Consider the following 54,834-nt stretch of genomic DNA (forward strand, 5'->3'; position numbering starts at 1 on the left):
CCAATGCGTCTTCATAGGTGCAGCGAATGTGGTTTTCGCCGCCGCGCACTGCATCGATGAAGTCGCGGTCTTCGCGCCAGACGGGATCGCCTTCGGCATGGCGCACGGGGCGACCGGCACCGACATCGACCATGATGTCATGATCGGTCAGCTCGATTGCGAGGCGATCCGCGAAGATGTTCAGGCCGACCTTGTGGCTCCAGCCCAAGAGGCAGGTGGAGGATATGTTGGCAATGACGCCGGACTGGAAGGTCAGGCTGGCCGTGGTCACCGCTGGCACATCGAGCCCCGGAAAATCGGGCCGATCCTTGAAGCCGGCGCGGCCATAGACCTGTGTGACTTCGCCTATGAGGTAACGCGCAAGGTCGATGATATGGGTTGCCTGTTCCACCATCTGGCCGCCGGAACGATCCGTCTTCCACCACCATTGCGGCGGTGGGGTCTGGTCCAGCCAGTAGCCGGACAGAAGCTGGGCCGGGTTATCGGCAAGCAGGTGGCGGGCCTCTTCCACAGTGTCGAGGTAACGCCAGTGGTAGCCGACACCGGTGATGAGGTTGGCAGCTTCAATGGCCGCGCTCAGTTCCTCGGCCAATGCCAGATCGAGCGTGATCGGCTTTTCGACGAAGAAAGGGATGCTGCGGCTGATCAGGTCGCGTTCCGCATCGCCATGGGCAAAGGGCGGAATGCAGATATAGACGGCATCCAGCGTTTCCTGCTCCAGCATGGCGCGGTGGCTGTCGAAAGCCTTTGCGCCGAAGCGTGAGGCGGCCTGTTCTGCGCGTGCAAAATCCGGGTCCGCGAAGGCGACCAGCGCCACATCTTCGAAACCGGCCAATATATCCAGATGGCGATGGGCGATGCCGCCGACACCGATAAAGCCGATGCGTGTCTTGTCCATGAAAGCATGTCCTTGTGTAAAATGCGGCTGTTGGGAAAGAACGCGCCCGTAAACGGCGGCTGTTTCATTCGCCATGCGCTGTGCTGAGAATTGCGTTTGAAACCGGGCGGCTCCGGCCTGTCCGATGGCTTCGGCCCGCTTCGGCTCGTTGAGCGCCTCGATCAGCACATGGGCCAGAGAGGCAGCGTTGCCGCTTTCTGCGAGATAGGGATGGTCCAATCCCAGCGCCTCGATATTGCCGCCGATATTTGTCGCGACGACAGGCAGCCCCAGAGACATGGCCTCGAGAACCGCGAGCGGCAGTCCTTCGAATTTCGATGGCAAAACGAAGAGGTCGGCGCTGGACATCAGCGCGGCAATATCCGTGCGGTGACCGGTGAAGATGACGTGGTCGGTTAGAGCGCCTTCGTGTACCAGGGCTTGCACGGCGGCCATTTCCTCACCTCTGCCAACCAGCAAGAGCAAGGCCGACGGGTGGACGGTAAGAACGGCGGGCAGGGCTTCGATGAGCGTGGCGTGGTCTTTCTGCTTGGTGAAGCGGGCAACCGTTATCAGGACCTTTTTGCCTTCGAGACCATCGATTACACCGGCATGCTCGTGCTCTGTGCGTTCCAGCGCGAAGGTGCCGTTGCGCACAACGGTGATCTGGTCTGGCGCGACGCCATTGTTCTCGAAGCTCGATCTGGACGCATCCGACACGACGATGCGGTGGGCGAGGGCTGCGCATTCGCGGGCATATTGTTCCTGCTGGTCAGCGTCGGTCAGGAGGTAGGGCAGATGCTCTGTTCTGGTGATGGGAATGCCGCTGGCTATGCCGGCGCGGGCAAGCGTATGGCCTTCCCAGCCTATGCCGGCATGGACATGGAGGAGGGATGCCTGCGTGGATTGCAGCCACTGCGAAAAGCTTTCCATGTCATCGATTGTCTTCACCGCAAGGCCAAGGCGCGCGGCCCTTGCGATCAGCTCACTATCGCCACCGGCGGGGGCGGCGATGGTGACGTTCCAATCTTCCTGAAGCGCGCGGCCAAGTGTGAGCATGTGCTCACCCATGCCCGACGGGTCCAGACTTTCCGTTGCTAAAACGATCCGTCGCTGGTGATCACTCATAGGCCGGGGACAGCCAATGCATCCTCAAGAGCAGCCGGGGTAAGGCCCGCTTTTCTAGGCAGAGCCTTCTTTGCCGGGATTGTCGGGTAGGCATTGCGCAGAACAGCCTCGTCCATCAGTCCTTTCATGGACAGGAAGGTCTTGTCCCACGACGATCCCTCAAGCATCATATCCACTGCCGTCAGCCACTCCTTGCCACCGGCCTTCAAGGCAATGGCCTCATCGCAGGCCTTTGTGAAAGCTGGGGCGTCTGCGGCAACGAAGACGCCGGTGATATCGCCGTAATGGCGGATGACATCCGTAATCGCCGTGCTGACGACAGGGCGGCCTGCGGCCAGATATTCCGGCGTCTTGGTCGGGCTGATGAATTGCGTCGAGCTGTTCAGCGCAAAGGGCATGAGCGCTGCGCTCCAGCCGGATACATAGGTCGGCAGGTCGTGGTAATTCTTTTGGCCGAGATAGTGAATGTTATCGGCCCTCGGCAAATCTTCCGGTGCGATTTTGACGACGGGGCCAATGAAGACGAAGGACAGCTGCGGTCTGGCCTTGGCCAAGGCTTCGATCAATTCCAGATCCAGACGCTCATCGATGACGCCGTAATAGCCGACCTTCTTGCCGGGGATGGACAACTGATCGGCGGGCTCCGTCCTGTCCCTGCGGGCGGAATGGAAATGGGCGACATCGACGCCGGAAGGGAAGGGGTGGATATTGTCGTGCTGGTGGCGCTTGGCTTCATAAAGGCTGTAGCCGCCGGTGAAGACGACATCCGTCTCCGCCATAAGCGCGGCTTCCATCTCTTTCATGCGGTGCGGCGCGAATTTGAAGTTCGCCAGTTCATCCATGCAGTCATAGATGATGGCCGAGGCATCGATGTGGCGTGCAAAACTATACATTGTCGGCGTGTAGAACCACAGGATCGGGCGCGCGGCGCCATACATCGCCAGCAGGTCATCCAGCAGATTGGCGAGTGCCTTTTCGCGGTCGGCCTCGCTCCACCAGTGGGGTATGCGCGGACGCACGGATTTGACCGTCGTTCCCTCGAATGGATGAATTTCCAGATAGGCCAGATGATGGTCCGTGGGTATAAATTCTTCAAAAAAGAAGACAGCCCTCTCCTTTGCGAAACGCGACATCAAATGCTGCGGACGCTGAAGAACGAAATCCCACCGAAGGTGCGAAAAGCAGATAAGCGGGGTCTTCCGCTCAGACACTGCAAGTGACGGCGGGGAAATCGAACTGGAGAGATTCATTGGCGCATCCGCGTTTGAGAGACATACTCAAACCAGCCGTGAAGGCCTTTGTTCCTAAGGCGTGAAAACTTTCTAATATTCTGAAATATCGATAATTTTTTGCAATTTTTCAATGGAGTGCGGCCATGTCCAGTTGTCGATCACCGCCTGACGGGGAGAGAAAGTATCGAGCTTCTCCAGCATCGATGCGATGCCTTCGTGGAACTGCTCGGCGGATGCGACCTGGCCCGTTTGCGCCGTTATATATTGCAGACCGCAACTGAGATGATTGTTGGCGAGGACTGGCAGACCGGCCAGCATGTATTCCGTGAGAATGGCCGGCGCACCATCATTCACACCGCAGACGACGCCCATTTTTGCGAGATTCATCAAACGATTGACCTCTGCGAAGGAAACACCGGGCGGCCCAACGAAATCGACATCGATTCCAAGATCGCGGGCCTGCTGTCGTAAATCCTCGCTCATTTCTCCATAGCCGAAAACACAAAGCGCGCGCAGGGAGCGCGGAAGTTTTGCCATTGCGTCGAAGAGAATGTCGTGGCGCTTATATCCCTGCGCCGCTGCGACATAGATGATGTCGTATGGCTTTGCCCCCTCGATAGGGTAGAACATGCTGTCTGATGCGAATTCCGGGCCGATGGGAAGGATATCGGTTTTCATCTGCGGGTGAAGCGCTGCCACCTCGTCCGACTGCCATTCCGCGCCAGTCAGGACCAGATCGAAATGTCTGCTGACCTCCGGCGGAATTCGCAAGGCGGGTGCATCGATGGAATTATATATTTTATAGGTTTTATCGCAAGCAATCAAAATTTCTTCCGATACACCAAGGCCCCAGACGCACAGCATCTCCGGCGGGCCGAATGTTTGGATATGCGCCAGCATGTCATTGGAGTGAAAGGGCCCATCCGGGCCATTCATCTGAAACGAACGCCGGATGATGAGAGGCGCTTGGCTGAGATCGGCTTCCGGCGGATCGTCGCTGCGCCAGTGAGTCCAGATTTCGATGACATCGACGATTCCGGCTTTCACGCAGGCGAGCGGCAGACGTTCGATATAGCCGCCTTCGACCTGAAAATCGGGGATGGCGTCTGTCGCGGCGGCAGGCATTCCGCGCGCCCCACTTTGCCATTGCTGCTGGAAGCTTTCGATGGATGGGATATGCGGCGGGAAGGGGCCACCGCCCTGGAAATCGCTGATAACGATGAGCCGTCTGGGCTTCGATTTTTCGATCATCGTCAAAGCGTCTCCTTGCTAAAAAGAAAAGCGCGGCACCGGGTGCCGCGCTTTGTCATCGCTGTTATTTATTGGCAGGCGGAGGGGACGCCTTGCCGAGCTTCACAGAGGGCTCGCGGCCCCAAACGCGCAGATCGGCCAGCTTGGCGACGAAGTCTGTCGGGTCTTCGTCCTGCGGCAAGGCGACCACACCTTCATCGATTGCCCCTGCAATGCCCGCCTTTTCCAGCAGCGGCATGGCCGATTCGACGTAACCGATGAACTTGCAGTGCTGGAAAGCATCGGCCACGAAGTCACGCGCAGTGGCTTCATCGACCAGGTCTTCAATTCCTTCCGGCGAGGTCAACAGAGCGACCGCATCGAAGAGAACCGAAGGACCGCCGTCGATCATGTGGTGAGCCTTGACCATGCTGCCATCGGAAGCTTTCACACCACCAACCTTCGGCGCGATCAGCTCAAACACAGCCTTTTCGGCAGTGATCGCTTCCGTCAGTGCCGAAAGCATACCGACATCGACGCCATCGGTGATGAGAATGCCGAGCTTGCGGCCCTCGAAACGCTTCGGGCCGTTTTCGACAATGCTGAGGGCGGGCGATGGATCGAGATCCTGCCGTGTCGGCATGGCGGCATCGGCTGGCTTGGGCATGGATTCGAAACCAAGCTTCTGCGCGACCGTCATTGCCAGCGTCTCATCGATGTTGAGCAGATGCGAAACCATGCGTTCACGAATGGCCGGAATTTCGACCTTGCTGAGTTCGAAGGTCAGCGCTGCTGCAATATGGCGCTGCTCTGCACCGGTCTGGCTGATGTAGAACTGCCGCGCCTGGCTGTAATGGTCGGCGAAGCTTTCGGGACGAAGGCGTGCCTTAGTACCCTGTTCTTCCGCCGGGAAGTGACGATAGCCCTGCGTTGGCGATTCCCGTGGGCCTTCGCCATGCGAGTTGGGCTGGTAATTGACCCGACCGACCGGATTGCGCATCGCCATATGACCATCCTGCTGGAAATGCGCGAAAGGACACTTGGGCGCATTGATCGGCAGATGGGTGAAGTTCGGACCACCGAGACGTTTCAGCTGCGTGTCGAGATAGGAGAAGTTACGGCCCTGAAGCAGCGGATCGTTGCTGAAATCAATGCCCGGCGGCACATTCTGGGTCATGAAGGCGACCTGTTCGGTCTCGGCAAAGAAATTGTCCGGCATACGATCCAGCACCATGCGGCCAATAGCCTTTGGCGGCAGGATTTCTTCGGGAATAATCTTGGTCGGATCGAGAACGTCGAAGTCGAAGCTATCGGCAAATTCCTGATCGAACAGCTGGACCTGCAATTCCCATTCCGGGAAATTGCCGGACTGGATGGCATGCCAGAGGTCGCGGCGGTGGAAGTCCGGGTCGGCACCATTGATCTTGACGGCTTCGTTCCAGGCAACGGACTGAAGTCCCAGTTTCGGCTTCCAATGGAATTTTACGAAGGTGGATTCGTCCTTGTCGTTGACGAAACGGAAGGTGTGAACGCCGAAACCTTCCATGAAGCGCAACGAACGCGGAATGGTTCTGTCAGACATGATCCACATGACCATGTTCATGCTCTCGGGCGTCAGGGTGATGAAATCCCAGAAATTGTCATGGGCCGTCTGCGCCTGTGGGAAAGCCCGGTCCGGCTCCTGCTTGGCGGCGTGGATCAGGTCGGGAAATTTGATGGCATCCTGAATGAAGAAGACCGGAATGTTGTTGCCAACCAGATCCCAGTTACCTTCCTTGGTGTAGACCTTGACGGCAAAGCCGCGCACATCGCGCGCCAGATCGGCTGAGCCCTTGTTGCCAGCGACCGTGGAGAAGCGCACGAAAAGCGGGGTCTTTTCACCCTTGCGCTGAAACAAGTCCGCCTTGGTATAGGCAGACAGAGATTCGTAGGTCTCGAAATAGCCATGCGCCCCGTAACCGCGGGCATGAACCACGCGTTCCGGGATGCGCTCATGGTCGAAATGGAACATCTTCTCACGGAAGTGAAAGTCGTCCATGACGAGCGGGCCGCGCGCGCCGATCCGTAGCGAATTCTGGTCGTCTGCAACCGGGCCGCCCTGGGCGGTGGTCATGACGGGCGTGTCGCCTTCCGCAAACTGGTGGAGTTCACCACCCTGTCCGCGTTGCATTTTCTGATCGTGAATGGTCACAACATCTGTCTGTTGCACTGGTTTTGGGGCAGCTGGTTTCTTGGCCATGATGGATTTCCTCATAGTTGGACCTGAACTGCGTCAGCGCAACCCAGACATAAAAAGGCCGCCCGAAAGAGGCGGCCTTATCAGTATTCAGTCTGGCTTACAGGCCGGGACGGCTGTAACGCATACGTTCTTTTTCGATCTGGTCGGAATTGTAAGGATCGAGCGTGTCGTCGAACTTTTCCCAACCCTGCTCGTTGTAAGCCGTGCGGCGTTCAGCCGGATCAACCCAGTTGGAGCGTTTCAGGATGGCCTCGGCTTCCGTCACCATGCCGTCGTCCACCTTGGCAGTGACGATGGTGCCGCCACGGCGCACACCTTCTGCGTAAACATGAGCGTCGTCTTCAGACACGCCATTGTCCGTCAGCGCGCCGACGATACCGCCAGCTGCGCCGCCTGCAACGGCACCGGCCACAGCACCTGCGGCAGTGGCTGCGAGCCAGCCAGCAGCAACCACAGGACCGACGCCTGGAATAGCCATCAGGCCAAGACCGGTCAAAAGACCGCCAGCACCGCCGACAACGGCACCAATGCCAGCGCCGGTTCCAGCACCTTCGGCAGCCTTCGAGTCATCATTGTCGTGACGATTGTTGGCATTGTTCGAAACAATGCTGATGTCCTTGGACGGTACGCCTGCAGTTTCCAGCGCGGTCACTGCCGAGCGGGCATCTGCATGATCATCGAAAAGTCCGGTAATTGTTTTCATAGTATGGTCCTCAAAAAAATCGTTGGCGTGACGAGATGGCGAATTACTTCGCGACGACGTTGCCCTGGTAATCCAAGGCGATCATGACGGCCTTGCCATCCTTCATGCCTGCTGCCATCCAGATGCCCTTGTCGTCCTTCTTGAGGTCCTTGACCTCAGAATAACCGGCTTCCTCGATACGCGTCTTCGCCTGATCTTCAGTGAAGCTGTTCGCGCCTTCGACAGGTGCGGTCGGGTTCTTGGTTTCTGGCGTTGCAACCGCTGGTGTCTTTCCGTCCGTAGTCGTGGCAGGAGCCGACATGGATGGCGCTGTGGTTGCTGGGGCAGTGGTCTGGGCAGCAGCGGTCAGTGCCGTAGCGCTAAGCAGCGCTGCCGCAAGAATGATCTTCTTCATGGTGATTATTTCCTCTTCATGCGGACCGTTCTTCACAGCTCCGTGTGTAGCTAACCGCCGGTAGGATCATTCGTTCCATATGAGTAAAATTAAATGGAAGCGGCGGTCGCAGAAGAGTGGTGTTTTTGAACGCATCCGACGAAAAATAGCGCTGCGCTGAGCCAGAAATGCAAAAACACGGCGTTTCCGCCGTGTTTCTTGTCCAGTTGTTCACCGACCTTGAGAAAACCTAGTCGCGCGGCTCGTGCATGGGACAGCGGTTGAAGGCTGCACGAAACTGCGAGGAATGCTCATAGGTGTCCTTGCGAGCGCGGTTGATGTTGCCGAGCGGGCGGTGGGCGGCAAGACCGGTCCAGACGCTGAAACGCATCTCGTCATCCACCTTGCGAACATTCTCGTCGCTCCAGCTATCCTGCGGCGCAGCTTTTACCGTGGCGACGGTGGTGAAGGGGGCTTCTTCCTCTTTCCATTCCACGGTCGGGTCTTCGACAGGCTGTTTTTCCAGATCGCGGCAGAGTTGTACCTGTAGCAGCCACTCACCGGCGGTGTCGCGCATTTCGGCCTGAACGGTTTCGCGAATGGCGTTGTCGCTGACGCTGGTGTCGATTTCTCGTCCGGTCAGTTCCACCAGACCTTGCGAAACGGGCTTCAGCCGGAACTTCGCGACATAGTCACCGTAGCGAAACGGAGTGACGCTGAAATAGGTCTCACCCAGCGGGTCGATATTGGGCGCGCCCCCCATCGACTGGACAACCGAACTTTCGATGCCCACCGTTTCCAGCGCGCTGTTGACCGTCTGCAAGACGCTAGACAGAACCTTCTTGGTGCCTTCCATGCGGTCGGTGGTCTTGGCCAGCATTTTCAGATTGCCCTGAAATTTCTTGGCATCGGGTGCCTGGAACACTGGGCCATTGACCATGACGAAGTCCTGCGTCGAGCCTTCAGCACCTTCGATACGGTCTCCTTCGACGCCTACCACCTTCATGGCAAGGCCACGGGGCAGGGAGATCGCATCAGGCAAGATGTCACCGGCATTGGTGGAAAGGCGCAGATAGACCTTGTAGCTTCCGGGGGCAGCGAAGAGGCCTTGGGCAAACTCCGGCGACAAGCCGTCCGCGACAGTTAGTGAGCCTTCCAGAATACCGTGGGATTTTGCATGGACCGAGCGCACCGCATGGCCGTAATCTTCAGCGGTGCGGTTGAGGATGACGTCGAATGTCTCATTGAGATCGGAGATCACCTCCTGTTCATCAGGCTTGATCTCTTCCAGATCGGCGGAATAGCGGACAGGCTGGGGTAACGTCATGGGTCATTTCTCCGTGTGGGATGGGAAAGAGCGAAAGGGCGATGGTCTCCAGCAGGCCCGGTCGTCCAGCAATAACAGTGTTGTTTTGGAATGGTTCCAAACGTGCCATCCGGACGTTCTTCCCCGCTCGCGTTTTTGCAGGCAATGGCAACGAAGTGGTCTGTGCGCCGTTGATGCAGAGTTGGTTCATCAGGGAGTTTTCGCACCATGCCACGTCATGTTTTCTGGAAAGGGCATTTGCGGCTGTCACTCGTGACCGCTGCCGTTTCCCTGACGCCCGCCACGACTGAAAGCGGAAAGGTGCGCTTCCACATTCTCAACCGCAAAACCGGCAACCGCGTCGAGAGCATTTATGCCGATAGCACCACGCATCGGAAGGTCACGGACAAGAACCAGGTCAAAGGTTTTGCCAAGGAAGACGGCAGCTACGTTCTGCTGGAGGATGACGAGATCGATGCCGTGGGTCTGGACAGCACGCGCACCATCGATATCCAGACTTTCGTGCCAGCCGGTTCGATCGACTGGATCTGGTACGACCGGCCGCATTTCCTGAAACCCGAAGACAAGATCGGTGCCGAAGCCTTCGGCGTTATCAGGGATTCCATGAAGGCCAACAATGTCGCAGGCATCGCCCGGCTGGTCATTTATCGGCGTGAACATGCAGTCCTGCTGGAGCCCGCAGGCAAAGGTATCATCCTGTGGACCTTGCGATATTCCGATGAGGTGCGCGAAAGCATCGATACGCTGGAGCCGAAAAAGAAGATGGATTCCGAGCTTCTGTCGCTGATGGAAAAGCGTATCGAGAAGAACACGACAGCGTGGAAGCCATCCGTTGCGCAGGATACGGTTCAGAAGAAAATCAAGTCGCTGCTGAAATCCAAGGAAAAGGGCAAAGCGCCCTCCAAACCGAAGGCTGCTGCCACTAAAAAGAGTGGCGGCAACGTCATCAACATCATGGATGCGCTCAAGAAAAGCCTCGCCTCGGAAAAGCGGGGCTGATGCTCATTTCCGTAGAGGGCGGGCGGCGTCGAAGAAGCCGCTCCATGGGTCGTTTTTCATGGCCTTCAGACGCGGCGCAATGTTGCTGACCGTGAAGTAATCCGGGCCGATTTCATCTGTCAGTTCCGACCAGTCCAGCGGCATGGATATGGCAGCGCCGGGGCGTGCACGGGTGGAATAGGGCGCCACTGCCGTATTGCCGCGACCGTTGCGAAGATAATCGATGAAGATTCGGCCACGTCGTTTGGATTTGGTCGAGACGGCGAGATATTTGTCGGGATCGGACTTGGCCATATCCACCGCCATAGCCTTGGCAAAGGCCTTGACCGCAGTCCAGCCAGCCTGTGGTTTCAGCGGGCTGACAACATGCAGGCCCTTGCCGCCTGAGGTCTTGACGAAGGCAGCCAGCCCGACATCTTCGAAGCGGCGCTTCAATTCATGGGCTGCGTCGATGATCTCATCCCAGCCCACAGCCTCGCCGGGATCGATATCCATGGTGATCATGTCCGGCTTTTCCCAGCTGCGCGTCGTTGCGCCCCATGGGTGAATTTCCAGCGCTGCCGATTGCACCAGCGCCATCAGCCCGTCGAAATCAGTGATTCTGATCAGCGGTTCGCCCTGCTTGTCCTTGGGGTCGGCAATCTGGCCAATCGCCTTGTTGGTGCCGCGCCATGGATGTTTCTGGAAAAAATGCGGACCGTCGATCCCATCGGGACAACGCAGAAGCGCCAGCGGGCGGTCCACGATATAAGGGGCCATGAGATGCCAGACCTGCGCGTAATAATCCGCCAGACCTTCTTTCGTCACGCCGTCCTTTGGCCAATAAAGCCGTTCCGGGTGGGAGAAGGTAACTGTGGTTTTGGGCACGGGTTTTTCGGTGCTTTGCTGATCCTCACGGTGTATGTCCATCGCGTCCTTGTCCTCGCGAAGCCCACGGAAAGATGCGTGGCGCAGATTGCCGTCGGCAGACCATGTTCGAAACTCCACCTCGGCGACGATCTGCGGTTTCACATAGATCAGGTCACGCTTGGCCAGAGCGGTCAGCTTGTCGGCAAAGGGGCTTTCCTTCTGGGTCAGCGGCTGCAAAGTCTGAAACAGCTTTTCCGCAACATCAGCCGTGAAGCCGGTGCCGACGCGCCCGACATGTTTCAGCCCATCCTCATCGTAGACTCCAAGCGCAAGTGAGCCGATGGCCTCATCCGAGGTTGACGACAGGGTAAAGCCGCCGATGACGAATTCCTGACGGCTGGAGCATTTGGATTTGATCCACTGACCTTTCCGGCCTGACAGATACTTGCTGCTCTTCTGCTTTGAAATGACACCTTCGAGGCTCAGGCGGCAGGCATGGTCGAGGATCATGTCGCCGCTCTGCTCGAAATGCTCGCTGTAGCGCAGGATCGGGTCTTCTGATGGCAGCAGCTTTTCCAGCAGATGCTTGCGCTCGATCAGCTCTGCCGTTTGCAGGCTGCGCCCATCGAGATAGAGGAGGTCGAAGGCGTAGAAGCGAAAGCGATCCGTGCGACCGTCGCTCAAATCCTTTTGGAGCGCGGAGAAATCGGATGCGCCATTGTCTCGCTCCACGACGATTTCGCCATCCAATATGGCGGTTTCGACCGGTAGTTTTAAAAAGGCGCGGGCGACGTCGTCTCCGAATTTTTCGGTCCAGTCCAGACCGCTCCGGGTCAGAAGCGCGACCTTGCCGTCATCAACACGGACCTGAATGCGATAACCGTCGAATTTGATTTCATGCAGCCAGCGATCACCGGCGGGCGGCTTGGGTTTCAGCGTGGCGAGGGCGGGAGGAATGAAGTCTGGCAGAGCCACCTTGCGTGCGCCCTTGGGGAAATCATGCGCCTGCTTTTCTGCCGGTGCGGCTTTTGGTTTCTTGCTGACGGGTTTGGAATTCCATGTGTCGTCAGGCTTGGCAGCAACGGCTTTGACGCTTCGCCCGGATTTCACGGAATCCGGTTTATCGACAAGAATATCGCCCTTGTCGCGGGCTTCCTCGTCTTCGACCTTCATGAGCAGCCAGTTTTCACGCTTTTCTTCCGGCTTGCCGTGCATGCGCACCAGATGCCAACGGCCTTTGAGCTTTTCTCCGTCCAGCTCGAATTCCAGATGGCCTTTCTTGTAACCCTTCTTGGGATCACCGACGGGGTGCCAGATGCCCCGGTCCCACAGAACCACGGTGCCACCGCCATATTGGCCTTTGGGAATGACGCCCTCGAATTCGCCGTAGCTTAAAGGGTGGTCTTCCACATGCACGGCCAGCCGCTTGTCATCAGGGTTGAGGCTGGGGCCGCGCGTGACCGCCCAGCTTTTATAGACACCATCCATTTCCAGCCGGAAATCATAATGCAGCCTGCGGGCATCGTGTTTCTGAATGACGAAAGATGAGCCTTCGCTTTCAGCCTTTGTTCCGCGTGGTTCGGGCGTTTGGTCGAAACGGCGTTTGGCGTTGTAGGTTTGCAGGCCCATGGCTAGCTCGCTTTTTTCGTGCCCGTCTTACTGGCTGGCTTCTTGCGTGGAGATTTGGCCTCGCCCTTATCGGCGGCGCTGCGGCGAAGTGCTTCTTTGAAATCAACCACATTGTCGCGCTTTTCCTCGACATGTTTCTTGATCGGACGCCCCTCGATCTTCGCCTTTACCAGTTCGGCCAGCGCATCATTGTAACGATCCGGATAGGCGGCTGGATCGAAGGTTCCAGCGCGTTTCTTGATGATGTGTCCGGCAAGCTCCAGCATCTCGTCATCGAACTTGAGGTCAGGCACGGATTTGAAGGTCGTGCTTTGCGAGCGGACCTCGTAATCGAAATTGAGCGTGGTCGCGATCAGCGATTTCTCATGCGGGCGGATGATGAGAATGCGGTTTCTGCGAAACAGCACGGCCTCGGCAATCGCCGCCACCTTCTGCCGCTGCATGGCCTGGGTGAGCAGGCTCAAAGCGTCCTCCCCGTCCTGATCGGTCGCGGCCAGAAAATAGGGCCGATCGAAATAGAGCTTGTCGATTTCATCATAAAGAATGAAGTTTTCGACCTGAATGATCTTGTCACTCTCCGGCATCAGCTTTGCGATCTCATCACCCTCGACGATGACATGGTCGCCATTGTCCAGCTCGAAGCCGCGGACCTGGTCTTCCTTGTCCACCTGATGGCCGGTGTCGCTATCGACATATTGCCGCTCGACACGATTACCGGTTTTGCGGTTGACGATGTTGAAGGAAATCTTTTTCGAGGAGGTGAGCGCCGAGTAGAGCCCGACCTCGCAGACCAGATCGCCGAATTTGATATGACCTTTCCAGCTTGCGCGCCTCGTCATGGACGTGCGCCTTCACGATCCGAACCAAGCCGCAGATGTTTCAGCGACCTGTCGATGGTCTGCATGTCCTCAGCGGTGACGACGGGGATGGGGTCGGAGGCCATGGCCTCCAGCACTTCAGGCGAAAGGCCGCCATTGCGCATGACCCATTCCATCGCCTCACGCGTTTCCCGCTCGGCACGCAATTGCGCGTAAAGTGCAAGGATGAGCCGATCCCTGACATCATAGGTTTTATGACCAGATTTCTTGGGTGTACGCGACACGGATCACTCCTCCAACCATTGACCTCCACAACACCCTAACGCCCGCAACCGTCCGGCGTTCCAATTTCGAAGGCGGTGACAGGATTTGATGGTGACGCAGGAAATTCCGGTGTGGATGAGAGCAAATTCAGGAGAAGCAAATCAACCAGAGCGGAGCGCGCAGCATCATCAATCAACCGATGGAAGTATTTCCAAGGCAAATCTTCGACTTACTTTGAGGCGCAAGTTTATCCTTGTTTTTCAACGTCATTTAACCAAAGCAAAATCCTCGTTTTTATCGTGGAACCAAACGCGCCGATGCGACTTGTTACGCTAGGGCGCGACACGTACGGGGCAAGTTTTGAATTTCATAGGCGGCGGCGAATGCGGGGATTTGTTCCGGGGCTTTGCTTGGAACGAGTGTCCAATCGGGACCCCAGACGAATGGCCCGTTGAACTTCAGACGCTCGTCAACGTCATGCTCGGTTCTTTGCAGCCCATGCTGATGGTGTGGGGTCCGCAGCAAATCACGCTCTACAATGATGGTTACGCTGCCATGTGCGGCAACCGCCATCCTGCTGCCTTCGGGCACCCCTTCAAAGATCTCTGGTACGACATTTGGGATGGTGTGGAGCCGATTATCTCCGCCGCCTATGCCGGGCAGGGCACCTCGATGGATGACATCCAGTTCATCATGCACCGCAAAGGCTATCCGGAAGAAACGCATTTTTCCTTTTCCTACACGCCAGTGAGAGACCGCGACGGTGTCGTGCTGGGCATGTTCTGCGCCTGCACCGAAATCACCAATGAAATTCTCATGCGCCGCGAGCAGCAGAGCCAGCAGGAAAAACTGCTCCAGATTTTCGAAATGTCACCCTCTGGCATCGCAACGCTCAGTGGCCCAAATCATGTCTTCGAATTTGCCAATGAGGAATATTATTCGATGATCGGCATGGGCCGCGAGATCATCGGCAGGTCCGTGGCCGAGGCCGTGTCGGAAGTCGTCGGGCAGGGGTTCATCGATCTGCTCGATGGGGTCTATAGAACGGGCGAGCCATTTGCATCGCGTGCCGTACCGGTCGAACTGAACCGTGGGCCGGATGGCGAGAGCCAGAAACGCATGATTGACCTCGTCTATCAGGCAATGCGAGCGCCGGATGGACGGATCACCGGCATTCTCGTGCAGGCGCAGGACGTGACGGAGCGCGTGGCTGAGCAGAAGCATCGGGAACTGATATCGCATGAACTCGGCCACCGGTTGAAGAACCAGCTGGCCATGGTGCAGGCCATCGCTTCGCAGACCCTTCGTTCGGCAGAGGATGTCTCGTCCGCCCGCAAGACGTTGTCCGCGCGTATCGGTGTTCTGAGTGCGGCGCATGATACGGTCATCCAAGGTGGTCTTGGCACATCGCAGGTGCACAAACTCGTCAACCAGATGCTGGAAGTCCATGATGACCCGATGGCGTCACGGTTTTCAGTCTCCGGCCCCAATCTGCGCGTCGGCTCGCGCCCGTCGCTGTCGCTGTCTTTGATCCTGCATGAACTCGCCACCAATGCCATCAAATACGGGGCGCTTTCCGCGCCTGAAGGCAACGTCAATATTCGCTGGCGTGTCTCCGGTGACAGCAATGACCGGTTTGAACTCGTCTGGACGGAAACCGGTGGCCCCGTGGTCATGTCGCCGGAACGGGTGGGTTCCGGGTCGCGTCTCATCAAGGCCGGACTTGCCGGTGCCGCCGATAGCAATGTCGATATCATCTATGACGCCTGCGGCTTGCGCTGCATCATTTCAGCAGAGCTGACCAGCTTTCAGCAGGAGCATTAAGCAGATGCTGCAACCCCGCCTTTTGATCGTTGAAGATGACGGCCTCATACGGCTCGACCTCGTGGATATGGTCTGCGACCTCGGCTATGTGGCCGATGAGGCGGCAACAGCCGACCAAGCCGTCAAGATGCTGGAAGCCGATGATTCCATTCACGCGATCCTGACTGACATCGATATGCCGGGCTCGATCAACGGCTTGGGCCTTGCCAATGTCGCGCATCGACGTTGGCCAGATATCAAGGTGGTCGTGATTTCAGGGCGCTACAATCCAGCGGAAGGTGTTCTTCCACCGGGCGCGATTTTTCTGACCAAGCCGGTGTCACCGCATGTCATCGAAAAAGCATTGTCCGACATAGGTCTCAGCATAGCCTGTTGATTGGCCAAGCCCTCCCAGACATGCAAAATGCCCGCACGCAGCGGGCATTTTTTGATGGATATTCAGTCTTGTTTTACTGCCAGGTCTGGCGGTCGTACCAGGTATCGACATCCTTGCGGACGTGGTCTTTCTCGACGCCGTAGCGCTCCTGGATTTTGCCTTCCAGCTGGTCGCGCTTGCCTGCAATCTGGTCCAGATCATCGTCGGTGAGCTTGCCCCACTGTTCCTTGATCTTGCCTTTAACCTGCTTCCAGTTGCCTTCTACACGGTTCCAATCCATGGCTTTTCTCCTTTTTGTTACATAGAAGTAACGGGCGGGCAGCTTCTGCGGTTCCGATAAAATAATCGTTGAAAATTCGTTAAAATCTGATTCGACATGTGATTCGATCAGGTGTAGAAATTAATCGTTCGTGAAAATGAGTGTCGATACTTGGCGTATTCTAGGGAGGATGAGCCTTGTCGTATGCGGCTTTTCAAAGGGTTGGCGCACAATTGTCACCCCAGCAGGTCACTGACCTTCAGACCATATTTGATGGCGTGTGTTTCGAGTGCCTTGAAGACCGGAGCAGTTCGGTCGCCAATGAATGCGCAGCCGTTCTGATCAGGAGCGCCCAGCGCGGCATCCTCGATCATGAGATGCTTCGCGATATTGGCAAGGCGGTTCTGCGCCGACATTGATCGTCTGAGAATGACGAATGGTGCAAGCGCCCGGTCCCCCGGGCGCTTTTATTGTGTCAGCTTTTTTCCTGAATATGGGCTTCCAGAAACCACAGCGATTTATCAAGATCGCGCGAGGCAGCGGTGAAGATATCGGCTGTGTTGGCATCGCCGGCATCATCCGCTTCATCGATAGACTTGCGAACCAGATTGGCGACATCGCCATAGCGTTCTATCAGTTCTGCCAAATGATCCTGAATCTTGAAGATATCCGTCGGGTAGGCTTTCAGCTTCGACGTGGATGTTACCGTCTGCACGGTGCCGAGGGCTGTTCCACCTAGTTGCACTGCGCGTTCTGCAATTGTATCGCTATGCTTGTCCAGCAGGGTGCGGAACTGGTCCAGCAGCTCGTGGATGGCAATGAATTGCGGCCCCTTGAGGTTCCAGTGCGCCTGCTTGGTAATCAGCGAAAGATTGATGACGGAAGCCAGAGACTCGTTCAATAGCCCTATGACTGTCGCTTTCGCATTGGACGGCAAATCGTTCCTGGTCTTATGGGTTCGCATTTTTCTCTCCTCAAACATCGATCAATGGTTCGTTTTTGAAACATGTGAGAAAGCAACGAGTTGAGCGCGCCAGTCGTTCCAATCATTCTGTACGGAAACGACCATTCTTCGCGGTTCAATCGTCGGGCACATCGCTGATGATTTCGCGATTCAGCAAAATCAGGGATCGGTCGGGCGCTATACGATAGGTCTCGAAGGCATGGCGTCCGTCATTCATGATGAAGTCATGGGTCAGCGTGCTGCCGATGGGCGACTTGGTCAGCTTGGTTCGCGGCTGGCCACCATAGGTGATGCTGCCCGGTATGGGTTCCACGGATGAGGAGGCGGTCGTGCAGGATGTGAGCGCCAGAATGAGAAACAGGGCGAGTGGGCGCATGGCTTATTCCTTGAAAGAGCTTGGGCTGCAAGCTTAACGGGTACCGGCTGCTTTCCGTTCCGACGACAAAAAAGCCCCGCATCCTTTCGAATGCGGGGCAGTTCCTTGGGAGGAACGCTTAGTCTTTAGTTGGCGCGACTTTCTTAGTCTTCATTTGCAGCAAGCTGCGTCAGCACCTGACCACGGCCGCGAAGGCGCATGATGAGCGGCACGATGAAGGCTGCTGCAGCGACGAGGAACAGGCCAACGGCAATCCACGACGTGAAGAGCACCGAGGGATCACCCTGACCGATGGCCAGCGCGCGGCGCAATTGCTGTTCGGCCAATGGCCCGAGGATGAGGCCGACGACGGCAGGCGCGATCGGATAACCGAAGATACGCATGATATAGCCGAGGATACCGAAGGCGAGCAGCATGCCGAGTTCGAAGACCGATGGGTTTGCGCCGATGGTGCCGAGCGTTGCAAACAAGAGAATGCCTGCATAGAGCCAGGGTTTCGGAATGGTCAGCAGCTTCACCCACAGGCCGATCAGCGGCAGGTTGAGGACCAGCAGCATGAGGTTGGCGATGAAGAGGCTGGCAATCAGGCCCCAGACGAGCTGCGGGTTTGTCGCAAACAGAAGCGGGCCGGGCTGAAGGCCGAACTGCTGGAAACCGGCCAGCATGATGGCAGCGGTCGCCGTCGTCGGCAGGCCGAGCGTCAGCAGCGGCACGAGCGTACCGGCAGCAGATGCGTTGTTGGCGGCTTCCGGACCGGCAACGCCTTCAATAGCGCCGTGGCCGAATTCTTCCGGGTGCTTGGACAGCTTCTTTTCCGTCGCATAAGACAGGAAGGTGCCGATTTCTGCGCCGCCCGCTGGCATCGCGCCAATCGGGAAGCCGATTAAGGTGCCGCGAAGCCATGGCTTCCACGAGCGTGCCCAGTCCTGCGCGCTCATCCAGACCGAACCCTTGACGGCCTCGACCTTTTCGTCGCCGCTCTGGCCTTGCGCCACGATGAACAGCGTTTCACCGATGGCGAACATGGCAACGGCAAGTGTGGTGACTTCCACGCCATCGAGCAGGTCGGGGATGCCGAAGCTCATACGCGTCTGGCCGGTTAACTGGTCGATGCCGACGATGGCGAGCGCAAAGCCGATGAACAGCGAGGTAAGGCCGCGAAGTGCGGAGTCACCGAAAGCGGAGGACACGGTGACGAAGGCCAGCACCATCAGCGCGAAATATTCGCGTGGGCCGAAAACCAGCGCCAGCTTGACGATGTAGGGTGCCACGAAGGCGAGCGCGATGGTCGCAATCAGACCCGCTACGAAGGAGCCGATGGCGGCCGTCGCGAGCGCCGGTCCACCGCGCCCCGCTCGGGCCATCTTGTTGCCTTCCAAGGCAGTCACGATGGACGCACTTTCGCCGGGCGTGTTGAGCAGGATCGAGGTTGTCGAGCCGCCATACATGCCGCCGTAATAGATACCGGCAAACATGATGAGCGAACCGGCAGGATCGAGCCGGTAGGTGACTGGCAGCAGCAGCGCCACTGTCAGCGCTGGACCGATGCCGGGCAGAACGCCAACGGCGGTGCCGAGTGTAACGCCGATCAGCGCGTAAAGCAGGTTCATGGGTTGCGCGGCAATCGCAATACCTTGAAGCAGAAATTCAAAAGTGCTCATGGACAGTTGTCCCCCTGTCGGGTGAGGCCGTTGCTGCCGTTTTGGTGCAGGCGCTCGGCTTCATGTCTTTGTTGTTTATCGGGCGGCTCGGCTGTCAGAAAAACAGCCGTTCCAAAGGTCCTGATGGCAGCGACAATTGCAGGAACTGCGCAAAGATGACCCAGATGACGAAGCTGAACACGATGCCGATGGGGATCGAATACCAGAGCTTGCGTTTGCCGAAGGCGCGGGCCGTGAAGGCAAAGAGCAGGCCGGTGGCAATCGAGAAACCGGCGATGTTCAGCAGCAGCATCTGCGCAGCGAGGCCTGCGATGACCCAGAAGACCGGTCCCAGTTCCTGCTTGTCGCGGGTCGGAAATTCATTGCGCCATGCTTCAAAGCCGGTCCAGATGGCCAGACCGATAAGACAGAAGGCAATGGCGTAAGGAACGGTTGCCGGTCCAACAGGAGAATAACCGGTGACGCTGGCAAGGCGGGCCGAATCCCAGAAGATCACGGCTGCAACGGCCACCAGAAAAACGGCGATGCCGAACGCCGCCCAATCAGGGCGGCGCTTTGTGGGTTGGGAAGGGGATGAACCCTGGCTCATTTTACCAGTCCGATGTCTTTGAGGATGGCTTCTGTCGAGGCGGTGTCCTTAGCAAGCTGTTCCTTGAAAGCGTCACCGGCAAGATAGGTATCCATCCAGCCCTTGGTCTTCAGCGTTTCCTGCCACTTGGCAGACTTCGCCAGCTTTTCGACATCGGCGCTGACGGCCTTTTCCTGCTCAGGCGTCAGGCCTGGAGGAGCCGCAACCATGCGCCAGTTCTGGATGACGACGTCGAGGCCGCTTTCCTTCAGCGTTGGGGCATCGATGCCTTCGATCTTCGCTTCGCTGGAGATGGCGAGAAGGCGAACAGTTCCAGACTTCACCTGGCTTTCGAATTCGCCATAGCTGGAGATACCAGCAGTCACCTGCGCGCCGAGGATGGAGGCCAGAGCCTCACCGCCGCCGGAGTAAGCGATGTAGTTGATCTTGGTTGGATCGACGCCCGCAGCCTTGGCAATCAGGCCAGCCGTGATGTGGTCGGTGCCGCCAGCCGAGCCGCCGCCCCAGGATACGCTGCCCGGGTCTTTCTTGAGCTGTTCGACCAGTTGGCCGATATTCTGGATCGGCGACGAGGCCGGAACGACGATGACTTCGTATTCGCCGGTCAGACGTGCAATCGGCGTGACTTCTTTCAGCGTAACCGGAGCCTTGTTGGTGAGGATCGCTCCCACCATGACGTAGCCGCCAACGATCAGCGCGTTGGGATTGCCCTTCTGCTGGCTTGCGAATTGCGCAAGGCCAATGGTGCCACCGGCGCCGGGAACGTTTTGAACCTGAACGCGCTTGGAAATGCCGTCTTCCTGCAGCACGCTCTGCAACGAACGAGCTGTTTGGTCCCAGCCACCGCCGGGGTTTGCAGGAGCAATGATGGTGTAATCAGCTGCTGCTGCTGGAAGTGCGATTGCGCCAGCAAGTAGCGAAGCGATAAAGAAATGCTTCAAAGTGAACCCTCCTTGTATGCCATTCGGCATGTTGTGATGACAGCGGAAGGGGCGCACATGGCCGAGATCGAGGGCTGCACACTGGCAACCGGGCAACGATTTGTCGGATAAGACTTCCTCCCGCTTCTTCAGTCCGCCTCCACGGATGAACGAAGAACTGCACAGCACCACAGAAAGCTGTCATTTAACTGACGCTTGGCAATTCCTCCGCGCATTTACTGTCTATTAATTTTTGAAATCCGTCTACTGGGCGCGCAAAGCTTCGTTCCAGCGCTCGATGATGCGGGCGCGCTTAACCTGATCGAGATAGACCATCAGGCCCGGACTGACCGGCACGGGCCGCAATTGCGCACCGTGGATGGCCTGCATCATGTTGGCGGTGTTTTCCCCCGCAACATCGGGGCTGACGGCGGGGATCTGCAATTGCCGCGCCATGATGGTCTGGCCTTCCTTCGACATGAAGAACTCCAGATAGCGGCGGCCAAGCTCCGCATTTCGTGCCGCCTGCGGTACGAGCCCGATGCGCGACATGACGACGGTATAGTCCTTGGGCAGGACGATTCCGACATCGGGATGGCGCGATGCCCAATCCGCCGCATAGGAACCGAGGATGTTATAGCCCAGCACGAAACGACCATCGGAGATGCGTTCCAGAATGGCGGAACTGGTGGAATAGACTTTCACCCCCGCCGTACCCATGCTCTTGATGACATTCCAGATATCGCCGAACTGCTCCTGATCCCGCGACATGAACAGAAAGCCGACGCCGGAGCGCTCTATGTCGTAAGTCGCGATGCGCCCATGCACCGCTTTGGCATGGCGCTCCAGATAATCCACGAATTCTGCGCGGCTGGCCGGTGGCTTTTCCGTCTGGAAGCTCGGCTTGTGATAGACGAAGACGGCGGGCTCGAAGGTCAGCGCGTAAGCCGTGTTGCGCCAGTTGGCCCAGGCGGGCCAGCGTGCGCTCATGGGCAGATCGGAGCGCTGGGCATAGCCATCATTGCTGAGTTTGACCTGAAGATCCATGGCGGAGGAAAAGGCGAAATCGGCGGTTTTCTGTCCTGCATCCGTCTCGCGCACGATGCGGTCGTAAATCTCGCCGGTCAGCATATCCTCGTAGGAAACCGCCACATCCGGGTTCGCCCTCTGAAAACCTTCGATCATGGGCGTGGCGAGCGGTTCGTCCAGCGAGGAATAGACCACAAGCGTTTCCGCATCCGCCTTGCCTGATAGGGCAGGGAAAAGCATCTGCTGCGCCTGCAAACAGGTGGCGGCAGTCAAGAAAAAACAGAGGGACAGAAGAATACGCATGGAAAAGATCATGCCGCAGGCCCTTGCCATTCACAAGACGGGAAGGCTTGGATAAATTTGATCCAAATGGAGGGCGTCTGCTTGCGAATTTTGCTGGTGGAAGACAATCAGGTTCTGTCGGAGGGCTTGTCGGCACTGCTACGGGGCAGTGGCTATGCCGTGGATGTGGTGTCCGATGGTGCCTCAGCCTATGCCGCGATTGCCGCCGAAAATTTCGACCTCGTCATTCTCGATCTCAACCTGCCTGAAATGGACGGTATCGAGGTACTGCGCTCCATGCGCGCCCGTCAGGACAAGGCTGCGGTGATGATCCTGACGGCACGCGGCACACCGGAAGAGCGGGTGAAGGGGCTCGATCTCGGCGCCGACGATTACATGATCAAGCCCTTCGACATCACCGAATTCGAAGCGCGGGTGAGGGTGCTTCTGCGGCGCAATGCGGGGCTGCGCTCGTCGCTGGTCAGCTTTGGCAAGGTGTCGTTCGACCTGACATCGCGTACCTTTTCTGTCGATAGCAACCCGCTGGATATTCCCGCACGCGAAGTGGCGCTGCTGGAAGTGCTGTTTATGCGGGCCGGGAAGGTGGTGGCCAAGGAAGCCATTGTGCAATCACTGACCGGTTTCGATGACGAGCTGTCCGGCAACGCCATCGAGCAATATGTCAGCCGTCTGCGCAAGCGTCTCGCGCCGCACGGGCTGACGGTGAAGACGGCGCGGGGCATCGGTTATTATCTGGAGAAGCTGCCGGAGATGGCGGAATGAAGCAAGCCGCCTATTCGCTGCGGCGGCGTCTGCTGGGCTGGCTCCTGATTTCCACAGCGATCATCGGCTGTATCGCGTTGGCTGATACCTATCGCGAAGCGATCAACACAGCCAACATCGTCTCCGACCGCGTTCTTTCCGGCTCCGCGCTTGCCATTGCCGAACGTGTCGTGGTGTCGGAAGACGGATCTCTGGAGGTGGACATTCCCTATGTCGCCTTGGAAATGCTGACATCGGCAGCGCAGGACCGGGTGTTTTACAGGGTCGATGGACCCAACGGCCAGTTTCTGACAGGCTATCAGACCCTGCCTTCCGTGGAAAAGGCCCGCAGCGACGCGCCGATTTTCGTGGACGCGGAGTTCCGTGGAGAACCTATCCGAGTTGCGGCTATTGAGCGGTTTGCATCAACCGGCGTCAATTCCGTGCCGTTTACCGTCACGGTGGCGGAGACTACGATTGCGCGCAGCCGTCTGGCGCAGGCCATCATTCTGCGTTCGGCGTTGCGCCTCCTGTTCATGATTGTCGGTGCGGCCATCATCGTGTGGATTGCGGTGACGATTTCGCTGCGGCCGCTCTACAGGCTCAGCGAGGCCATCGATGAGCGCAGCCCGAATGACTTGCACCCCATCCGGCAATCCGTGCCTGTCGAGGTCGAGAACCTCGTGGAAACCGTAAATTCCTTCATGGTGCGGCTGCAATCGGCACTGGATGCGCTGCGGCACTTTACCGGCAATGCCAGCCATCAGTTGAGAACACCGCTTGCGATCATCCGCACTCAACTTGCCTTGTCGGCGCGCGCGTCTACCTTGCAGGAAGCGCAGGCTGCTGCGCACAAAGGCGATGCGTCGGTTGCGCATGCGGAGCATATTCTGGCTCAGCTTCTGCGCATGGCCAATATCGACGCGGCGGGGTCGGGGGAAAAGCAAAGCCTTGTCGATGTCGATCTTGTCTCGCTGGCGCAATCCGTAACTGCCGATTATGTGCCTGTCGCGGCAGAGGCTGGCATCGATCTGGGTTTCGAACAGATAGAAGCGGCCAGCATTCCTGCAGAACCGCTATTACTGGGCGAGTTGCTTGGCAACCTCATCAGCAATGCCATTGCCTACGCCGGGCGTGGTGCTGAGGTGACGGTAAGGGTAGGACGCGCGGGAGGTTCGACCTTTATCGAAGTCGAGGACAATGGCCCCGGGATTTCCGCTGAGAAGAGAGACGTCGTGCGGCAGCGCTTCGCCAGAGGTGACGGTAACGCGGCACCGGGCGCGGGCCTTGGATTGGCAATCGTCGAAGAGATTGCCTCGCTTTTCAACGGGCAGTTGTCGCTGGAAGACGGCGCGGCCGGAAAAGGGCTGAAAGCCACCGTGCAGTTTTCGTGAAGCGGCGCAGACGCGCCGCTTCTGTCGCTTGCGAGTAGTGTTACTCGTTAATCTTGTCGATCAACTGCATCATGATGTCTGCACAGGCCTTCATTGGCTCGTCGTCAGCACATTTGATGTCGATCTTTGTTTCACCCTGCTCCAGGCGGAAATGCGCGCCCTTGGACGGTGGAGGCGGTGGTGGCATCATCATGCGGTCACGAGGACCACCATCTCTCGGGCCACCTTCGCGCGGACCCCAATGGCCGGGTGGCGGTGGTGGAGGAGCTTCTGCCCGTGGGCCAGCACCTGGTGGCGGAGGTGGTGGAGGCGGCGCATCAGTCTGTTGGCCCGCATCAGGCCCGCCTGCTGGTGGTGGCGGTGGAGGCTGCTGGGCAAACGTCGAACCTGCCGCGAGAAAGAGCGCGGCACCGGCAATAATCAACTTTTTCATGAGGGAGACCTCTGTGTTTGACAACGCAGAAGAAACGGCCCTGAAAGCAACTCGGTTGCTGACCGCTGAAAATAAAGTTCATTGCTGTAACTGGTTTTATTTGTCGGAAGTCTTCGACCCGACTGGTTACAAGCCCTCAATGTGTTCAGGTGGTGTTGTCGGGGTTCTCGCAACAAGCGACAATCGGTACCCAAGCGCATCTGCAACCTTGGCAATGGTCCCAAGTTCAGGATTGCCTTCGCCGCTCAGAGCTTTGTAAAGAGTCTGGCGGGAGAGGCCAGTTTGTCTGGAAAGATCGCTCATACCTTTCGCCCGCGCGACCACGCCCAAAGCATGCGCGAGTTCGCCTGCATCACCGGATTCCGTTGCGTCGGCAACATAGGCGGCAATTGCTTCTTCGCTATCGAGATAGCGGGCAGCATCATATTCGCGTGTAACAAGTGGCACGATCTATTCCTTCAGCGCTTTGGCCAGCTTCTTGGCCTTGGCAATATCACGTCGTTGAGAACTCTTGTCGCCACCGCACAGCAGCACGATAACGACTTTGCCGTCCTGGATGAAATAAACACGGTATCCCGGCCCGTAATCGATCCTGAGTTCGCTGACACTTTCGCCAACCGGTTTCACATCGCCCGGATTTCCATCCGCAAGCCGATACACGCGCCTTGCGATACGAGCTTTGGCCTGTACGTCGCGTAGTCCGGCCAGCCATTCAGAAAACTCTTCCGTCTCACGAATTGTGAACATCGAAAATGTAAACCATAGTTGTCAGTTCGTCAATGTCAGTGAAGCTGCCCTTACCCCATCCGCTCCGACGCGTAACTGCCCGGGCTCGGCGGGAAAACCACTGTGCGGTTGCCGTTGATGAAGGTGCGGTGATGGATGTGGGCGTGGATGGCGCGGGCCAGTACCTGGCTTTCGACATCGCGACCCAGTGACACGTAGTCTTCGGCAGATTGGGCGTGGGTAACGCGGACTGTGTCCTGTTCGATGATCGGGCCTTCGTCCAGATCGGCAGTGACATAGTGGGCCGTCGCGCCGATGAGTTTTACGCCGCGCTCGTAGGCCTGCTTGTAGGGGTTCGCGCCCTTGAAGCTTGGCAGGAACGAATGGTGGATGTTAATGATACGGCCAGACATTTTGCGGCACATCTCGTCCGAGAGGATTTGCATGTAACGGGCCAGTACAACAAGTTCAGCGCCGCTCGTATCAATTAAATCAAGCAACTGCGCCTCGGCCTGCGGTTTGTTGTCCTTCGTCACCTTGATGTGGTGGAAGGGAATGTCGTGGTTGACGACGACCTTCTGGTATTCGAAATGGTTGGAGACGACGCCGACGATATCGATGGGCAGCGCGCCGATCTTCCAGCGATAGAGCAGGTCGTTGAGGCAATGGCCGAAGCGCGAGACCATCAACATCGTTTTGGTGCGCTCGCCATCGCTGTAGATATTGGCCTCCATGCCGAATTCCGCGGAAATCGGCGCAAAACCTGCTTCGATATCTTTCATGCCGACGCCTTCTTCGGAAATGAAGGAAACGCGCATGAAAAACTTGCCGGTTTCGAGGTCATCGAACTGGGAACTATCGACGATGTTGCAACCCTTGCCCGCCAGATAACCCGATATGGCTGCGACAACGCCGCGTTTGGATTGGCAGGCTACGGTCAATACATAGGTCGTCATCGGTTTCCCTCATCAAGTGTCGCCACGGCCTATAGCGCAGGCTTGAGTTCAGCGCAAAGCCTCTCGTCGGCGTGCCATTTTCCGTTCGTTACCAATGCCTTGAATTCATAAGGCATGGTGCGCAGGCCGGGACATGCCGGAAGCGACATTCGATGTTCAAAAGGAGAGCGACGATCAGGAAGGGAAAGCCGCCGTCAAAAAAATGGCAGCGGCTTAAGACGGTGTCAGGCGAGGAAGCTGTCGCGCAGCGCCTCGAACTTCGTCAGCTGGTCTGCCAGCAATTCCTTGTTCGCATCGCGGCGAACGAAGAGCTTGAACATGGCGCTGCCGCCCGCATTCATGAACCAGACCGACAGAGAGCGGCGTCCATGAAACTCACGATCAATGAAGGTGATCGAGGCGCAGTTGTCTTTCTTGATATGCCCGCCAATGGGGCTATCGCCATGAATGTTGAACCAGCCATGCCCCTCCGTTCCCTCGGGCAAATGGCCGGGCACTTCAAAGACGATATCCGGCGTCTGCACGATCATCAGGACTTCGCCCCATGTGCGCAGCTCATTCCAGATGTCGTTGAACTTTTCGGCAGGGGCCGAGACGGCTGCACCATGCGGCAGAAGCGCCAGAATTTCGGCTGGCTTTACCTCTGCCTTGACGGCAATGGCTTCCACCACGCCATCGGGCTTTTCAGCAAGAGCGGCCTTGGCACGCTCCAGCCGTTCATCGGTTTTTTCGGCAATCGCACTCATGGTCGTGTTCAAGCCGCAACGGGACGGTCTTGGCCGTCCTTGTCTTCATGAATGATGACGTCAAAACCTTCGAAATGCGGGCCCGAGAGATATTCGACCTTGCCGCGATTGTTGCCGGCATTGGCGTGGGCAGCGCGGAACTGCTCGGACTTCGTCCATGCGGTAAAATCGTCCTTGGTCGCCCAGACGGTGTGGGAAGCGTAAAGCGTATGGTCGTCGGCCTTGGCGCCCTTCAGCATGTGGAATTCCAGATAGCCGGGCATTTCGGCCAGATGGCGCTTGCGCTCACGCCAGATGGTTTCGAACGCTTCTTCAAAGCCCGGCACGACACGGAACCGGTTCATTGCAATAAACATCGATAGTCTCCCTTTAAATGTGCGGTACCGAATGTTGGTACGTTGCCCCTGAAAAGGGGAGATATTAAAGATAACGAAAATAGTCAACTTATCGGATTGTGTGGTTTTGAAAGATGTGTAATTAACTCAACTTATATGGCGTGCAGGCTGTAGCGCGCCGCATTGTTCAGGATAGACATCATGCCGCTTTCACGTCGCTCTCTTGCTTTTGGTGCCGCTCTTCCCCTCGCGCTGGCGCTGTTTCCGCTTCATGCCCATGCCTCCGATAAGGGCAATCCCGAGGCGAAGCGGATCGTGGCGGTTGGCGGTACGGTGACGGAAATTCTCTATGCGCTGGGTGCCGGAGACCGCATCGTCGCGCGGGATTCCACCAGCAGTTTTCCAAGCGAAGCGCTTTTCAAGCCTGACGTTGGCTATATGCGGGCACTGTCGTCCGAAGGCATTCTGTCACAAAAGCCCGACCTCATCCTGTCGGAAGACGGTTCCGGCCCCGCTGACGTGATTGGCATTCTCAAAGCCAGCGAAGTGCCGATGGTGACCGTCGATACGCCGCCGGAGGGCAGCGCCATTGCCAAGAAAATCGAGGATGTGGGTGCCGCCGTTGGTCTTCAAGACAAGGCCAAAGTACTTGCAACGCAGGTCAATTCGGATCTCGCGACGCTGGCCAAGGACGTGGCCGCAGTTGGCGACAAGAAGAAGCGCGTGCTGTTCGTTCTCTCCACCGCAGGCGGGCGTATCATGGCCGCAGGCAAGGAAACCGAAGCCGCAGCCATCATTGAAATGGCCGGTGGCATCAATGCCGCGCAGGACATTAGCGGCTACAAGCCGTTGACCGATGAAGCTGTGATTGCGGCAGCACCCGATGTTGTCCTGACTATGCAACGCGGCAACCATGCGGCCAATCCCGACGAAGTCTTTGCGCTTCCGGCCTTCCAGTCCACTCCGGCTGCTGCCTCCAAGTCGCTGATCAGCATGGACGGGCTTTACCTAATCGGCTTTGGTCCGCGCACCCCTGCTGCCGGTCGTGAACTGGCGTCGCAGCTTTACCCAGAGATCGTGAAGCCGTGAGTGCCGTGGCTGTGGCAGAGGTCGCAGGCCACATACCGGGCGATCGCTCGCGCAAGGGTGTCATCACCCTTATCGCCCTGTGTGGATTTCTGGTGTTTGCCTGTTTTGTGTCGCTGTCCAGCGGGCCGACGGGCGTGGGGCTGCATGAGCTGTGGCTCTATTTTACCGGCCACTCCCAGACCATGGAAGCGCGTGACCGTGTGATCCTCGAAGCGGTGCGCCTGCCGCGCACGGGGCTCGGCCTGATGATCGGGGCCGTGCTGGCCGTTTCCGGTGCCATGATGCAGGGCCTGTTTCGCAATCCGCTTGCCGATCCAGGTCTGGTCGGTGTCACCTCGGGTGCGGCGTTGTTTGCTGTGGCCGCGCTGGCGCTCGGTGGCGGCATGCTGGCACCGCTTGCGGCATTTTTCGGCATGCACTTTTTGCCGCTGATGGCTTTTGTTGGTGGGCTCATCAACACGCTGCTGCTTTATATGATCGCCACCCGAAACGGCGCGACATCGACAACCGTCCTAATTCTCGCCGGTATCGCTGTGGCAGCACTCAGCGGTGCGTTGACGGGGCTGATGATTTTCATGGCAGATGACCGCGCCTTGCGTGACATCACCTTCTGGAGCCTAGGCTCGCTTGGTGGTGCAACGCCGCTCAAGAACTGGACGACGCTGCCCTTCTTCTTCATCATCCTCGCCAGCATTCCTTTTGTGTCGAAAGGGCTGGATGCGCTGATCCTGGGGGATGCGGCGGCTTTCCACATGGGCATTCCGGTGCAGAGGCTCAAACGCATCGTCATTCTGGCCGTTGCTGCCGCCTGCGGAGCCAGTGTGGCTGCGGCAGGCTCCATCGGTTTCGTCGGCATCGTCGTGCCGCATCTTTTGCGGCTGGTCATCGGTTCGTCGCATCGCTTTCTTCTGCCTGCCTCGGCCATTGGCGGGGCAGGGTTGCTGCTGCTGGCGGATAGTTTTGCGCGCACCGTGGCAGCGCCTGCCGAATTGCCGATTGGCGTCGTCACCGCTCTGATCGGCGCTCCCGTCTTCCTGTTTCTGCTGCTTGGCCGTGGCAACGGGCTCGGTTTGAGGAATGTGTCATGATCTCCACACGCGGTGTGACTGTCATCCGTTCCGGACGTAGATTGCTGGATGATGTCTCGATCAAGCTCGAGCCCGGCACGTTCAGCGTTATCATCGGGCCGAATGGTGCTGGTAAATCCACGCTGATGAAGGTGCTATCAGGCGAGATGCGGTCGGATGCCGGAAATGTTGCCTATAACAACGTCGATGTCAGCCTGTTCAAGCCTGCGCAACTGGCGCGCATTCGCGCCGTTTTGCCGCAAAGTACGGTGCTGAGCTTTCCCTTCACCGCTTTGGAAATCGTCCGCATGGGTGCGGTGGCGCAAGGCTCCATCAAGCCGGAAGAGCAGGCGCGACAGGCGCTGGCCAAGGTGGGCCTGAGCGGCTTTGAGGGGCGGTCCTACAACATGCTCTCGGGTGGCGAGCAGCAGCGCGTGCAGTTTGCCCGTGCTCTTGCGCAGGTGCCATCCGCTATCGAGAAGGGGGAGGCGCGGGCGCTGTTGCTGGATGAGCCGACGTCGAGCCTCGATCTCGGCCACCAGATTTCCGTGCTCGAAACAGCCCGCGATTTCGCTCTAGCGGGCGGCACGGTGCTGGCGGTTCTGCACGATCTTAATCTCGCAGCGGAATTTGCCGATCAACTTATCGTCATGCACCGCGGCAAGATCACCGCCTGCGGACCTTCGCTGGAAACCATCAATGATGAGACGATTGCGCGTGTCTATGGCATTGAAGGCACGGTGGGGCGTATTCCCGCACGGCATATTCCTTACGTCCTGCCGCAATCGCGGCATCGGTAAGGTCAGACGTCAGGGCTCTGGCCGGGTGGTGACGAAGAGGGCGGCCCCCAGCATGACTGCTGCAACGATACTCGCTCTCAGCGGGGTCGGCTCGGTTGCGAACCAGAAAATCGCGTAACTCATTGTCATCAAAGACACAGCGGCGATTTTCGCCTTGCGGGGAATAGCGCCTTTTTCCCGCCAGTTGCGCAGGGAAGGGCCAAATCTGGGGTGGGATAGAAGCCAGGCTTCCAGCTTCGGTGAGGATTTGGAAAAGCACCAGAGCGCGATCAACAGAAAGGGCGTGGTCGGCAAAACGGGCAGAAACGCACCGACGATGCCGGTGGCAACCATGAGCCAGCCAAGACAGAGATAAAGGATGCGCATGAGTGCCGGTATCATGAGTCCAAGTGTCATGATAGTGGGAAAGCTATCGTGCCGAAGGCGGGTGTGGTGATATGCTATGCGCCTTGAAATGGCCTCAAGGGTTGAAACTCTCGCCTCCAGCCGTTATCTGCCTGCCCCGATGCCCGCAGCATAAGCGGGCCACCACGATGCAGGAAGAAGGAAACACCATGGCCAAACTTATTCACTCTATGGTCCGGGTGCTGGACGAGAAGCGTTCGGTGGGTTTTTACAAACAGGCCTTCGGCCTGGAGATCGCAGAGCGTTTCGAGTTCGAGACGTTCACGCTGGTCTATCTCAGCAATGCCGAAGGTGACTTCGAGCTGGAGCTGACCATCAACAAGGGCCGCGAAGTGCCTTACGCGCTGGGCGATGGCTATGGCCACATTGCCGTCAGCGTCGAAGATGTGGATGCCGAACATGCCCGCCTGACGGCGCTTGGCCTTTCGGTCGGCAAGATCGTCAATGCGGAATACAAAGGCGCGCCTTTCGCGAAATACTTCTTCATCTGCGACCCGGATGGGTACAAGATCGAAGTGCTTGAGCGCGGCAACCGCTTCAAATAATCACGGGGTTTTTCATGGCAGAGGCAGGCGTCAAACTTGAAGACAGCTGGAAACACGTTCTTTCAGCAGAATTCGCCAGCCCCTACATGCTCAAGCTCAAAGAGTTTCTGCTGGCCGAGAAAACGGCCGGCAAGCACATCTTCCCAAAGGGCAGCGAATATTTCCGCGCTCTGGACCTGACGCCGCTGGATGAGGTCAAGGTCGTCATTCTCGGCCAAGACCCTTATCACGGTGCGGGCCAAGCACATGGCCTGTGCTTTTCCGTGCAGCCGGGCGTGCGGATTCCACCCTCGCTCGTCAATATCTACAAGGAATTGCAGAGCGATCTCGGCATCCAGCCTGTCAAGCACGGCTTTCTGGAAAGCTGGGCCAAACAGGGCGTGCTGCTGCTCAACAGCGTTCTGACCGTCGAAGAAGCCCGCGCGGCCTCGCATCAGGGTCAGGGCTGGGAAAAATTTACCGATGCCATCATCCGCACCGTCAATGATGAATGCGACGGCGTCGTTTTCCTGCTGTGGGGCTCTTACGCGCAGAAGAAGGCCGCCTTTGTCGACCAGACGAAGCATCTGGTTCTGAAATCGCCACACCCGTCGCCGCTGTCTGCCCATAACGGCTTTTTCGGCAATGGCCATTTTTCCAAAGCGAACGAGTTTCTCGTCTCGCGGGGTAGGGAGCCGATTGATTGGCAGTTGCCCGAAAAAGTTTGATCGAGCGGCGCAAAAACAGCTTTGCACTTTTAAATTGACTGCTCTAAAGATAACCGGACTGTAATCTGAAGGTTTAAGCCGGTGCTTCTTTCTGCGCAAACATCTGTCGCTCTTCCCGATCCAGCCGCGATTGTCGATGCTTTTCACGAGCATTTTGCCGAGTATATGACGATGACGCGTCAGGGTGCTGCGCTACATTTCGAGGCGGATTACGGCAACGGCACATTCGATGCTGAGGATGGGCGCTTTGCAGTCAGGATCAATTGCGTTTCGGAAAATGTGCTGCTCTCCGTCAAAGCCATGGTTGCCGAACATATCGTCGAGTTTACCGGCGATACGTCTCTGGACTTCCGTTGGGAAGGCCATGGCTCGGATATGCGGGAAATGCCCAATCTCTTTAGCGGGCGCGTGGTCCGGGCCTATAATCTGACGCCGAACATGCGCCGGGTGGTGATTGCCATCGACAAGGGCATCGAGCGTTTGGTGAGTGGCGGTCTGCATGTCCGCATCCTCATTCTGCGCGATCAGTCTCGCACGCCAGTCTGGCCGCATCTGTCGAAGACGGGCGCTATTGTCTGGGCAAAGGGCGAGGACGAGCAGGCGCGGCGTGTCTACACTATCCGCTCCGGCAGCGTTGCGCGTGGAGAAATCGATCTCGATTTCGTCATGCATGACGGCGATGATATGCCGGGTGCGCATTTCGGCGCGACGGCTGCGGCGGGCGATATTGTTGGCATCGTTGGCCCCGGCGGCGAGTTGCCGGATGCGGAAACTTACGTTTTCGCCGGTGACGAGACCGCGCTGCCTGTGATGCTGCGCATGGCCGAGGAAATGCCAGCGGGCAAGAAACTGACCGTTTATGCCGAAATTGACAATGAGAACGAGCGGCAGGCTATTGCTTCCAAAGCTGACGTGAATTGGAACTGGCTCTATCGCAACGGTGAGGCGGCTGGATCAGCGGGTTTGCTGGAGCAGGCGCTGCGTGCGCACCCATGGTCTGCTCCTCAAGGGCTGCATGTTTTTGTTGGCTGTGAGAAGGGCGAAGCCCGCCTCGTCAAGAAAATGCTGGCCGAGGAAGCGAAGCTTCCGAAGACGGCGTTTGTGACGGTGGGTTACTGGGTGAAGGGTGCCAATGACGACGACCATTGAGTGGCGCGTCATTTGCTGAACAATTCAGTTCATCGTTTCCAAATTAAGAACGATCCGTTCTGAACGTTCCGTCTATACGAACGGCGTGATCTGCACCATCTTGACCCCATGAACGAAGGGCATCGCCTCCCGCGAGCCCGCCAATCTCTAAGGGGTTTCAAAATGTTGGATCAGATCAAAGGCCTGCACCACGTCACATCCATGGCGGCCAGCGCACGCGGCAATAATCACTTCTTCACCGATACGCTCGGTCTGCGCCGCGTCAAAAAGACCGTTAATTTCGACGCGCCTGACGTCTATCACCTCTATTATGGCGATGAAGTCGGCACCCCCGGCTCGGTCATGACCTACTTCCCGTTCCCACACATCGCACGCGGTCGTCCCGGTACGGGCGAGGTTGGCACGACGCTGTTTTCCGTTCCACAGGGTTCGCTGGGTTACTGGCAGGACCGGCTTGCCAAGGCCAATGTTGATGGTCTGAAGGCCGATGAAGCCTTCGGCAACAAGCGTCTGCATTTTGCCGGTCCAGATGGCGATGGTTTCGCGTTGGTCGAGATCAAGGATGACGAACGCGCACAGTGGACAGCCAGTGGCGTGGGTGAAGATCAGGCCATCCGTGGTTTTCAGGGTGCGTCGCTGCGTCTTGCAGATGAAGGTGCAACCGCTGAACTGCTGAAGTTCATGGGGTATCAGGAAGTCGACCGTCAGGACGGCGTGCTGCGTTTGGGCATGCCCGGTGGCAATGGTGCGGATGTGATCGACATCGAGACCATGCCGAATATTTCAGGTGCGCGTCTGGGAGCCGGTTCGGTTCACCACATCGCCTTTGCAGTCGAAAACCGCGAGAAACAGCTGGAAGTCCGCAAGGCACTGATGGATACGGGCCATCAGGTCACCCCGGTCATCGACCGCGATTACTTCTGGGCGATTTACTTCCGCGCACCCGGCGGCGTGCTGTTTGAAATTGCCACCAACGAGCCCGGTTTCGACCGCGACGAAGACACGGCGCATCTGGGCGAGGCGCTGCAGCTGCCTTCGCAGCACGAACATTTGCGCGCAACGCTGGAACAGCACCTGGAACCGTTGGAAGACTGAAACAGAAAGATAAAGAACGGCCGCGCGGCTTGAATGCCGCCGGTCGCTCAGGAGAGTTGCATGAGCAAGGATAGTTATCTTCACAAGCTCCGCGCCGGTGCGCCGGGCCAGCCTGCCTTTTTTGTCTTTCACGGCACGGGCGGAGACGAGAACCAGTTCTTCGATTTCGGCGCGCGGCTATTGCCGAATGCCACCGTCATTTCACCGCGTGGCGATGTGTCGGAATTCGGTGCGGCCCGCTTTTTCCGCAGAATGGCGGAAGGCGTTTATGACATGGCCGATCTCGACCGCGCCACCCAGCAGATGGCTGAATTCGTCACCGTCAACCGCGATGAGCATGAAGCAGGCCTCGTCATCGGCCTCGGTTTCTCCAACGGTGCGAATATTCTGGCGAATGTCCTGATCGAATTCCCTGATCTGTTCGATGCAGCGGTGCTGATGCACCCGCTGATCCCCTTCGAGCCGAAGCCCGCACCAGCGCCTGCCTCTCGCCGCGTGCTGATAACGGCGGGGGAGCGCGACCCGATCTGCCCCGTGCCGCTAACCAATGCTCTGGTGGATTATTTCAGGGCGCAGGGCGGGGAGGTAGAGATGGAATGGCATGCTGGCGGGCATGACATTCGTGGGAATGAGATAGAGGCGGCGAGGGCGTTTTTGACGCCTTATGTCTAACGTGTTCAAGAAAGCTTTGGCCGAGCCCACTGCCGTCATCCTCGGGCTTGTCCCGAGGATCCAATCACGTTGCCAAAACCGAGAGGTGGTTAGATCCTCGGGTCAAGCCCGAGGATGACGTGGAGAGGTAGGTGACCTCCATCCACCGGCAGACCATGTGCGAAGTCCCCCGGACTGATGTAAGCTACGAAGCCCTTACCGATACCCGCAATCCTGCAACTGCTTCTCATAGCGGATGGCCATATTGGCGGAGCGGCGGGCGGCCTTTTGGATGGCGGTGTTGTTGCGCCAGACGCCGTTCGAATAGCCCGCATGGCCGGAATAATAGGCGAGATAGAGATTATAGGGATCGTTCAGCGCAATGCCGTTCTGGCGGTTGCTCTTGGCGTGATACCAGCCGACGAAGTGGATTGCGTCGGTGAAATCGGTGCGGCTGGCGTTCCAGCGGCCTGTTTCGCGCTGATAGACCTTCCATGTGCCATCCAGCGCCTGGGCATAGCCATAGGCGGTGGATTTGCGTCCCCAGGGAATGAAGCCGAAGAGTTTGTTGCGCGGCGGGCGCGCATAGGGCTGGAAGCTGGACTCGGTGTAGATGGTTGCCATCATGACCGGCACCGGCACGCCGAACTCCCGTTCTGCCGCCTGCGCGTCTTTTTTCCAGTTGTTGAATATGCCATTCCGCTGTTCGAAAATCGCACAGGCATTGGTGATCTGCGACGGAGCAGTCGCGCACCCTGCCAAGGCGGTCAAAAGAAGAACGACGACAAATACGCCACGCATCGCGAAACCTCTCGTTCCGCTCATTACTAATTTGTAAATCTTAATGGTCGGTTTTGAGACAAGGTTAATGCAAATGCTTTGGATTAAGATTTGATTCATAAATGAAAAATGCCCGGCGCAGAGGCCGGGCATCGAGTTTGATATTCGCAAAAGTCCTAGTGAACGAGGCCGGAGCCGCCCACGGCGACGATGGTGAAGGGCTGTCCTTCAACCGGCAGGGTGCGCACTTCCTTCAGGCTTTGCGTATCGACCAGCCGCACCAGACTATGACGCGGATCGGTGATGGCGATCACGTCTCCGGCGACGGCAAGGCGCGGGCGTGGGTCGCGCCAGTGGCCATCCTTGCTATAGGGCTCAGTGACCGTTTCGGATTTGCGGATTTCGCCGCTCAGCGTATCGACCAGATGCAGCTTACCGTCTTCGGTCAGCACATAGGCGTTTTTGACATGGGCCGGGTCCAGCGCAAAATCCACGCGGCGTGTCGGCAGGTCGATGAGGCGGTAGGGCTTTTCGGCATCGGGGTCGATCAGCACGATCCTGTCATCGCCGTAATTGCCGAGAAAGAACTGCATGGCCTTGCCGCCGAGAAGCGTGCCGACCTTGCCCTTGGGGAATTCCTTGTCATAGGGCAGCATGGTCAGTTTCGGTTCCTTGCCGGAAACGGGTGAGGCAATCAGCACGCCTTCTTCGCAGCCGAAAGCGGCGATTTTGGCGGAGCTGGCTTCTCCGTGCAGGCCGGTGCAAGTGGCGACTTCGCCGACCTGCTCGCCTTTGCTGTCCACGATGCGCAGGCCAAGCCGTGGCGGCAGGTCACCGGCTTTGGTTTCGGCTTTCAGATTGGGCACGGAAACCAGCATGTAATCGCCCATCTGCAGGGCAACGCCGTGATGAGGTGCGGTGGTATCGAGACTTTTATGGGCGGTGCTGCCCTCCAGCAACGCATCTTCCGAATGGGTATTCGCCACGCCGCCGCGATCATAGAAGATCACCACATGGTCGCCGTGCGGCACGGCATGGCCGGGCTTTTTGCCTTCAATCTTGAGGGGAAGCAGCGCCGGATCGGTGATCTCGATATCGCTGTGTTCTCCGTGGTCGGACAGCGCGATGCCGGTCTTGATGACGTGGGTCGTGTCCGCATCCGACTGAACGGCATAGACGGTCTGGCCTGATTCGCTGGCGGTGAGGGCAGCATAGCCGGTGATATCGAATTTGCCCAACTGCTTGCCGTCTGCAAGATCAAGCGCGCGCACGACCGGGGCGGTGTGATCGCCAATAAAGAGGCGCCAGCTTTGTTTTTCCTCTTCGGCAAATGCCTGGCACGACAGCGCTATCCCTGCGCTTGCCGCTGCATATCTCAGGAAGGACCTATGCATCTTATTCTCCGCGTTACAATGTTACGTTCTCTCGATATGTAATGATATAACGTATGTAAAGCGCTAATATGAGAATGCCCACAGGCTGATGCGCGAAGAGTTCGATTGTGCGGTTAGATACGCCCGATGGCGCTTGCCATCTGGTAAAGCGCCAAGCCGGAGGCCGTGCCAGCATTGAGACTATCGAGCTGCGGCGATTGGGCAATGCGGGCGGTGTGGAAGCGTGACAGCACATCCGGCGGCAGGCCATCGCCTTCGGTGCCGATGACCAATGCCATACGGTTCGATGCCGGTATTTGGCGGATCTCCTTGGTGCCTGCGGGGGAAAGGCTCCAGATATCGAAGCCTTCGACTGCCAGTGTCTCCAGCATCTCTACAGCTCCGCCGCCGCGATGATAGGGCACGGACAGAACCGAGCCGACCGAGACGCGCAGGGATTTGCGGTAGAGCGGATCGCAGCAGGTGGCGTCCATGAAGACGGCATCGGCGTAAAAGGCTGCGGCGTTGCGGAACATCGCGCCGAGGTTATCGTGGTTGGAAATGCCGCAACCTGCCAGCACCAGCGAGGATTGCGGCAAGCGGCGGATCGTTTCCACCATGGTGCTTTCGCTCTTGCGCTTTCCCAGTGCCAGAATGCCGCGATGCAGATGGAAGCCAACGATGGTATCCAGCACCGTTGCTTTCGCCACATAGACCGGTACATCGGGAGGAAACTGTTCGAGAATGTCCGCCACGCTCGCCAGGCGGTTTTCGAGGATCAGAATGCTTTCCGCCTCGAAATCACGACCCGCCTTGTGCGCTGCTGCCAGCACGCGCAGGACGACCGTGCCTTCCACGATGAAGCGGCCTTGCCTGCCGGTCAGGTCGCGCTCGCGGATGTCGCGGAAGGCGGCAATGCGCGGATCGTCAGCATCATCTATGACGGTGAGGGCAAGATCACCGGGCATCGATGGTGATGTCTGCCACGAAGCGGCCTGCCTGCAAGTTGAAGACCAGCGCCTTGCGCGTGCCATTGGCCAGGCGTCCGTAAAACAGCATATCGCCATTGGCGAAGGAGACGTTTTCGATGGTGAAGCCCTGTGGCAGGCTGGCGGTGGCGGCAACAGGCGCATCTGCCGGAACCGCCGTGGCATTGTTGGTCGTCGCCGTGGTTGCGGTTTTGGAAGGGCCAACCGCCTTATAGACAACGGCACCGAAGACAGCCATAAGGCTGATAAACATCACGGAGCCCGACACGATCTGCAAACGGATCATCTTGCGGCGAACTTTTTCCATGGCCGGATCTAACGGCTTGTCTTCCTGTTCGTCTTGCTCGATCTGCGTCATCGGGTTCCCTGGACATTGCTGATGGATCGGAAAATAAGAATGAACGACCCCTTTAAACAAGGCGGAGACGCAAGGAAAGTCCTGATTGCCGGGGAAGATGCCGAAGGCCGCCTCGATGCATGGCTGGCAGCTGAAGTCGGCGGCGATCTTTCGCGCAGCCGCATCAAGGCGCTGATCGAGCAGGGGGCCGTTTTACTCAACGAAAAGGCCGTGACCGAGCCGAAGAAAAAGGTGCATCCGGGCGACCGCGTGGAGATCACCATGCCCGAGCCGGAAGACCCGGAGCCCAAGGGCGAGGATATTCCGCTGGAGGTGGAATATGAGGATGACGATCTGATCGTTCTGCTTAAGCCCGCTGGTCTTGTCGTGCATCCCGGTGCTGGTAACTGGACCGGTACGCTGGTCAATGCGCTGATCCATCACTGCGGCGATAGCCTTTCCGGGATTGGCGGCGTCAAGCGTCCCGGCATCGTTCACCGGCTGGACAAGGAAACCAGCGGCGTGATGGTCGTGGCAAAGAACGACAATGCCCACCGCAATCTCGCCGCACAATTTGCCGACCACGGTCGCACCGGGCCGCTGGAACGTGCCTATAAGGCCATCGTCTGGGGGCGTCCCAAGACGCTGCGCGGTACCATCGATGCGCCTTTGGGCCGCGGGGCAGACCGCACCAAGCGGGCGGTGAAGAACGAGGATTCCAATGACGCGCGCGAGGCGATCACGCATTACGACGTGGTAGAGCGGTTTCATGAAAAGCCGGATGCGACATGCCTTGCCTCACTGGTGGAGTGCCGTCTTGAAACCGGCCGCACGCATCAGATCCGCGTGCACATGGCCCATATCGGCCATCCGCTGATTGGCGACCCGGAATATGGCGCGGCTTTCCGCACCAAGGCCAATCTTCTGCCCGACCATGCCAGAGACGTGGTGAACCTGTTTCCGCGTCAAGCTCTGCACGCTTATCTGCTGGCCTTCGAACATCCCCGCACCGGCGAGGTGATGGAATTCGAGACCGACATGCCTGACGATATGGCCGAATTGGCAGCGGCGCTGCGGGCCTGAAATGCCTGAATTCACGATAATAGCGCTCTGGGAGAGGCATCTTCCGGAGCGCTTTTTGCTGCAAATAATTCCGGTAAGTGTCAAATAATATTCGTAAATTAGATTATTAGAAACATTCAATGGTAAGCAAAAAATCCCACTGTCTCATTTTTGCTTCAATTACTCTTAGTTTTTGCGGTGCAATAAGAAGTATAGCGTGAGTGCCTAATAGTCTAAATAAAACTATCCTGGATTGAATTTTATTCAATCTGCTCTTTTAGATGCAGAAAACAGGGATAAAGCACAATGAACGTGAATGACCGTAAATTCATCTTTCATGACCTGCAAAAAGTCGAAGGTTATATTGATCCTCCCGATGCTTTGGTGTTCACATCATTGCTCCATGCCCAACAACGGAAATCGCTGAAAGGTGGCGTTGCTGAGATCGGCGTATTCTACGGGCGCTCCTACTTCCTGCTGCGCAAGGCCGTGGGCAATGACGGTGACGTGCTTGCTGTGGATTTGTTCGACCTCGATGATGCCGATGGCGAATGCCGGCAGTACGATCGTTTTCTGGATAATGGCAACCGCCTGAACCTCAAGGTCGACGAAAGTCTGGTGATCAAAGGCGACAGTACGCAACTGACGCCGGATGAGGTGCTGGAGAAGGTCGGCAGGGTCCGCTTTTTCAGCATCGATGGCGGACATATGCTGCACCACGTTCTGGCCGACAGCAAACTGGCCATGGATGTTCTGGCTGACCACGGTGTGATTGCTTTTGATGATACGTTCAATCCGCAATGGCCGGAAGTGACCGTTGGCGTGTCTGATTTTCTACGGCAGCATGGCGATAACTTCAGCGCTTTTTGCATGACGAAATACAAGACCTATGTGTGTCGCCGCGAATATCACGATTTTTATGAGAAGGTGGTGACGCAGGCGCCCGAACTGCTCGCCTTCGAGCATGTGGAAACAGAGTTTCTGGGGGCGAAGGTCACACGGCTGCACAATCCTATGGGTCGCCGGATGATTTACGAGTTGATGATCCGGTCTGGCCTGACGAATTTTTCGGAACGAATTTATCGCTGATCGGTTTTCCGTGCGACCAATAGCCGAGTTATTTTAGAACGCGCGAATGAGTGCGTGCGCTTGAAACAAGTGCGCGCAATACATATTTATTACGTGGGTTCGTGCGGGGTCGAAACTCGACCCGCGACTTTGGCTTGCCTGAAAGGGGAGCCAGCCTAAAACAAAGATAAGGGGGTGCTTTATGGCCCGCAATAGTTTGCCTTCCATTACCGCCGGTGAAGCCGGTCTTAATCGATATCTCGATGAAATCCGCAAGTTTCCGATGCTGGAGCCGCAGGAAGAATACATGCTTGGCAAGCGTTATGCCGAACATGGTGACCGCGATGCTGCGCACAGGCTGGTGACGAGCCATCTGCGTCTCGTGGCAAAGATTGCCATGGGGTATCGCGGCTATGGCCTGCCTATTGGCGAAGTGGTGTCCGAAGGCAATGTGGGCCTGATGCAGGCGGTCAAGAAATTCGACCCCGAGCGCGGTTTCCGTTTGGCGACCTATGCCATGTGGTGGATCAAGGCATCCATTCAGGAATATATCCTGCGTTCCTGGTCGCTGGTTAAGATGGGCACGACGGCCAACCAGAAGCGCCTCTTCTTCAACCTGCGTCGCCTCAAGGGCAAGATTCAGGCTATTGATGACGGCGATCTGAAGCCGGAGCATGTGACCCAGATCGCGACCAAGCTTCAGGTGTCGGAAGAAGAAGTCATCTCCATGAACCGCCGTCTGCACGGCGATGCTTCGCTGAACGCCCCTATCAGGGCGGCAGAAGGCGAAGCAGGACAGTGGCAGGACTGGCTGGTGGACGACCACGAAAGCCAGGAAGCCGTGCTGATTGAACAGGACGAGCTGGAAACACGCCGCCGCATGCTGGCCAAGGCTATGGGCGTGCTGAACGAGCGCGAACGCCGCATCTTCGAAGCTCGCCGTCTTTCCGAAGATCCGGTAACGCTGGAAGATTTGTCCACGGAGTTCGATATCAGCCGCGAACGTGTTCGCCAAATCGAAGTCCGTGCCTTTGAAAAGGTGCAGGAAGCGGTTCAGAAGGAAGCGCTTGAGGCTGCGAAGGCTTTGCGCGTTGTCGATGCTTAAGGCATCTCTCCCGACAGTATGACAAAATACAAAAAGGCCCCGGATGATCGCATCCGGGGCCTTTTTCGTTTCAGTGATGACGATCCTTACTGACCAGTCGTCGGCGCTGCAGCGCTCCACTCACGCAGTGCCGTATCGAATGCAGCCTTGCCATCCGCACCCTTTTGCAGGGTCAACAGCGCGCGGCGGCCGTTGCGGTAGGACACGGGGATATCGATCCAGTCACGTGTCCGCATCAGTTCCAGATTGGTCTTGAGAGCGTCCGGGAAGTCGTTGAGCGCGATCATGTGGAAATCGTCGGTGATCTTGGCCGGAACCGCGATCAGCGCGTTGCCACGATCCTGCTCGGTGCTTTTCATCGCAATGCGCTGAACGCTGTCGATAGCGCCGCCTTCGAAACCGGCACCAACCGAGAAGACGATCTCGACCAGATGGCTGGCTGGCAGCGATGGGTCTGTGTTGCGCTTGAAGGTGATCAAAGCGCTGAGGCCACGTCCGGGGATGGTGATCTGACCCTGAACGGTGGCAGAAGGCTTGCCCTCGGCATCCGCTTCATTTTGCAGCGACCATGATACGGTGCCTTCGATGGCGGTCGGCACGGTCTGGCCCAGTACCTCTTCATAGAGGAACATGCGGTGGCCGGAAGCAGCGGCGGCGGCTGGCTGTTGGGCTGCTGCCTGACCCGAGGCGGCAGGTGTTCCCGCAGCCGGTGTCTGTCCTGCCGGAGGTGCGGCTTCAGTCTGCTGGTAGACGGACTGGCCCTCAGCCGTCACTGGCTGGCCGTTTGCACCGGGGCCTGCACCCTCATCTTTTTCGCTCCCATCCGCCAGAAGGCGCTGGGTGAACTTGGTGCCGGTGACCGAACCATCATCCGTTGCTGCCGGCGGCGTCTGCGTCGCTGGCTGCTGGGCATTTGTGCTTGGCTGGGCAGGTGTCGTCGTTGCCGGTGTATTCGGCTGGTTGGACGCGGTTTCCGTAGGCTGCGTGGACGTGGTGCCGGTCTGTGCCGATTGCACGAGGCCGCCCACCATGTCGTTCAGCGCTTCACGGTTGGTCCATAGCGCATAGGCGCCACCGGCCAGAAGCACGACGCCGCAGAGCGACAGAACGATGGCTGCATAGTTCCGGCGCGGCTTCTTCTTGGTGCGATAGGCAGCAGCAGGAATGCCATCTGCCGCAAGACCCGATTCGAAATCGCTCTTGCCTGCGTTGCCCGAGTTGTTGCCGGATGCGCCGTCATAACCGATCAGCTCTTCAAGATCGTCCCAGGGAGTGCGCTCGGCGTCACCCTTCTGGCCGGGCTGCGGCGCGAAGGGATCATTGTCGGCGCGGGGAAGGCCCGGGCTGGTCTTTGGCGGCAGATCGAGTGCCGTATCCTGAAAATAGGTGGAGTAGTCTTCGACAACAGCGGGCGACTGCTTCTGCGCCTCGGCCTTCGGCTCCGGCTGGCCGTAATCCGCATCGGAAAATGCCGGGGCATCGCCGAAATGAACATCGTCAGCCCGCTTTTCTGCCTGCTCCGGCTCGGCATTCACATCCTGATAATAGGGGGATGGTGCGGCGTAGCTGGCTGCGTAGGGCAGGGGCGTGTTTTCGTGGAAAACTTCGCTGTCGTCGGCGCGGTGCGTTGGTTCGTGATGAGGCTCAGCGGCTGGCTGCTGGGCAACCTCTTCGTCCTGCTGGTGCGCCCAAGCTGGCTCGGCGACCGTGTCCTGACCTGCCCAGTTAGCATGGGCGTGGTCTTCCTCCGCAACCGGCTCTGGTTCTGCTTCGGCAACGGGCTCGTAATGCTCGTCGGCGTAGCGCGGCTCTTCTTCCTTTGTGGTGAAATAGGAAGTCGCAACCGGCTCGGGCTCCGGCTCGTGACGGGCATATTCCGGCTCTACCGGTTCCGGTTCGGCATAAAGTTCTTCAGCTGCCGTCTCTGGCTGCTGATGATAGGCCGCGTAGTTAGGCTGATGCTCTTCCTCGACCGGGGCGACAGGCTCCGGCTCGGCGGCAACGGGCTCGTCCTCATGCTGGCGCTGTTCTTCAGCGACATCTTCCTCGTAATAGGGCGAGGAAACATCGGCTGCGACCGGGGCTGCCGCCGGTGCGGCATCATCCTGCTCGTCTTCCAGTGGTGGAAGCGCCTCGGAATATTCGCCCTCGACTTCGGCAATGGCCGTGTCCAGCTTGAGGATTTGCCGCTTCAACAATTCTTCTGGCGGGCGCGGCTTCATGTTTTCGAGCTGGCGCACGACTGCGCTACGCGCCTTGTCGTACACCTTTGCCCGGTTTTCGGGAGTATTGTTCGCCAAGCCATCCACGGCCTTGCGAATGACTGCTACAAAATCCGCCATAAGCACTTTCTCGTCGAGGCCAGCGACGTACTGGCCCGATATGGTTTATGAAACTCGATCGTCGAGGACATTAATCCTCAAATGGATCAGTCACAAGTATTGTGTCATCTCGCTCAGGGCTTGTGGAGAGCAGTGCCACCGGCGCGCCGATCAACTCTTCGACCTGACGGACGTATTTGATAGCCTGAGCAGGCAAATCCGCCCATTTGCGGGCACCGACGGTGGATTCTTTCCAACCTTCGAGCGTGATGTAGATCGGCTCGACCCGTGCCTGTGCACCCTGGCTTGCAGGAAGATGTTCGATTTCCTGCCCGTCCAGCTTGTAACCGACGCAAATCTTAAGCTCTTCGAGACCGTCGAGAACGTCGAGCTTGGTCAGTGCGATGCCGGTGATGCCATTGGTTGCGACCGACTGGCGAACCAGTGCAGCATCGAACCAGCCGCAGCGGCGCTTGCGGCCCGTAACGGTGCCGAACTCAAGACCCTTTTCGCCTAAGAACTGGCCGATTTCGTCGTTCAGTTCCGTCGGGAAGGGGCCTTCGCCAACGCGAGTGGTGTAAGCCTTGGTGATGCCAAGGATATAGCCGAGCGAGCCCGGACCCATGCCGGAACCGGCAGAAGCCTGTCCGGCCACGGTGTTGGACGAGGTCACATAGGGATATGTGCCGTGGTCGATATCGAGCAGCGAGCCCTGAGCGCCTTCGAACAGAATGCGTTCGCCAGCGCGGCGCTTCTTGTCGAGCAGCAACCAGACGGTTTCGCTGAAAGGCAGAATGCGCTCGGCAACCGATGTCAGCTCGTCCATGATCGTTTCATGGCTGACTTCCGCCGCACCAAAGCCGCGACGAAGCGCGTTGTGGTGGGTAAGGATGCGGTCGACCTTGGCGGACAGCGCTTCCTTGTCTTCCAGATCCATGACGCGGATGGCGCGACGACCGACCTTGTCTTCATAGGCCGGGCCGATGCCGCGGCGCGTCGTGCCGATCTTGGTGCCGCTGTTGGAGGCGGCGTCTTCGCGCATGCCGTCCAGTTCGCGGTGCAGAGACAGAATGAGGGTGGCATTGTCTGCAATGCGCAGGTTTTCAGGCGTGACCTTCACGCCCTGCGCTTCGAGACGACCGATTTCGGCGATCAGCGCATGTGGATCGACCACGACGCCATTGCCGATGACGGCGAGCTTGCCGGGGCGCACGACACCGGAGGGCAGAAGCGACAGCTTGTAGCTGACGCCATCAATAACAAGCGTATGACCTGCATTGTGACCGCCCTGATAGCGCACGACGACGTCAGCGCGCTCCGACAGCCAGTCAACGATCTTACCCTTGCCTTCATCGCCCCACTGCGAGCCGACCACCACGACATTCGTCATTTCTTGCTTTCCTGCTCATGGCGCCAAAACGCCTAACTCAAACCCGCGAATGTATACTGCGTTGTTTTGCGGAAAGCGACCCTGTTTATGCGGCGAAACTTTGCTTTTTCCGAGACATTTCAGTTTGGAAGCCATTTGTTAACCACTATCGGCGCTTGCAGAACGCGAATCGGCGGTGCAGAACAGCGACGGTTGTTCATCTGAAAGTCGAATATCCCCGTGTCATCCAGAGCCTATCTCGTTTTGATCATCGCCACGATCTGCTGGGGTGGAAACGCCGTGGCCGGAAAACTGGCCGTCGGGCATATCAGCCCCATGGTGCTGACCTTTCTCAGATGGACGCTGGCCGTGGCCATCATCACCGCCATTTCCCTGCCGCAGCTGGTGCGCGACTGGCCGGTGGTGAGGACGCGGCTGCCATATTTCTTCGTGCTGGGGGCGGTAGGTTACACCTGCTTCAACGCGACACTTTACACGGCGCTGAAATATACTTCCGCCATCAATGTCGCGGTCATTCAGGCCGGTATTCCCATGGTCATTTTCGGCCTGAATTTTCTGCTGTTCCGCACAAGGGTCTTTGCCGGGCAGATCATCGGCTTTGTTCTGACGATTGCGGGCGTCGCGCTTTTGGCATCCCACGGCGATCTCATGTCGTTGATCCAGCTGGACATGAATATCGGCGATGCAATCATGCTGCTCGCCGTTCTCTCCTATGCCATCTACACCGTCATTCTTCGCTGGAAGCCGCAGGTCAACTGGCGCACGCTGATGGCCATTCCGGCCATGGCGGCTTTGATTTCGTCGGTGCCTCTGCTGTTTTGGGAAATGTCTCAGGACGCAGCGCTCTGGCCAGATACCAAAGGCTGGCTGATTACGCTTTATACGGCGCTGTTTCCGTCGCTGGTCGCACAGATATTCTTCATTCTGGGCGTGGAGCGCATCGGCCCCAATCGGGCGGGGCTTTTCATCAACCTCATCCCCGTCTTCGGCACGCTTTTGTCGGTCGCCATCATTGGCGAAACCCTTCACCCCTACCAGATCATCGCTTTGTTTCTGACGCTGGGCGGCATTGCCGTGGCAGAAAGAAAAAAACCGCCGGTTCCCTGAGGGGAAACGGCGGCAAGTCAGTCATGAACTTTGAATCTGTGTGAGGCGCTTGGCGCGGGCGCGTTACTTGGCGGCCTGTGTCTGGTCGAAGCTGCCGAAATATCGGTCCAGCGCTGAGAACACCTGCTGACGCGAAACATCGATATTATCTGCGCTGGCAAGCGGCGGGATGGATGTGACGGCGTCGCGTTCGATGGCTGCAAATCCGCGCGCAAAACCGCCGGGGCCTGCTGCATCGGCATGGGTGGAGACGGAGGCGATAACGGCACCGCAGATGGCGGCAGCAAAGAGTTTCTTCAGCATGATCTTACCCCGTTTTTGCGTCAGCCAGCTTGCCCGCCGGTCTTTTCCGCGTTTCGTCTTTGCGGCAGATTTTCCATCCGCCGCCAGTGATGACGACATTATCGGGCAGTCTTTTCAGGGGCTTTAAACCGATAGCTACAATTTTATCGGTCTTTATTTTTAATGCGATCTATCGCGATTTTTTTTGAAAATCTCGAGAATGGGATCAGTTTTTCTGCTGGGACATCACATCGCTGGCGCGGCTGGCGAGGTTTTTGCGTCCGTTTTCGCCGGATGCAGTGGCAAGCATGGCTGGAATAGGGGAGGTTTCGCCTTCCTGCGCGGCAGTCAAAGCAATCATGCGCGCGGCGATTTGGGAGATTTCCTTGCGAATGGCCTCGTCATTTCCATTGCCCCTGCCGTTCAGCAACCGTTCGGTCAGAGCCGTACCCTGATTGCGGATGTCTTCGATTTCGCGGGCAATCTGGTCCGGCGTCTGAGACGTCGCGCCAAGCTGGATCAGCGAGGCGGTGGTGGCAGCTGCGGCTTCGACATTGCTGGGCTCTGCACCCGTAGAGAGGCGCTCCTTCAGGCGGGCGACTTCCTGCGCGCGGCGTTCCAGCAGCATTTCATTGTCGGCATTGCGAGCCGCTTCCTGCGCCAACTGCTCTTCAAGGCGGGCGATCTTGCGGCTTTCGCGGCTCATGTGGGTGGCGGCTTCGCGGTTCTTGGCGGTTGCTTCGTCAAGTTCCTTGGTGATCGTTTCGCGTTCCTTGCGCCATGTCGCCGTCTTGTGCTTGGCCTGCTCCACCTCGATGTCGCGGGCGGAGAGCGCAATCTTCAGATCATCCAGTTCGCGGGAAATGGCGCTGACACGTTTCGTCAGGTTGGAGATTTCCTGCGTGCGGGCCAGTGCTGTCTCTTCGGCGTCGTTGAGTGTCGCCTTGAGGCGGGCTGCGGCATCTTCGTGACGACGAGCCTTGGCGCGCAGATCGCTCGCCTCCAGCGTCATCTGTTCGAGTTGCGCTTTCTGCTCACGGGTTTCCGTCAGAAGGCGGCTGGCATCGCTGGCGGCGGTGTCGTTTCTGAATTTCAGCGCCAGCGCCTTTTCGCGCTCGGCATCCAGTTCCTGCCGGGTGCGGGCGTTCTCAGCGGCATAAAGCGCGCGTGCCATGTCTTTCTGGGCACGCACTTCCTGCGGGCTGATCGGCATCGTCGCCTGCAGCCGCTTTTCCGTGTAGACCACAATACGGCGGTGAATGGCCGGCGCCATCAGCGAGACCAGCAGAATGGCGGAGAGAAAACCCAGGCCGAAAAGAATGGCGTACTCGATCACGCAGGTCGTCTCCACTCAAGGTAACGCAAAGGTGAACTCAAATCGGGTTCATCGCAGTGCGGCTCATTCAAACTGGCGCGGATTATGCCACGCCAATCTTGCGCCAGGCCTTATCCATCATGGATGCCGCCGGTGCCATTTTACGCGAATATGTGTCGAATGCGAATCAGAAAGGATTCCAGGTCGGCTGCTGCGTCAGCTTCAGATAGCCGACGTTGATGCCCAGGCGCGCGCCGATGCCGGTTCTGATCGGGGCAATGGTGACATCGCTGTTTTTGAGCACCGTCATGCCGACGCCGGCGACGATGAAGGCAGAACCGCTGACACCACCGTAACGACGGTAAAGCGCATCGACTGCCGGAAGATTATAGACCAGCATCATGGCGCGTGTGCCCTGGCCACCGTAATCCAGCCCAAGCGACGGACCCTGCCAGAACACCGGGTGCTGGCCTGCATTCTTGGTATAAAGCTGGCCTTCGCCATAGGTCAGACCGGCGACGAAAGCGCCAGAACCTTCCTGGCCGAGAATATAGCCGTTGGGCAATCCATATTGCTGGAAGGCGCGTTCCACCACCTTTGCCAGTCCTCCGGTGGTTTCACCGAAAAAGCCGTGGCCAGCGTCAATGATTTCCTGAAAGGAGTATTGATCGCTGCTCTGGGCAGAGGCCTGCGCGGATGACACGCAAAGGCTTGCGAGTACCACGAAAATCTTTACCAGTCCGAGGCGTGCGATGGTGCGGAGTTCGTTAGGTCGCATCGTCAATTCCGTCCGTCTGTTTCGTTCGTTTTGTCCTGTTAAGACATTTGGCATTTTGAAACCATGATATTAACAATCGGTTTACCAAATATGGTGTCATTATGGCTTAATAACTTCCACACCGTCCGCGCAGCCTTGCGCAGGAGAGAATTTTATGACGAGCAAACCCAATCTGACGCTGTCCGGCCCCGATCTGGCGGCGCTTCTGTGCAGTCGCGTGTGCCATGATGTGATCTCGCCGGTGGGCGCCATCAACAACGGACTGGAGCTTCTGGATGAAGGTGGATCGGACGAAGATGCGCTGGATCTCATCCGCACATCTGCGCTCAACGCCTCGGTTCGCCTGAAATTTGCCCGCCTTGCCTTTGGTGCCTCCGGTTCTGCCGGTGCTTCCATCGATACGGGCGAAGCGGAAAAGGCGGCCAAGGATTTTGCGGCTGCGGAGAAGAAAGCCGAAGTCAGCTGGAGCGGCCCACGCGCCATCGTGCCGAAGAACCGTGTGAAGCTGCTGCTCAACCTGTTCCTCGTTGCTTACGGTGCCATTCCGCGCGGTGGCAATGTGGATGTCATTCTGGAAAACCCGGAAACCGACGCCCGATTCGAAATCACCGTCAAAGGCCGCATGATGCGCGTGCCAGCCAAATTCGCGGCCCTTTCCGAAGGCACCGAAGAAGAAGCCGTCGATGCCCATTCCGTTCAGCCCTATTACACGCTGCTGATGGCAGAAGAAGCGGGCATGAAGATCGAATACAAGGTTCATGAAGACCGCGTCGTGTTTACGGCATTCACTGTCGAAGCGGCCTGATTCGAAAATCGGAACACATGAAAACGGGCTGCCTCTGTGGCGGCCCGTTTCCGCATGACCTCAGGCTATCTGACGCTGGAGCACTTCGTTGAGATAGGCCTGTTCTTCAATGCGAAAATGGGTCTGGCCAATTGCCTCGAAATCCAGCGCCGAATAAAACGCAAGTGCCGACGTGTTTTCCGAATTTACTGTGAGCCAGACCGCGTTGATGCCCAGCTCTGCGCATCGGCCAAGCCCCTCATTCAAAAGACCTTTTCCGATTCCCTTGCCGTGATGTCGTGGCTGGACATAAAGCGTTTTAATTTCCGTAGCGGAGCAGGCGGGGACCGGTGCCGCACTGTCAAAAGATATTCGGATGAAGCCATCAATACCGTCTTCGTTTTCCGAAACGATGATGTGCTCGTCATGATCGGCGATGATCGCTTCGAACTCAATGGCGGTAAATTCGGAAAGCGCGTAATCGGCAAAAAAGGCGTTCACGCCCTTGCGCAGATAGGTGCCGATCCAGACTTCCATGGATATAGCCGCAAGGCTTGAGGCGTCTGACGATATAGCATCTCTTAAAAACATGGGTTTTGCTCAATATGATTTTGGCAGATGATGGCTGAAATTGCTTGAATTCTATCGTTTAAACACAAAAAAACCGCCGGAGGAGGGCGGTTTTTTCGTTTGCGGGTATGCTTGGGAGGATATCAGGCTGTTTCGAGATATTCGGTCGCGCCATCCGGCTCGCGCAGAACGTAGCCACGGCCCCAAACCGTTTCGATGTAGTTTGCGCCGCCAGCGGCATTGGCCAGCTTCTTGCGCAGCTTGCAGATGAAGACGTCGATAATCTTCAGTTCTGGCTCGTCCATACCGCCATAGAGGTGGTTGAGGAACATTTCCTTGGTGAGCGTGGTGCCCTTGCGGAGCGAAAGTAGCTCCAGCATCTGGTATTCCTTGCCCGTGAGGTGAACGCGCTGGCCGCCGACTTCAACGGTCTTGGCATCCAGGTTCACGATCAGCTCGCCGGTGGAGATAACCGACTGGGCATGGCCCTTGGAGCGACGAACAATGGCGTGAATACGGGCGACAAGCTCATCCTTGTGGAAAGGCTTGGTCATGTAATCGTCTGCGCCGAAACCGAGGCCGCGAACCTTGTCTTCAATGCCAGCCATGCCGGAGAGAATGAGGATCGGCGTCTTGACCTTGGAGAGGCGAAGCGTTCTCAGCACCTCGTAACCCGACATGTCGGGAAGGTTGAGGTCGAGCAGAATAATGTCGTAATCGTAGAGCTTTCCAAGGTCCACGCCTTCCTCACCGAGGTCGGTCGTATAGACGTTGAAACTTTCAGACTTCAACATCAGCTCAATGCTCTGAGCTGTCGCGCTGTCGTCTTCGATGAGTAGAACCCGCATAATTATCCCCTTTGCCGCCCGCGGAAGGTAAATGATTGCCCTTTGCGCGATACGGATCCAGTCGTTGCCTGATTTGCAGGCTGCCACCAAATGGTTAACAAATTCTAATTACCTTTGGCAAGGTGTGCAGAATTTATTAAATAATGGCTCCAGTCTACTGTTATTCAACGCGAATCCGCATCACCAAACTTGAATCATAACGTGAACAAATCCCGCTAAGTGACTCAATCGACTCTTACATTGTCGTGCCCGTGTTTTTTCGGGCTTGGCATTTACCGACCTTTAAATGATCTGCCTTATCATTAACGATGCCCGTAAACGAAAGGTTAACGACGCCATTTTTTTATTAACGTCGGGTAACTTTTCAGAATCATTCCGGCACAGCCGGGGTGAAGGGTCGGTTCCAGTTTTGACCGGGGTCTCGCTATCCACGGAGTATTGCGTATGAAGTCGCGTGACAGCCTAGTTCGCCTGAAGGAATTTCAGGTCAACGAAAAACGTCGTCAGTTGCAGCAATTGCAGTCGATGATGTCCGAATTCGAACGAATGGCCAAGGAGTTGGTCCATCAGATTTCTCTGGAGGAGAGCAAATCGGGAATTACCGATCCTACGCATTTCGCCTATCCGACCTTTGCGAAAGCAGCCCGCCAGCGTGCGGATAATCTGCAGGTTTCCATTCGTGAATTGAAGATGCAGGAAGAAGCGGCAGAAGCGGTTCTGGAAGAAGTCCAGGCCGAGTACGAACGAGCAGCTGCTCTGGAAAATCGCGACGTTGCGATTCGTGCACGCGCCTGACACATAAAGAAAGAAACGAATCGTCCTCATTGACGGTGGCCAGTGGATCAGGAGGCTGCTTTCAATGACGCGACGCCGTGTCTATTCGCCGTTGTGATCTTTGATCCGCCCGGCGCAATCGTTTCTCAATAACCTACTGACAAAAAGCCGCCCGATGTTCGGGCGGTTTTTTTGTGCCTGTGAGATTTATCGATTATGCTCATTTTCAGAATGATGACATAAGCGGCGGGAATGAAGGGCTGAATGTGATGAGCGAAACTTCAAAACCATTTTCCGCACCAAAAATCACCCGTGGCTCCTGCCTGTGCGGCAACGTGCATTGGGAGTTTCGCGGCGAAATCATCGATGCCACCAGCTGCAATTGCACGGCCTGCCGTCGTTATGGTGTGCTTTGGGCCTATGATTATGACGGGCACGGCATTTCCGTAGAAGATCCTAAAGGCCAACTTGTCGGCTATCAGCGCGGATCGAATGTTCTGTCGTTCAATTTTTGCAAGGTCTGCGGCAATCTGGTTTCATGGCGAGGCACCGTGGTGCAGGAGGATGGCCGGGTGCGAATTGCCGTTAACCTTCGTCTGGCGGAACCGGATGATGTCGCGCATATACCGGTCGTGCGCTTGGAGGGCCTCCACAGTTTCAAGGACTTGCCGATGGATGGCCGCACCGTGGGTGATATCTGGTACTGATCAGCCCGAAATCACTTCCGCCCAATCGGCATGTCGCAATGCCTGCGCCTTGAAGAAGGGGCAAAGCGGCATGATTTTCCAGCCGCCCTTGCGGGCCTCTTCGACGGCGTGAGCGGCAAGCGCCTGGCCGACGCCTTTCCCGCGCAGTTCGTCGGGAACACCGGTGTGGTCGATGATGACGAGTATGGGTGAAACGCGCGAAAACGTCATCTCACCGACATGGCCATCCAGCGTTGCCGCATACCGGCCTTTTGATCCTGTTTCGGATGTGGAAATCTGCATCTGCTCAACTCCGTTTATATTGAGCGGAGTTTATAAGCTTGTCCGAAAAAGAAAATGCGGGGAAGTGTGAACGGTCTGGGCTCAGATTGGATCGTGCGTTGAAAACAAATCAGCGCCACGCATTCCCCGAAATCTTTGAGGAAAGGTGACGCTCGATCTTTGTCGTCGATATCCCCTTTGGAAGGGGAAAGCGCAAACTAGTGGCGGTATTGCTGAATGCGCGTGGTGCGCAGACCTGCAAGGCCGTGGTCACTGATGGAAGACTGCCAGGAGAGGAATTCCTCCACTGTCAGCGTGTAACGTTCGCAGGCTTCCTCGAGGCTCAATAGTCCTCCTCGTACCGCGGCGACAACCTCTGCCTTTCGACGAATGACCCAGCGGCGCGTGTCCGCAGGGGGCAAGTCGGCAATCGTTAGAGGGCTGCCATCGGGGCCGATGACATATTTAACTCGTGGGCGTATCATTTCGGTCATTGGACACTCTACACAAACTCAAGACCATATGCAGACGCACTTTAGGACCGTACCTTTAAAAATTACCTAAGCAGTCAGAGACAATTTATTAAGAATTTGAATGGTTTCGCCTGATTTGTTCGAGCTTTGCTGGATTCTTGTGCCAAAAAGAAAATTCATTTTGTTGTTTTTTGTGCCAACTCTTGTCCGATCAAGTCATTTCCGAATTTCGTAATATTCATCTGTAGTTAGCAATCGGCGGAAACTGGCCTTTGCCAGTATAGCGCCTTGCGCCACTTGGCCGGACTTGCTGCGCCTGCCGTTTTCTTGACGAAACGACAGGCGCAAACGGCGATTTAAAGCATCGTCAAGGAGACTTCCGTCTTTCCTGGACCGTAGGCCAGTTGGCAGGTGCCGCTATGCGCCAGCGAAATACGGTCATTCTCGGTCAGAGCCGCGATGAAGCTGACGGATTGCAGGCTGTTCGCTGCCGATGTCGTGCCGTTCAGCGCCAGCGTACTGGTCGTGCCATTGATCCTGATACTGAACGTGTGGCCCGATGACGAAACGACGGCAAGCGAAAGAGTGATGAGATAGGTGCCGCTTGCCGGCACCTGCAATTCCTTCAGCGTGCCAGTAACGACATTGCCCAGCGCAAAGCCACCTTGTTGGATTGTAAGGTCTGTGAAGCCCGACACCGATCCGGCGGCATGGGAAACATTGCCCGCTGCGCGTCCCGCCCGCACCAAAGGCCGGACTGGCATGGACACGACGCCGGAACCGGAAATCGACAAGGCCGTGCTCCAGTTCGCGCCATCCGCCGAAGTCTTGATGGAGAAACGGTCGTTTCCGGCTAGCCCCATTTCCGCACGGCCACCCCAGCCGGATTGAAACAGCAGCGACGCCGTATCGCCCGGCGTTGCCTTGTTGACTTTCACCTGATGCCCGCCGCCGGAGGCCGCATTGGTAAACAGGCTTGCGGGGGAGGAGACGATCAGCCTGTTTCCCGCATCCGCCGTGGCATTGACACCCAGTTGCTGAAAGGAAGCCGTGTCGGGCAGGGGAGTGTCCTGCCATTCTCCGTCGCGCAGCACTTTTATGCGGCCGGTCTCGGCAAAGCAGGCGCGCCAGCCGTCTCGGGGAGAAATGTAAATCCACGCATCATCCTGGCGGAAGGCAAGCTGGCCTGCCTTTTGCGCCCAGTCTCCCGTGGGACTGGTGGCGATCAGAAAGCAATCACCATCTTCGACTGTCTGCGGTGGTGCTGCCACTTCGCTGTGGATGACGAGCTGGGTGATCGCATCCAGCCTTTGCAGGGCTTCGTTATGGGTGACGTGTTTTTGCGCCTGCGATGGCAGAATATAGGGAAGTTCAAGTCTCGATGTCTGTTCAGTCATGGTTCAATCTCCTTTGCGCTGGAGATTGTGCGGCCATGCCAGAGCCCGTGAATGAAAATACGAAAATAAATTTTAAGGAGCAGCACCCCAGGCAATGAAATCGGGATTTGCCAAGCCGTCTTGGTCGCCATCATTGAGCTCATAGCGCAACGGCATGCCCGCCATATCGAGCGTTATGCCACCGGCGGCGCGCAAAACGGCGTCACCTGCTGCCGTGTCCCACATCATGGTGCGGCTGAAACGCGGGTAAACATCTGCCGCGCCTTCGGCCAGCATGCAGAATTTGAGGGATGAGCCGATGGAAA

The 54,834-nt window shown here is 57.5% G+C and carries 59 protein-coding genes and 1 pseudogene (2 of these 60 only partly in view); 20 read left to right on the forward strand and 40 right to left on the reverse strand.

Annotated features, from left to right (window positions below; translation table 11 throughout):
• From AC27VJ_RS14280 to AC27VJ_RS14310, 7 genes and pseudogenes are all read right to left on the reverse strand, one after another.
• Positions 1 to 1,948, reverse strand: the 5' portion of a protein-coding gene (locus tag AC27VJ_RS14280) for a glycosyltransferase (RefSeq protein ID WP_488684581.1). The gene continues 1,241 nt to the left of window position 1, outside the view; the window shows 1,948 of its 3,189 coding nt (coding positions 1-1,948); its start codon is at positions 1,946 to 1,948; its stop codon lies beyond the left edge, outside the window.
• A 65-nt stretch (positions 1,949 to 2,013) separates the two neighbouring features.
• A pseudogene (locus AC27VJ_RS14285) lies at positions 2,014 to 3,255 on the reverse strand (glycosyltransferase family 1 protein); the annotation flags it as partial.
• A gap of 72 nt (positions 3,256 to 3,327) precedes the next feature.
• Positions 3,328 to 4,488, reverse strand: a complete 1,161-nt coding sequence (locus AC27VJ_RS14290) for a glycosyltransferase (protein WP_488684582.1) — start codon at positions 4,486 to 4,488, stop codon at positions 3,328 to 3,330.
• A gap of 64 nt (positions 4,489 to 4,552) precedes the next feature.
• Entirely contained in the window at positions 4,553 to 6,706 is a 2,154-nt protein-coding gene (katE, locus tag AC27VJ_RS14295; RefSeq protein WP_488684583.1) for a catalase, read from the reverse strand.
• Positions 6,707 to 6,803: 97 nt separating this feature from the next.
• Positions 6,804 to 7,409, reverse strand: a complete 606-nt coding sequence (locus tag AC27VJ_RS14300) for a general stress protein (protein WP_113088899.1) — start codon at positions 7,407 to 7,409, stop codon at positions 6,804 to 6,806.
• A gap of 43 nt (positions 7,410 to 7,452) precedes the next feature.
• Positions 7,453 to 7,803 carry a PepSY domain-containing protein gene (locus AC27VJ_RS14305; protein WP_113088898.1) on the reverse strand — a complete coding sequence of 117 codons (351 nt, stop codon included), beginning with the start codon at positions 7,801 to 7,803 and terminating at the stop codon, positions 7,453 to 7,455.
• Positions 7,804 to 8,032: 229 nt separating this feature from the next.
• The gene (locus AC27VJ_RS14310) at positions 8,033 to 9,109 is read right to left on the reverse strand and encodes a catalase family protein (RefSeq protein ID WP_488684584.1); all 1,077 of its coding nucleotides are present in this window, start codon (positions 9,107 to 9,109) and stop codon (positions 8,033 to 8,035) included.
• 207 nt (positions 9,110 to 9,316) lie between these two features.
• Here AC27VJ_RS14310 and ku (AC27VJ_RS14315) point away from each other — a divergent pair, with 207 nt between their 5' ends.
• Positions 9,317 to 10,108, forward strand: coding sequence for a non-homologous end joining protein Ku (ku, locus tag AC27VJ_RS14315; protein WP_488684585.1), 792 nt, complete (start codon positions 9,317 to 9,319; stop codon positions 10,106 to 10,108).
• A gap of 3 nt (positions 10,109 to 10,111) precedes the next feature.
• On the opposite strand, the gene ligD is transcribed toward ku (AC27VJ_RS14315), so the two are convergent.
• From ligD to AC27VJ_RS14330, 3 genes are read right to left on the reverse strand one after another with little or no spacing between them, the layout of a single operon-like run.
• Positions 10,112 to 12,586, reverse strand: coding sequence for a DNA ligase D (gene ligD, locus AC27VJ_RS14320; protein ID WP_488684586.1), 2,475 nt, complete (start codon positions 12,584 to 12,586; stop codon positions 10,112 to 10,114).
• A gap of 2 nt (positions 12,587 to 12,588) precedes the next feature.
• Entirely contained in the window at positions 12,589 to 13,425 is an 837-nt protein-coding gene (ku, locus tag AC27VJ_RS14325; RefSeq protein WP_488684587.1) for a non-homologous end joining protein Ku, read from the reverse strand.
• Positions 13,422 to 13,688, reverse strand: a complete 267-nt coding sequence (locus AC27VJ_RS14330; protein ID WP_488684588.1) for a hypothetical protein — start codon at positions 13,686 to 13,688, stop codon at positions 13,422 to 13,424. The genes ku (AC27VJ_RS14325) and AC27VJ_RS14330 overlap by 4 nt, the downstream gene beginning before the upstream one ends.
• Positions 13,689 to 14,028: 340 nt before the next feature.
• Here AC27VJ_RS14330 and AC27VJ_RS14335 point away from each other — a divergent pair, with 340 nt between their 5' ends.
• Entirely contained in the window at positions 14,029 to 15,492 is a 1,464-nt protein-coding gene (locus AC27VJ_RS14335) for a sensor histidine kinase (RefSeq protein ID WP_488684589.1), read from the forward strand.
• Positions 15,493 to 15,496: 4 nt separating this feature from the next.
• On the forward strand, positions 15,497 to 15,868 hold the full coding sequence (locus AC27VJ_RS14340) for a response regulator (RefSeq protein ID WP_488684590.1): 372 nt from the start codon (positions 15,497 to 15,499) through the stop codon (positions 15,866 to 15,868).
• A 73-nt stretch (positions 15,869 to 15,941) separates the two neighbouring features.
• On the opposite strand, the gene AC27VJ_RS14345 is transcribed toward AC27VJ_RS14340, so the two are convergent.
• The 8 genes from AC27VJ_RS14345 to AC27VJ_RS14380 form a co-directional block, all read right to left on the reverse strand.
• Positions 15,942 to 16,148, reverse strand: coding sequence for a CsbD family protein (locus AC27VJ_RS14345; RefSeq protein ID WP_113088890.1), 207 nt, complete (start codon positions 16,146 to 16,148; stop codon positions 15,942 to 15,944).
• Between the two features lie 215 nt (positions 16,149 to 16,363).
• Positions 16,364 to 16,543 (reverse strand): hypothetical protein, encoded by a 180-nt coding sequence (locus AC27VJ_RS14350; RefSeq protein ID WP_488684591.1) that lies wholly within the window; start codon positions 16,541 to 16,543, stop codon positions 16,364 to 16,366.
• Between the two features lie 59 nt (positions 16,544 to 16,602).
• A complete protein-coding gene (gene dps / locus AC27VJ_RS14355; protein WP_488684592.1) occupies positions 16,603 to 17,091 on the reverse strand; it encodes a DNA starvation/stationary phase protection protein Dps in 489 nt (162 codons plus the stop codon).
• A gap of 115 nt (positions 17,092 to 17,206) precedes the next feature.
• The gene (locus AC27VJ_RS14360) at positions 17,207 to 17,467 is read right to left on the reverse strand and encodes a hypothetical protein (RefSeq protein WP_488684594.1); all 261 of its coding nucleotides are present in this window, start codon (positions 17,465 to 17,467) and stop codon (positions 17,207 to 17,209) included.
• 143 nt (positions 17,468 to 17,610) lie between these two features.
• Positions 17,611 to 19,128: a tripartite tricarboxylate transporter permease gene (locus AC27VJ_RS14365; RefSeq protein WP_488684595.1), complete on the reverse strand. Its 1,518-nt coding sequence runs from the start codon at positions 19,126 to 19,128 to the stop codon at positions 17,611 to 17,613.
• A 94-nt stretch (positions 19,129 to 19,222) separates the two neighbouring features.
• Positions 19,223 to 19,717, reverse strand: coding sequence for a tripartite tricarboxylate transporter TctB family protein (locus AC27VJ_RS14370; RefSeq protein WP_488684596.1), 495 nt, complete (start codon positions 19,715 to 19,717; stop codon positions 19,223 to 19,225).
• Positions 19,714 to 20,658, reverse strand: a complete 945-nt coding sequence (locus AC27VJ_RS14375) for a Bug family tripartite tricarboxylate transporter substrate binding protein (RefSeq protein WP_488684597.1) — start codon at positions 20,656 to 20,658, stop codon at positions 19,714 to 19,716. Before AC27VJ_RS14375 ends, AC27VJ_RS14370 begins: the two co-directional genes overlap by 4 nt.
• A 243-nt stretch (positions 20,659 to 20,901) precedes the next feature.
• The gene (locus tag AC27VJ_RS14380) at positions 20,902 to 21,969 is read right to left on the reverse strand and encodes an ABC transporter substrate-binding protein (RefSeq protein WP_488684690.1); all 1,068 of its coding nucleotides are present in this window, start codon (positions 21,967 to 21,969) and stop codon (positions 20,902 to 20,904) included.
• A gap of 81 nt (positions 21,970 to 22,050) precedes the next feature.
• Between AC27VJ_RS14380 and AC27VJ_RS14385 the strand changes: the two genes are divergently transcribed.
• The gene (locus tag AC27VJ_RS14385) at positions 22,051 to 22,731 is read left to right on the forward strand and encodes a response regulator (RefSeq protein ID WP_488684598.1); all 681 of its coding nucleotides are present in this window, start codon (positions 22,051 to 22,053) and stop codon (positions 22,729 to 22,731) included.
• Positions 22,728 to 24,104 (forward strand): sensor histidine kinase, encoded by a 1,377-nt coding sequence (locus AC27VJ_RS14390; RefSeq protein WP_488684599.1) that lies wholly within the window; start codon positions 22,728 to 22,730, stop codon positions 24,102 to 24,104. Before AC27VJ_RS14385 ends, AC27VJ_RS14390 begins: the two co-directional genes overlap by 4 nt.
• Positions 24,105 to 24,144: 40 nt before the next feature.
• On the opposite strand, the gene AC27VJ_RS14395 is transcribed toward AC27VJ_RS14390, so the two are convergent.
• The 6 genes from AC27VJ_RS14395 to hmuQ all read right to left on the reverse strand — a co-directional run bounded on the left by AC27VJ_RS14395 (position 24,145) and on the right by hmuQ (position 27,321).
• On the reverse strand, positions 24,145 to 24,537 hold the full coding sequence (locus AC27VJ_RS14395) for a hypothetical protein (RefSeq protein ID WP_488684600.1): 393 nt from the start codon (positions 24,535 to 24,537) through the stop codon (positions 24,145 to 24,147).
• 126 nt (positions 24,538 to 24,663) lie between these two features.
• The gene (locus AC27VJ_RS14400) at positions 24,664 to 24,984 is read right to left on the reverse strand and encodes an addiction module antidote protein (protein WP_113088880.1); all 321 of its coding nucleotides are present in this window, start codon (positions 24,982 to 24,984) and stop codon (positions 24,664 to 24,666) included.
• 3 nt (positions 24,985 to 24,987) lie between these two features.
• Positions 24,988 to 25,284 (reverse strand): type II toxin-antitoxin system RelE/ParE family toxin, encoded by a 297-nt coding sequence (locus AC27VJ_RS14405; RefSeq protein ID WP_113088879.1) that lies wholly within the window; start codon positions 25,282 to 25,284, stop codon positions 24,988 to 24,990.
• Between the two features lie 50 nt (positions 25,285 to 25,334).
• The gene (purU, locus tag AC27VJ_RS14410) at positions 25,335 to 26,219 is read right to left on the reverse strand and encodes a formyltetrahydrofolate deformylase (protein WP_113088878.1); all 885 of its coding nucleotides are present in this window, start codon (positions 26,217 to 26,219) and stop codon (positions 25,335 to 25,337) included.
• A 224-nt stretch (positions 26,220 to 26,443) separates the two neighbouring features.
• A complete protein-coding gene (gene hutX / locus AC27VJ_RS14415; protein WP_488684601.1) occupies positions 26,444 to 26,965 on the reverse strand; it encodes a heme utilization cystosolic carrier protein HutX in 522 nt (173 codons plus the stop codon).
• Between the two features lie 8 nt (positions 26,966 to 26,973).
• Positions 26,974 to 27,321, reverse strand: a complete 348-nt coding sequence (hmuQ, locus tag AC27VJ_RS14420; RefSeq protein WP_488684602.1) for a heme-degrading protein HmuQ — start codon at positions 27,319 to 27,321, stop codon at positions 26,974 to 26,976.
• A 180-nt stretch (positions 27,322 to 27,501) separates the two neighbouring features.
• Between hmuQ and AC27VJ_RS14425 the strand changes: the two genes are divergently transcribed.
• Genes AC27VJ_RS14425 through AC27VJ_RS14435 form a run of 3 tightly spaced genes read left to right on the forward strand, consistent with a single transcriptional unit; the run spans position 27,502 to position 30,256 of the window.
• Entirely contained in the window at positions 27,502 to 28,389 is an 888-nt protein-coding gene (locus tag AC27VJ_RS14425; protein ID WP_488684603.1) for a heme/hemin ABC transporter substrate-binding protein, read from the forward strand.
• Positions 28,386 to 29,477, forward strand: a complete 1,092-nt coding sequence (locus AC27VJ_RS14430) for a FecCD family ABC transporter permease (RefSeq protein WP_488684604.1) — start codon at positions 28,386 to 28,388, stop codon at positions 29,475 to 29,477. Before AC27VJ_RS14425 ends, AC27VJ_RS14430 begins: the two co-directional genes overlap by 4 nt.
• The gene (locus tag AC27VJ_RS14435) at positions 29,474 to 30,256 is read left to right on the forward strand and encodes a heme ABC transporter ATP-binding protein (protein ID WP_488684605.1); all 783 of its coding nucleotides are present in this window, start codon (positions 29,474 to 29,476) and stop codon (positions 30,254 to 30,256) included. Before AC27VJ_RS14430 ends, AC27VJ_RS14435 begins: the two co-directional genes overlap by 4 nt.
• A 9-nt stretch (positions 30,257 to 30,265) precedes the next feature.
• On the opposite strand, the gene AC27VJ_RS14440 is transcribed toward AC27VJ_RS14435, so the two are convergent.
• Positions 30,266 to 30,622, reverse strand: coding sequence for a YbaN family protein (locus AC27VJ_RS14440; RefSeq protein ID WP_488684691.1), 357 nt, complete (start codon positions 30,620 to 30,622; stop codon positions 30,266 to 30,268).
• A gap of 188 nt (positions 30,623 to 30,810) precedes the next feature.
• Here AC27VJ_RS14440 and AC27VJ_RS14445 point away from each other — a divergent pair, with 188 nt between their 5' ends.
• The 5 genes from AC27VJ_RS14445 (at position 30,811) to AC27VJ_RS14465 (ending at position 34,829) form a co-directional block, all read left to right on the forward strand.
• Complete coding sequence (locus AC27VJ_RS14445; RefSeq protein WP_113088938.1) at positions 30,811 to 31,206, forward strand: VOC family protein; 396 nt, start codon at positions 30,811 to 30,813, stop codon at positions 31,204 to 31,206.
• A 14-nt stretch (positions 31,207 to 31,220) separates the two neighbouring features.
• On the forward strand, positions 31,221 to 31,913 hold the full coding sequence (ung, locus tag AC27VJ_RS14450) for a uracil-DNA glycosylase (RefSeq protein WP_488684606.1): 693 nt from the start codon (positions 31,221 to 31,223) through the stop codon (positions 31,911 to 31,913).
• 81 nt (positions 31,914 to 31,994) lie between these two features.
• Positions 31,995 to 33,062 (forward strand): DUF2218 domain-containing protein, encoded by a 1,068-nt coding sequence (locus AC27VJ_RS14455; protein ID WP_488684607.1) that lies wholly within the window; start codon positions 31,995 to 31,997, stop codon positions 33,060 to 33,062.
• Positions 33,063 to 33,224: 162 nt separating this feature from the next.
• On the forward strand, positions 33,225 to 34,157 hold the full coding sequence (locus tag AC27VJ_RS14460; RefSeq protein ID WP_488684608.1) for a VOC family protein: 933 nt from the start codon (positions 33,225 to 33,227) through the stop codon (positions 34,155 to 34,157).
• A gap of 60 nt (positions 34,158 to 34,217) precedes the next feature.
• Positions 34,218 to 34,829 carry an alpha/beta hydrolase gene (locus tag AC27VJ_RS14465; protein ID WP_488684609.1) on the forward strand — a complete coding sequence of 204 codons (612 nt, stop codon included), beginning with the start codon at positions 34,218 to 34,220 and terminating at the stop codon, positions 34,827 to 34,829.
• A 195-nt stretch (positions 34,830 to 35,024) separates the two neighbouring features.
• Here the strand turns inward: AC27VJ_RS14465 and AC27VJ_RS14470 are convergent, their stop codons facing one another.
• The 4 genes from AC27VJ_RS14470 to AC27VJ_RS14485 all read right to left on the reverse strand — a co-directional run bounded on the left by AC27VJ_RS14470 (position 35,025) and on the right by AC27VJ_RS14485 (position 38,308).
• Positions 35,025 to 35,609 carry a transglycosylase SLT domain-containing protein gene (locus tag AC27VJ_RS14470; protein WP_353577480.1) on the reverse strand — a complete coding sequence of 195 codons (585 nt, stop codon included), beginning with the start codon at positions 35,607 to 35,609 and terminating at the stop codon, positions 35,025 to 35,027.
• A 155-nt stretch (positions 35,610 to 35,764) separates the two neighbouring features.
• Positions 35,765 to 36,982 (reverse strand): hypothetical protein, encoded by a 1,218-nt coding sequence (locus AC27VJ_RS14475; RefSeq protein WP_488684610.1) that lies wholly within the window; start codon positions 36,980 to 36,982, stop codon positions 35,765 to 35,767.
• A 113-nt stretch (positions 36,983 to 37,095) separates the two neighbouring features.
• Positions 37,096 to 37,929 (reverse strand): TrmH family RNA methyltransferase, encoded by an 834-nt coding sequence (locus AC27VJ_RS14480; RefSeq protein WP_488684611.1) that lies wholly within the window; start codon positions 37,927 to 37,929, stop codon positions 37,096 to 37,098.
• Complete coding sequence (locus AC27VJ_RS14485) at positions 37,919 to 38,308, reverse strand: hypothetical protein (RefSeq protein WP_488684612.1); 390 nt, start codon at positions 38,306 to 38,308, stop codon at positions 37,919 to 37,921. The genes AC27VJ_RS14480 and AC27VJ_RS14485 overlap by 11 nt, the downstream gene beginning before the upstream one ends.
• A gap of 39 nt (positions 38,309 to 38,347) precedes the next feature.
• Here AC27VJ_RS14485 and AC27VJ_RS14490 point away from each other — a divergent pair, with 39 nt between their 5' ends.
• The 3 genes from AC27VJ_RS14490 (at position 38,348) to rpoH (ending at position 41,522) form a co-directional block, all read left to right on the forward strand.
• Positions 38,348 to 39,370 (forward strand): RluA family pseudouridine synthase, encoded by a 1,023-nt coding sequence (locus tag AC27VJ_RS14490; RefSeq protein ID WP_488684613.1) that lies wholly within the window; start codon positions 38,348 to 38,350, stop codon positions 39,368 to 39,370.
• Positions 39,371 to 39,655: 285 nt separating this feature from the next.
• Positions 39,656 to 40,438, forward strand: a complete 783-nt coding sequence (locus AC27VJ_RS14495) for a class I SAM-dependent methyltransferase (RefSeq protein WP_488684614.1) — start codon at positions 39,656 to 39,658, stop codon at positions 40,436 to 40,438.
• 181 nt (positions 40,439 to 40,619) lie between these two features.
• Complete coding sequence (gene rpoH / locus AC27VJ_RS14500; protein ID WP_488684615.1) at positions 40,620 to 41,522, forward strand: RNA polymerase sigma factor RpoH; 903 nt, start codon at positions 40,620 to 40,622, stop codon at positions 41,520 to 41,522.
• Between the two features lie 86 nt (positions 41,523 to 41,608).
• Here the strand turns inward: rpoH and AC27VJ_RS14505 are convergent, their stop codons facing one another.
• Positions 41,609 to 43,864 carry a hypothetical protein gene (locus AC27VJ_RS14505; RefSeq protein ID WP_488684616.1) on the reverse strand — a complete coding sequence of 752 codons (2,256 nt, stop codon included), beginning with the start codon at positions 43,862 to 43,864 and terminating at the stop codon, positions 41,609 to 41,611.
• Between the two features lie 70 nt (positions 43,865 to 43,934).
• On the reverse strand, positions 43,935 to 45,233 hold the full coding sequence (locus tag AC27VJ_RS14510) for an adenylosuccinate synthase (protein WP_488684617.1): 1,299 nt from the start codon (positions 45,231 to 45,233) through the stop codon (positions 43,935 to 43,937).
• Between the two features lie 219 nt (positions 45,234 to 45,452).
• Here AC27VJ_RS14510 and AC27VJ_RS14515 point away from each other — a divergent pair, with 219 nt between their 5' ends.
• Positions 45,453 to 46,340 (forward strand): DMT family transporter, encoded by an 888-nt coding sequence (locus AC27VJ_RS14515; RefSeq protein WP_488684618.1) that lies wholly within the window; start codon positions 45,453 to 45,455, stop codon positions 46,338 to 46,340.
• Between the two features lie 63 nt (positions 46,341 to 46,403).
• On the opposite strand, the gene AC27VJ_RS14520 is transcribed toward AC27VJ_RS14515, so the two are convergent.
• From AC27VJ_RS14520 to AC27VJ_RS14530, 3 genes are all read right to left on the reverse strand, one after another.
• On the reverse strand, positions 46,404 to 46,742 hold the full coding sequence (locus tag AC27VJ_RS14520) for a hypothetical protein (protein ID WP_488684619.1): 339 nt from the start codon (positions 46,740 to 46,742) through the stop codon (positions 46,404 to 46,406).
• 106 nt (positions 46,743 to 46,848) lie between these two features.
• A complete protein-coding gene (locus AC27VJ_RS14525; RefSeq protein ID WP_488684620.1) occupies positions 46,849 to 47,958 on the reverse strand; it encodes a coiled-coil domain-containing protein in 1,110 nt (369 codons plus the stop codon).
• Between the two features lie 166 nt (positions 47,959 to 48,124).
• Positions 48,125 to 48,721 carry a DUF1134 domain-containing protein gene (locus AC27VJ_RS14530; RefSeq protein WP_162727840.1) on the reverse strand — a complete coding sequence of 199 codons (597 nt, stop codon included), beginning with the start codon at positions 48,719 to 48,721 and terminating at the stop codon, positions 48,125 to 48,127.
• Between the two features lie 148 nt (positions 48,722 to 48,869).
• Here AC27VJ_RS14530 and chpT point away from each other — a divergent pair, with 148 nt between their 5' ends.
• On the forward strand, positions 48,870 to 49,520 hold the full coding sequence (chpT, locus tag AC27VJ_RS14535; RefSeq protein WP_113088857.1) for a histidine phosphotransferase ChpT: 651 nt from the start codon (positions 48,870 to 48,872) through the stop codon (positions 49,518 to 49,520).
• Between the two features lie 60 nt (positions 49,521 to 49,580).
• Here the strand turns inward: chpT and AC27VJ_RS14540 are convergent, their stop codons facing one another.
• Positions 49,581 to 50,036: a GNAT family N-acetyltransferase gene (locus AC27VJ_RS14540; RefSeq protein ID WP_488684621.1), complete on the reverse strand. Its 456-nt coding sequence runs from the start codon at positions 50,034 to 50,036 to the stop codon at positions 49,581 to 49,583.
• Between the two features lie 176 nt (positions 50,037 to 50,212).
• Entirely contained in the window at positions 50,213 to 50,917 is a 705-nt protein-coding gene (gene ctrA / locus AC27VJ_RS14545) for a response regulator transcription factor CtrA (RefSeq protein ID WP_042617459.1), read from the reverse strand.
• Between the two features lie 444 nt (positions 50,918 to 51,361).
• Here ctrA and AC27VJ_RS14550 point away from each other — a divergent pair, with 444 nt between their 5' ends.
• Together AC27VJ_RS14550 and AC27VJ_RS14555 are read left to right on the forward strand one after the other, a co-directional pair.
• Positions 51,362 to 51,712, forward strand: coding sequence for a flagellar export protein FliJ (locus tag AC27VJ_RS14550; RefSeq protein ID WP_113088855.1), 351 nt, complete (start codon positions 51,362 to 51,364; stop codon positions 51,710 to 51,712).
• A gap of 248 nt (positions 51,713 to 51,960) precedes the next feature.
• Positions 51,961 to 52,398 (forward strand): GFA family protein, encoded by a 438-nt coding sequence (locus AC27VJ_RS14555; RefSeq protein ID WP_488684622.1) that lies wholly within the window; start codon positions 51,961 to 51,963, stop codon positions 52,396 to 52,398.
• Here AC27VJ_RS14555 and AC27VJ_RS14560 read toward each other — a convergent pair whose 3' ends face one another.
• The 4 genes from AC27VJ_RS14560 to cysQ all read right to left on the reverse strand — a co-directional run.
• A complete protein-coding gene (locus tag AC27VJ_RS14560; protein WP_488684623.1) occupies positions 52,399 to 52,680 on the reverse strand; it encodes a GNAT family N-acetyltransferase in 282 nt (93 codons plus the stop codon). It lies immediately after the preceding gene.
• Positions 52,681 to 52,877: 197 nt separating this feature from the next.
• A complete protein-coding gene (sciP, locus tag AC27VJ_RS14565) occupies positions 52,878 to 53,153 on the reverse strand; it encodes a CtrA inhibitor SciP (protein ID WP_027675777.1) in 276 nt (91 codons plus the stop codon).
• Positions 53,154 to 53,488: 335 nt separating this feature from the next.
• Positions 53,489 to 54,529 (reverse strand): DUF2793 domain-containing protein, encoded by a 1,041-nt coding sequence (locus tag AC27VJ_RS14570; protein WP_488684624.1) that lies wholly within the window; start codon positions 54,527 to 54,529, stop codon positions 53,489 to 53,491.
• Between the two features lie 72 nt (positions 54,530 to 54,601).
• Positions 54,602 to 54,834, reverse strand: partial view of a 3'(2'),5'-bisphosphate nucleotidase CysQ gene (cysQ, locus tag AC27VJ_RS14575; RefSeq protein WP_488684625.1) — the end only. 541 nt of this gene lie beyond the right edge of the window; 233 of the gene's 774 nt are visible here — the last part of the coding sequence; its start codon lies off the right edge, out of view; its stop codon occupies positions 54,602 to 54,604.

The sequence above is a fragment of the Agrobacterium sp. 20P9.1.2 genome (assembly GCF_057799395.1).

Excerpts from the sequence above, each read along its gene's own strand:
- AC27VJ_RS14290 (WP_488684582.1), bottom strand. The coding sequence starts at position 4,488 with ATGATCGAAAAATCGAAGCCCAGACGGCTCATCGTTATCAGCGATTTC.
- katE (WP_488684583.1), bottom strand. The coding sequence starts at position 6,706 with ATGGCCAAGAAACCAGCTGCCCCAAAACCAGTGCAACAGACAGATGTT.
- AC27VJ_RS14300 (WP_113088899.1), bottom strand. The coding sequence starts at position 7,409 with ATGAAAACAATTACCGGACTTTTCGATGATCATGCAGATGCCCGCTCG.
- AC27VJ_RS14305 (WP_113088898.1), bottom strand. The coding sequence starts at position 7,803 with ATGAAGAAGATCATTCTTGCGGCAGCGCTGCTTAGCGCTACGGCACTG.
- AC27VJ_RS14310 (WP_488684584.1), bottom strand. The coding sequence starts at position 9,109 with ATGACGTTACCCCAGCCTGTCCGCTATTCCGCCGATCTGGAAGAGATC.
- ku (WP_488684585.1), top strand. The coding sequence starts at position 9,317 with ATGCCACGTCATGTTTTCTGGAAAGGGCATTTGCGGCTGTCACTCGTG.
- ligD (WP_488684586.1), bottom strand. The coding sequence starts at position 12,586 with ATGGGCCTGCAAACCTACAACGCCAAACGCCGTTTCGACCAAACGCCC.
- ku (WP_488684587.1), bottom strand. The coding sequence starts at position 13,425 with ATGACGAGGCGCGCAAGCTGGAAAGGTCATATCAAATTCGGCGATCTG.
- AC27VJ_RS14340 (WP_488684590.1), top strand. The coding sequence starts at position 15,497 with ATGCTGCAACCCCGCCTTTTGATCGTTGAAGATGACGGCCTCATACGG.
- AC27VJ_RS14345 (WP_113088890.1), bottom strand. The coding sequence starts at position 16,148 with ATGGATTGGAACCGTGTAGAAGGCAACTGGAAGCAGGTTAAAGGCAAG.
- AC27VJ_RS14350 (WP_488684591.1), bottom strand. The coding sequence starts at position 16,543 with ATGTCGGCGCAGAACCGCCTTGCCAATATCGCGAAGCATCTCATGATC.
- dps (WP_488684592.1), bottom strand. The coding sequence starts at position 17,091 with ATGCGAACCCATAAGACCAGGAACGATTTGCCGTCCAATGCGAAAGCG.
- AC27VJ_RS14360 (WP_488684594.1), bottom strand. The coding sequence starts at position 17,467 with ATGCGCCCACTCGCCCTGTTTCTCATTCTGGCGCTCACATCCTGCACG.
- AC27VJ_RS14365 (WP_488684595.1), bottom strand. The coding sequence starts at position 19,128 with ATGAGCACTTTTGAATTTCTGCTTCAAGGTATTGCGATTGCCGCGCAA.
- AC27VJ_RS14370 (WP_488684596.1), bottom strand. The coding sequence starts at position 19,717 with ATGAGCCAGGGTTCATCCCCTTCCCAACCCACAAAGCGCCGCCCTGAT.
- AC27VJ_RS14380 (WP_488684690.1), bottom strand. The coding sequence starts at position 21,969 with ATGCGTATTCTTCTGTCCCTCTGTTTTTTCTTGACTGCCGCCACCTGT.
- AC27VJ_RS14390 (WP_488684599.1), top strand. The coding sequence starts at position 22,728 with ATGAAGCAAGCCGCCTATTCGCTGCGGCGGCGTCTGCTGGGCTGGCTC.
- AC27VJ_RS14395 (WP_488684600.1), bottom strand. The coding sequence starts at position 24,537 with ATGAAAAAGTTGATTATTGCCGGTGCCGCGCTCTTTCTCGCGGCAGGT.
- AC27VJ_RS14405 (WP_113088879.1), bottom strand. The coding sequence starts at position 25,284 with ATGTTCACAATTCGTGAGACGGAAGAGTTTTCTGAATGGCTGGCCGGA.
- purU (WP_113088878.1), bottom strand. The coding sequence starts at position 26,219 with ATGACGACCTATGTATTGACCGTAGCCTGCCAATCCAAACGCGGCGTT.
- hutX (WP_488684601.1), bottom strand. The coding sequence starts at position 26,965 with ATGAGTGCGATTGCCGAAAAAACCGATGAACGGCTGGAGCGTGCCAAG.
- hmuQ (WP_488684602.1), bottom strand. The coding sequence starts at position 27,321 with ATGTTTATTGCAATGAACCGGTTCCGTGTCGTGCCGGGCTTTGAAGAA.
- AC27VJ_RS14425 (WP_488684603.1), top strand. The coding sequence starts at position 27,502 with ATGCCGCTTTCACGTCGCTCTCTTGCTTTTGGTGCCGCTCTTCCCCTC.
- AC27VJ_RS14435 (WP_488684605.1), top strand. The coding sequence starts at position 29,474 with ATGATCTCCACACGCGGTGTGACTGTCATCCGTTCCGGACGTAGATTG.
- AC27VJ_RS14440 (WP_488684691.1), bottom strand. The coding sequence starts at position 30,622 with ATGCGCATCCTTTATCTCTGTCTTGGCTGGCTCATGGTTGCCACCGGC.
- AC27VJ_RS14445 (WP_113088938.1), top strand. The coding sequence starts at position 30,811 with ATGGCCAAACTTATTCACTCTATGGTCCGGGTGCTGGACGAGAAGCGT.
- ung (WP_488684606.1), top strand. The coding sequence starts at position 31,221 with ATGGCAGAGGCAGGCGTCAAACTTGAAGACAGCTGGAAACACGTTCTT.
- AC27VJ_RS14460 (WP_488684608.1), top strand. The coding sequence starts at position 33,225 with ATGTTGGATCAGATCAAAGGCCTGCACCACGTCACATCCATGGCGGCC.
- AC27VJ_RS14465 (WP_488684609.1), top strand. The coding sequence starts at position 34,218 with ATGAGCAAGGATAGTTATCTTCACAAGCTCCGCGCCGGTGCGCCGGGC.
- AC27VJ_RS14470 (WP_353577480.1), bottom strand. The coding sequence starts at position 35,609 with ATGCGTGGCGTATTTGTCGTCGTTCTTCTTTTGACCGCCTTGGCAGGG.
- AC27VJ_RS14475 (WP_488684610.1), bottom strand. The coding sequence starts at position 36,982 with ATGCATAGGTCCTTCCTGAGATATGCAGCGGCAAGCGCAGGGATAGCG.
- AC27VJ_RS14480 (WP_488684611.1), bottom strand. The coding sequence starts at position 37,929 with ATGCCCGGTGATCTTGCCCTCACCGTCATAGATGATGCTGACGATCCG.
- AC27VJ_RS14485 (WP_488684612.1), bottom strand. The coding sequence starts at position 38,308 with ATGACGCAGATCGAGCAAGACGAACAGGAAGACAAGCCGTTAGATCCG.
- AC27VJ_RS14490 (WP_488684613.1), top strand. The coding sequence starts at position 38,348 with ATGAACGACCCCTTTAAACAAGGCGGAGACGCAAGGAAAGTCCTGATT.
- AC27VJ_RS14495 (WP_488684614.1), top strand. The coding sequence starts at position 39,656 with ATGAACGTGAATGACCGTAAATTCATCTTTCATGACCTGCAAAAAGTC.
- rpoH (WP_488684615.1), top strand. The coding sequence starts at position 40,620 with ATGGCCCGCAATAGTTTGCCTTCCATTACCGCCGGTGAAGCCGGTCTT.
- AC27VJ_RS14505 (WP_488684616.1), bottom strand. The coding sequence starts at position 43,864 with ATGGCGGATTTTGTAGCAGTCATTCGCAAGGCCGTGGATGGCTTGGCG.
- AC27VJ_RS14510 (WP_488684617.1), bottom strand. The coding sequence starts at position 45,233 with ATGACGAATGTCGTGGTGGTCGGCTCGCAGTGGGGCGATGAAGGCAAG.
- AC27VJ_RS14520 (WP_488684619.1), bottom strand. The coding sequence starts at position 46,742 with ATGTCGTCATCACTGGCGGCGGATGGAAAATCTGCCGCAAAGACGAAA.
- chpT (WP_113088857.1), top strand. The coding sequence starts at position 48,870 with ATGACGAGCAAACCCAATCTGACGCTGTCCGGCCCCGATCTGGCGGCG.
- AC27VJ_RS14540 (WP_488684621.1), bottom strand. The coding sequence starts at position 50,036 with ATGGAAGTCTGGATCGGCACCTATCTGCGCAAGGGCGTGAACGCCTTT.
- ctrA (WP_042617459.1), bottom strand. The coding sequence starts at position 50,917 with ATGCGGGTTCTACTCATCGAAGACGACAGCGCGACAGCTCAGAGCATT.
- AC27VJ_RS14550 (WP_113088855.1), top strand. The coding sequence starts at position 51,362 with ATGAAGTCGCGTGACAGCCTAGTTCGCCTGAAGGAATTTCAGGTCAAC.
- AC27VJ_RS14555 (WP_488684622.1), top strand. The coding sequence starts at position 51,961 with ATGAGCGAAACTTCAAAACCATTTTCCGCACCAAAAATCACCCGTGGC.
- AC27VJ_RS14560 (WP_488684623.1), bottom strand. The coding sequence starts at position 52,680 with ATGCAGATTTCCACATCCGAAACAGGATCAAAAGGCCGGTATGCGGCA.
- sciP (WP_027675777.1), bottom strand. The coding sequence starts at position 53,153 with ATGACCGAAATGATACGCCCACGAGTTAAATATGTCATCGGCCCCGAT.
- AC27VJ_RS14570 (WP_488684624.1), bottom strand. The coding sequence starts at position 54,529 with ATGACTGAACAGACATCGAGACTTGAACTTCCCTATATTCTGCCATCG.